The sequence below is a fragment of the Tateyamaria sp. genome (genome assembly GCF_059783535.1).
Map to the genome: position 1 here is coordinate 1,332 of NZ_JBYNDP010000001.1, position 56,617 is coordinate 57,948.

Annotated in this window: 57 protein-coding genes and 2 pseudogenes (1 of these 59 running past the window's edge); 15 read left to right on the forward strand and 44 right to left on the reverse strand. The window is 59.2% G+C overall.

Translation table 11 applies throughout. From position 1 onward, the window contains the following. On the forward strand, positions 1–227 hold a 227-nt coding region (locus tag AC6RA8_RS00015), incomplete at its 5' end, for a DMT family transporter (protein WP_500350078.1). A 1-nt stretch (position 228) separates the two neighbouring features. Here the strand turns inward: AC6RA8_RS00015 and AC6RA8_RS00020 are convergent. From AC6RA8_RS00020 to proS, 6 genes are all read right to left on the reverse strand, one after another. After that, on the reverse strand, positions 229–1,215 hold the full coding sequence (locus AC6RA8_RS00020; RefSeq protein WP_500350079.1) for an Ldh family oxidoreductase: 987 nt from the start codon (positions 1,213–1,215) through the stop codon (positions 229–231). Positions 1,216–1,357: 142 nt separating this feature from the next. After that, the gene (locus AC6RA8_RS00025) at positions 1,358–2,044 is read right to left on the reverse strand and encodes an ABC transporter ATP-binding protein (RefSeq protein WP_500350080.1); all 687 of its coding nucleotides are present in this window, start codon (positions 2,042–2,044) and stop codon (positions 1,358–1,360) included. Next, positions 2,037–3,323: an ABC transporter permease gene (locus AC6RA8_RS00030; protein ID WP_500350081.1), complete on the reverse strand. Its 1,287-nt coding sequence runs from the start codon at positions 3,321–3,323 to the stop codon at positions 2,037–2,039. Before AC6RA8_RS00030 ends, AC6RA8_RS00025 begins: the two co-directional genes overlap by 8 nt. Before the next feature lie 52 nt (positions 3,324–3,375). Beyond that, on the reverse strand, positions 3,376–3,879 hold the full coding sequence (locus tag AC6RA8_RS00035) for a DUF2937 family protein (RefSeq protein ID WP_500350082.1): 504 nt from the start codon (positions 3,877–3,879) through the stop codon (positions 3,376–3,378). Further along, a complete protein-coding gene (locus tag AC6RA8_RS00040; protein ID WP_500350083.1) occupies positions 3,876–4,880 on the reverse strand; it encodes a serine hydrolase domain-containing protein in 1,005 nt (334 codons plus the stop codon). The genes AC6RA8_RS00035 and AC6RA8_RS00040 overlap by 4 nt, the downstream gene beginning before the upstream one ends. A 13-nt stretch (positions 4,881–4,893) precedes the next feature. Further along, positions 4,894–6,231 (reverse strand): proline--tRNA ligase, encoded by a 1,338-nt coding sequence (gene proS, locus AC6RA8_RS00045; RefSeq protein ID WP_500350084.1) that lies wholly within the window; start codon positions 6,229–6,231, stop codon positions 4,894–4,896. A 194-nt stretch (positions 6,232–6,425) separates the two neighbouring features. On the opposite strand from proS, the gene AC6RA8_RS00050 reads away from it, so the two are divergent. The 4 genes from AC6RA8_RS00050 (at position 6,426) to AC6RA8_RS00065 (ending at position 12,085) form a co-directional block, all read left to right on the forward strand. Continuing rightward, a complete protein-coding gene (locus tag AC6RA8_RS00050; protein ID WP_500350085.1) occupies positions 6,426–7,505 on the forward strand; it encodes an AI-2E family transporter in 1,080 nt (359 codons plus the stop codon). Between the two features lie 4 nt (positions 7,506–7,509). Next, positions 7,510–8,181 carry a P-loop NTPase family protein gene (locus AC6RA8_RS00055; RefSeq protein ID WP_500350086.1) on the forward strand — a complete coding sequence of 224 codons (672 nt, stop codon included), beginning with the start codon at positions 7,510–7,512 and terminating at the stop codon, positions 8,179–8,181. A 51-nt stretch (positions 8,182–8,232) separates the two neighbouring features. Then, positions 8,233–10,401: an RNA degradosome polyphosphate kinase gene (locus AC6RA8_RS00060; protein WP_500350087.1), complete on the forward strand. Its 2,169-nt coding sequence runs from the start codon at positions 8,233–8,235 to the stop codon at positions 10,399–10,401. Between the two features lie 130 nt (positions 10,402–10,531). Further along, entirely contained in the window at positions 10,532–12,085 is a 1,554-nt protein-coding gene (locus AC6RA8_RS00065; protein WP_500350088.1) for a Ppx/GppA family phosphatase, read from the forward strand. Here AC6RA8_RS00065 and AC6RA8_RS00070 read toward each other — a convergent pair. From AC6RA8_RS00070 to AC6RA8_RS00100, 7 genes are all read right to left on the reverse strand, one after another. Next, positions 12,082–12,447, reverse strand: a complete 366-nt coding sequence (locus tag AC6RA8_RS00070) for a hypothetical protein (protein WP_500350089.1) — start codon at positions 12,445–12,447, stop codon at positions 12,082–12,084. The two genes, AC6RA8_RS00065 and AC6RA8_RS00070, sit on opposite strands and share 4 nt — an antisense overlap. A 16-nt stretch (positions 12,448–12,463) precedes the next feature. Then, on the reverse strand, positions 12,464–13,465 hold the full coding sequence (locus AC6RA8_RS00075; RefSeq protein ID WP_500350090.1) for an endonuclease/exonuclease/phosphatase family protein: 1,002 nt from the start codon (positions 13,463–13,465) through the stop codon (positions 12,464–12,466). Beyond that, complete coding sequence (locus AC6RA8_RS00080) at positions 13,465–14,145, reverse strand: TerB family tellurite resistance protein (protein WP_500350091.1); 681 nt, start codon at positions 14,143–14,145, stop codon at positions 13,465–13,467. Before AC6RA8_RS00080 ends, AC6RA8_RS00075 begins: the two co-directional genes overlap by 1 nt. A 9-nt stretch (positions 14,146–14,154) precedes the next feature. Further along, positions 14,155–14,658, reverse strand: coding sequence for a GNAT family N-acetyltransferase (locus AC6RA8_RS00085; RefSeq protein WP_500350092.1), 504 nt, complete (start codon positions 14,656–14,658; stop codon positions 14,155–14,157). Beyond that, complete coding sequence (locus tag AC6RA8_RS00090; RefSeq protein WP_500350093.1) at positions 14,655–15,263, reverse strand: VOC family protein; 609 nt, start codon at positions 15,261–15,263, stop codon at positions 14,655–14,657. The genes AC6RA8_RS00085 and AC6RA8_RS00090 overlap by 4 nt, the downstream gene beginning before the upstream one ends. A 160-nt stretch (positions 15,264–15,423) precedes the next feature. Next, entirely contained in the window at positions 15,424–17,559 is a 2,136-nt protein-coding gene (scpA, locus tag AC6RA8_RS00095; RefSeq protein ID WP_500350094.1) for a methylmalonyl-CoA mutase, read from the reverse strand. Further along, the gene (locus tag AC6RA8_RS00100; RefSeq protein ID WP_500350095.1) at positions 17,522–18,457 is read right to left on the reverse strand and encodes a hypothetical protein; all 936 of its coding nucleotides are present in this window, start codon (positions 18,455–18,457) and stop codon (positions 17,522–17,524) included. The genes scpA and AC6RA8_RS00100 overlap by 38 nt, the downstream gene beginning before the upstream one ends. A 166-nt stretch (positions 18,458–18,623) precedes the next feature. Here AC6RA8_RS00100 and AC6RA8_RS00105 point away from each other — a divergent pair, with 166 nt between their 5' ends. Continuing rightward, positions 18,624–19,073 (forward strand): DUF4174 domain-containing protein, encoded by a 450-nt coding sequence (locus AC6RA8_RS00105; RefSeq protein WP_500350096.1) that lies wholly within the window; start codon positions 18,624–18,626, stop codon positions 19,071–19,073. Positions 19,074–19,185: 112 nt separating this feature from the next. Here the strand turns inward: AC6RA8_RS00105 and AC6RA8_RS00110 are convergent, their stop codons facing one another. From AC6RA8_RS00110 to AC6RA8_RS00145, 8 genes are all read right to left on the reverse strand, one after another. Further along, complete coding sequence (locus tag AC6RA8_RS00110) at positions 19,186–21,207, reverse strand: acetyl-CoA carboxylase biotin carboxylase subunit (RefSeq protein ID WP_500350097.1); 2,022 nt, start codon at positions 21,205–21,207, stop codon at positions 19,186–19,188. Positions 21,208–21,312: 105 nt separating this feature from the next. After that, a complete protein-coding gene (locus AC6RA8_RS00115; protein WP_500350098.1) occupies positions 21,313–21,516 on the reverse strand; it encodes a hypothetical protein in 204 nt (67 codons plus the stop codon). A gap of 417 nt (positions 21,517–21,933) precedes the next feature. Then, positions 21,934–22,293 (reverse strand): hypothetical protein, encoded by a 360-nt coding sequence (locus tag AC6RA8_RS00120; RefSeq protein WP_500350099.1) that lies wholly within the window; start codon positions 22,291–22,293, stop codon positions 21,934–21,936. 60 nt (positions 22,294–22,353) lie between these two features. Next, positions 22,354–22,500: a hypothetical protein gene (locus tag AC6RA8_RS00125; RefSeq protein ID WP_189369029.1), complete on the reverse strand. Its 147-nt coding sequence runs from the start codon at positions 22,498–22,500 to the stop codon at positions 22,354–22,356. Between the two features lie 178 nt (positions 22,501–22,678). Further along, the gene (locus tag AC6RA8_RS00130; RefSeq protein WP_500350100.1) at positions 22,679–23,071 is read right to left on the reverse strand and encodes a DUF6497 family protein; all 393 of its coding nucleotides are present in this window, start codon (positions 23,069–23,071) and stop codon (positions 22,679–22,681) included. 92 nt (positions 23,072–23,163) lie between these two features. Further along, positions 23,164–23,559: a cupin domain-containing protein gene (locus tag AC6RA8_RS00135; RefSeq protein ID WP_500350101.1), complete on the reverse strand. Its 396-nt coding sequence runs from the start codon at positions 23,557–23,559 to the stop codon at positions 23,164–23,166. Beyond that, on the reverse strand, positions 23,556–23,897 hold the full coding sequence (locus AC6RA8_RS00140) for a hypothetical protein (RefSeq protein WP_500350102.1): 342 nt from the start codon (positions 23,895–23,897) through the stop codon (positions 23,556–23,558). Before AC6RA8_RS00140 ends, AC6RA8_RS00135 begins: the two co-directional genes overlap by 4 nt. Then, positions 23,897–25,429, reverse strand: a complete 1,533-nt coding sequence (locus AC6RA8_RS00145) for an acyl-CoA carboxylase subunit beta (protein WP_500350103.1) — start codon at positions 25,427–25,429, stop codon at positions 23,897–23,899. Before AC6RA8_RS00145 ends, AC6RA8_RS00140 begins: the two co-directional genes overlap by 1 nt. A 180-nt stretch (positions 25,430–25,609) precedes the next feature. Here AC6RA8_RS00145 and AC6RA8_RS00150 point away from each other — a divergent pair, with 180 nt between their 5' ends. Both AC6RA8_RS00150 and AC6RA8_RS00155 read left to right on the forward strand, forming a co-directional pair. Beyond that, positions 25,610–26,827, forward strand: a complete 1,218-nt coding sequence (locus tag AC6RA8_RS00150; protein WP_500350104.1) for a multidrug effflux MFS transporter — start codon at positions 25,610–25,612, stop codon at positions 26,825–26,827. Positions 26,828–26,892: 65 nt separating this feature from the next. Next, entirely contained in the window at positions 26,893–28,293 is a 1,401-nt protein-coding gene (locus AC6RA8_RS00155) for a helix-turn-helix domain-containing protein (protein WP_500350105.1), read from the forward strand. A gap of 19 nt (positions 28,294–28,312) precedes the next feature. Here AC6RA8_RS00155 and AC6RA8_RS00160 read toward each other — a convergent pair whose 3' ends face one another. From AC6RA8_RS00160 to AC6RA8_RS00195, 8 genes are all read right to left on the reverse strand, one after another. Next, entirely contained in the window at positions 28,313–28,963 is a 651-nt protein-coding gene (locus AC6RA8_RS00160) for a thermonuclease family protein (protein ID WP_500350106.1), read from the reverse strand. Between the two features lie 54 nt (positions 28,964–29,017). Then, positions 29,018–30,664: a choline dehydrogenase gene (betA, locus tag AC6RA8_RS00165; RefSeq protein WP_500350107.1), complete on the reverse strand. Its 1,647-nt coding sequence runs from the start codon at positions 30,662–30,664 to the stop codon at positions 29,018–29,020. A 253-nt stretch (positions 30,665–30,917) separates the two neighbouring features. Then, entirely contained in the window at positions 30,918–32,369 is a 1,452-nt protein-coding gene (gene betB / locus AC6RA8_RS00170; protein ID WP_500350108.1) for a betaine-aldehyde dehydrogenase, read from the reverse strand. Between the two features lie 57 nt (positions 32,370–32,426). Beyond that, the gene (locus AC6RA8_RS00175) at positions 32,427–33,608 is read right to left on the reverse strand and encodes a BCCT family transporter (protein WP_500350109.1); all 1,182 of its coding nucleotides are present in this window, start codon (positions 33,606–33,608) and stop codon (positions 32,427–32,429) included. Positions 33,609–33,696: 88 nt separating this feature from the next. Next, a complete protein-coding gene (gene betC / locus AC6RA8_RS00180) occupies positions 33,697–35,205 on the reverse strand; it encodes a choline-sulfatase (protein WP_500350110.1) in 1,509 nt (502 codons plus the stop codon). Then, entirely contained in the window at positions 35,202–35,777 is a 576-nt protein-coding gene (gene betI, locus AC6RA8_RS00185; protein WP_500350111.1) for a choline-binding transcriptional repressor BetI, read from the reverse strand. The genes betC and betI overlap by 4 nt, the downstream gene beginning before the upstream one ends. Positions 35,778–35,847: 70 nt before the next feature. Beyond that, positions 35,848–36,750, reverse strand: a complete 903-nt coding sequence (locus AC6RA8_RS00190; protein ID WP_500350112.1) for a DMT family transporter — start codon at positions 36,748–36,750, stop codon at positions 35,848–35,850. Between the two features lie 39 nt (positions 36,751–36,789). Further along, a complete protein-coding gene (locus tag AC6RA8_RS00195) occupies positions 36,790–37,386 on the reverse strand; it encodes a LysE/ArgO family amino acid transporter (RefSeq protein ID WP_500350113.1) in 597 nt (198 codons plus the stop codon). Positions 37,387–37,665: 279 nt separating this feature from the next. Between AC6RA8_RS00195 and AC6RA8_RS00200 the strand changes: the two genes are divergently transcribed. Further along, entirely contained in the window at positions 37,666–37,902 is a 237-nt protein-coding gene (locus AC6RA8_RS00200; protein ID WP_189369043.1) for a hypothetical protein, read from the forward strand. A 795-nt stretch (positions 37,903–38,697) separates the two neighbouring features. On the opposite strand, the gene AC6RA8_RS00205 is transcribed toward AC6RA8_RS00200, so the two are convergent. From AC6RA8_RS00205 to AC6RA8_RS00235, 7 genes and pseudogenes are all read right to left on the reverse strand, one after another. Beyond that, complete coding sequence (locus AC6RA8_RS00205) at positions 38,698–39,204, reverse strand: SDR family NAD(P)-dependent oxidoreductase (RefSeq protein WP_500350180.1); 507 nt, start codon at positions 39,202–39,204, stop codon at positions 38,698–38,700. Then, a complete protein-coding gene (locus AC6RA8_RS00210) occupies positions 39,171–39,398 on the reverse strand; it encodes an SDR family NAD(P)-dependent oxidoreductase (RefSeq protein WP_500350114.1) in 228 nt (75 codons plus the stop codon). Before AC6RA8_RS00210 ends, AC6RA8_RS00205 begins: the two co-directional genes overlap by 34 nt. Before the next feature lie 30 nt (positions 39,399–39,428). Continuing rightward, positions 39,429–39,752 carry a hypothetical protein gene (locus AC6RA8_RS00215; protein ID WP_500350115.1) on the reverse strand — a complete coding sequence of 108 codons (324 nt, stop codon included), beginning with the start codon at positions 39,750–39,752 and terminating at the stop codon, positions 39,429–39,431. Between the two features lie 6 nt (positions 39,753–39,758). Further along, a pseudogene (locus AC6RA8_RS00220) lies at positions 39,759–40,498 on the reverse strand (LLM class flavin-dependent oxidoreductase). 23 nt (positions 40,499–40,521) lie between these two features. Continuing rightward, positions 40,522–40,845: a CmcJ/NvfI family oxidoreductase gene (locus AC6RA8_RS00225; protein WP_500350181.1), complete on the reverse strand. Its 324-nt coding sequence runs from the start codon at positions 40,843–40,845 to the stop codon at positions 40,522–40,524. After that, complete coding sequence (locus AC6RA8_RS00230) at positions 40,752–41,009, reverse strand: hypothetical protein (protein WP_500350116.1); 258 nt, start codon at positions 41,007–41,009, stop codon at positions 40,752–40,754. The genes AC6RA8_RS00225 and AC6RA8_RS00230 overlap by 94 nt, the downstream gene beginning before the upstream one ends. After that, on the reverse strand, positions 40,996–41,196 hold the full coding sequence (locus AC6RA8_RS00235) for a hypothetical protein (protein WP_500350117.1): 201 nt from the start codon (positions 41,194–41,196) through the stop codon (positions 40,996–40,998). The genes AC6RA8_RS00230 and AC6RA8_RS00235 overlap by 14 nt, the downstream gene beginning before the upstream one ends. Positions 41,197–41,271: 75 nt before the next feature. On the opposite strand from AC6RA8_RS00235, the pseudogene AC6RA8_RS00240 reads away from it, so the two are divergent. Then, positions 41,272–42,150, forward strand: a pseudogene (locus tag AC6RA8_RS00240) (LysR family transcriptional regulator). 230 nt (positions 42,151–42,380) lie between these two features. On the opposite strand, the gene AC6RA8_RS00245 reads toward AC6RA8_RS00240, so the two are convergent. Then, positions 42,381–43,127, reverse strand: a complete 747-nt coding sequence (locus AC6RA8_RS00245) for a YebC/PmpR family DNA-binding transcriptional regulator (RefSeq protein ID WP_500350118.1) — start codon at positions 43,125–43,127, stop codon at positions 42,381–42,383. Between the two features lie 155 nt (positions 43,128–43,282). Here AC6RA8_RS00245 and AC6RA8_RS00250 point away from each other — a divergent pair, with 155 nt between their 5' ends. From AC6RA8_RS00250 to AC6RA8_RS00265, 4 genes are all read left to right on the forward strand, one after another. Continuing rightward, positions 43,283–44,245, forward strand: a complete 963-nt coding sequence (locus AC6RA8_RS00250) for a glutathione S-transferase family protein (protein WP_500350119.1) — start codon at positions 43,283–43,285, stop codon at positions 44,243–44,245. Between the two features lie 287 nt (positions 44,246–44,532). After that, on the forward strand, positions 44,533–46,305 hold the full coding sequence (locus AC6RA8_RS00255; protein ID WP_500350120.1) for an SLC13 family permease: 1,773 nt from the start codon (positions 44,533–44,535) through the stop codon (positions 46,303–46,305). Between the two features lie 119 nt (positions 46,306–46,424). Then, complete coding sequence (locus AC6RA8_RS00260) at positions 46,425–47,282, forward strand: bile acid:sodium symporter family protein (RefSeq protein WP_500350121.1); 858 nt, start codon at positions 46,425–46,427, stop codon at positions 47,280–47,282. An 11-nt stretch (positions 47,283–47,293) separates the two neighbouring features. Continuing rightward, entirely contained in the window at positions 47,294–48,952 is a 1,659-nt protein-coding gene (locus AC6RA8_RS00265) for an FAD-binding dehydrogenase (RefSeq protein ID WP_500350122.1), read from the forward strand. Here the strand turns inward: AC6RA8_RS00265 and AC6RA8_RS00270 are convergent. The 6 genes from AC6RA8_RS00270 to mgtE form a co-directional block, all read right to left on the reverse strand. Next, on the reverse strand, positions 48,935–49,432 hold the full coding sequence (locus AC6RA8_RS00270) for a hypothetical protein (RefSeq protein WP_500350123.1): 498 nt from the start codon (positions 49,430–49,432) through the stop codon (positions 48,935–48,937). The genes AC6RA8_RS00265 and AC6RA8_RS00270 overlap by 18 nt on opposite strands. 61 nt (positions 49,433–49,493) lie before the next feature. Then, a complete protein-coding gene (locus AC6RA8_RS00275) occupies positions 49,494–51,272 on the reverse strand; it encodes an SLC13 family permease (protein ID WP_500350124.1) in 1,779 nt (592 codons plus the stop codon). Between the two features lie 26 nt (positions 51,273–51,298). Further along, positions 51,299–52,225, reverse strand: a complete 927-nt coding sequence (locus AC6RA8_RS00280) for a DMT family transporter (RefSeq protein ID WP_500350125.1) — start codon at positions 52,223–52,225, stop codon at positions 51,299–51,301. Beyond that, entirely contained in the window at positions 52,222–53,031 is an 810-nt protein-coding gene (locus tag AC6RA8_RS00285; protein WP_500350126.1) for a TIGR00282 family metallophosphoesterase, read from the reverse strand. Before AC6RA8_RS00285 ends, AC6RA8_RS00280 begins: the two co-directional genes overlap by 4 nt. Before the next feature lie 110 nt (positions 53,032–53,141). Further along, entirely contained in the window at positions 53,142–53,696 is a 555-nt protein-coding gene (locus tag AC6RA8_RS00290) for a 5-formyltetrahydrofolate cyclo-ligase (RefSeq protein WP_500350127.1), read from the reverse strand. A gap of 64 nt (positions 53,697–53,760) precedes the next feature. Further along, positions 53,761–55,155, reverse strand: a complete 1,395-nt coding sequence (gene mgtE, locus AC6RA8_RS00295; RefSeq protein WP_500350128.1) for a magnesium transporter — start codon at positions 55,153–55,155, stop codon at positions 53,761–53,763. A gap of 114 nt (positions 55,156–55,269) precedes the next feature. Between mgtE and guaD the strand changes: the two genes are divergently transcribed. Next, positions 55,270–56,556: a guanine deaminase gene (guaD, locus tag AC6RA8_RS00300; protein ID WP_500350129.1), complete on the forward strand. Its 1,287-nt coding sequence runs from the start codon at positions 55,270–55,272 to the stop codon at positions 56,554–56,556. Here the strand turns inward: guaD and AC6RA8_RS00305 are convergent. Then, positions 56,553–56,617, reverse strand: partial view of a CAP domain-containing protein gene (locus tag AC6RA8_RS00305; protein WP_500350130.1) — the 3' end only. It continues 358 nt past the right edge of the window; only the last 65 of its 423 coding nucleotides appear in the window; the start codon falls outside the window, past its right edge; the stop codon is at positions 56,553–56,555. The genes guaD and AC6RA8_RS00305 overlap by 4 nt on opposite strands.

The following is a 56,617-nucleotide window of genomic DNA, read 5'->3' on the forward strand; positions in this document are numbered from 1 at the left end:
TGCTCGCCGGTGTTCTGATCGCGTTCTATGTGCTGAGCATCACCTATATCGCCCCTCATTTTGGCGTCGGAAACGCTGTTTTCTTTGTCCTGCTGGGCCAGTTGATTTCAGCCGCCGCGATTGACCATTTCGGGCTCTTCGGCGCGCAGGCAACTTCTTTGGGGCTGGCACGCATGGGCGGCATCGCCCTTATGGCTGTGGGCGTCTGGTTGACCCAATTGGCCTGAGTTAGCCCGAGATACCGGCCAACTCTTGCGCTTGGGTCCATGCTGTCGGGTCTACGTCGACCGGGTCGGCCAGAACACGGTTCTGCCCGGGCATCCGACCAGCACTGTCTTCGGCAAGGAACGCTTCGAACTGTGCAAGGCGGTCCATGAATGCACCAGATGTGCTGGGGTCGATCAGGATGTAATACTGGCCGAGATCATGCGGCGGCCCTTCTGGCGCTTTCAGTGGCTTAACATCGCGGCTGAGCACGCCACCTGTCAGACCGGCAGTCAGCAACTCGGCCATCAGCCCAAAGCCCCATCCTTTGTACCCGCCTGTCGATACAAGCGACCCGGCCAGTGCGGCCTCTGGATCTGTCGTGGGGTTGCCGTCCGCATCAAGCGCCCATCCTTCGGGGATGGCTTCACCTGCGGCCTTGGCCATGGTGATTTTGCCCAAGGCAACCGTTGTGGTCGATTGATCGAACTGCATGGCAAGGCCGCCCTGCCCGTCCGGCACGGAAAAGGCAATTGGGTTTGTCCCGATCATGCGTTTCTTTCCCCCGGGCGGCGCCACGATTGGAGAGGCATTTGTCATGCCCAAGCCAATCAGACCAGCGCGGGCGATCTGTTCCGTGAAATACCCCAGTGCAGTGCAGGTATGGGCATGCCCGATGGCAAGGCTCGCAATGCCAAACTGGCGTGCCGCATCCAATGCTGGTGCCAATCCGTAGGCAAAAGCGGGTTGGGCAAACCCCATCAAAGCGTCCACGTTGATGGCCGCGGGACGCGGCGCGGTGACAACCGGCACGGCGTCACCTTTGACGCGCCCAGTGCGCAGTTGCTGACAATAGCTTTCCAAATAGTAGAGCCCACAGATCCGGTTCCCAGCCGCTTCGGCCTGTGCAACAGCGCGCGCCACCTCTGCCGCCGGAAAGGCCGCTGCGCCATGCGCCATCAGTGCCGCTTGCACAGTGCGCTCAATCTCTGCCGTGGATATCTCCGGCATCGTTCTTCTATCCCCCCACGGTCATTGCCGCGAGGCCAAGACAGAGCAAACCGGAACGCAGCCGTCAAGCAGCGGATTTCGCATCAGGTTCTGAAAACCTTTTTAAGGGACGTGGCCGAGCGGTCAGGTCATGGAAACAAGATCATGATGGAGCAGCCAAATGCCCTGCATCCAGCCGGACAGTGCGATCCATGCGTGCAGCCAAATCTAGGTTGTGCGTTGCGATCAGGGCAGACAGACCCGTATCCCGCACAAGCGCCATCAGTGCCTCAAAAACCTGATCCGATGTTGCAGGATCAAGGTTGCCGGTAGGCTCATCAGCCAACAGCAGGGCTGGCTCATTGGCGAGCGCGCGGCAAAACGCAACGCGCTGTTGCTCACCCCCTGACAATTCCGCCGGGCGATGGGTTGCACGGTCAGCCACCCCAACCTTGTCCAGCAGCGACAGCGCCCGTGCCTCTGCATCCGCCTTGGAAATGCCTGCGGCCAACTGGGGCAAGGTGATGTTTTCAAGGGCCGAGAATTCGGGCAGCAAGTGATGGAACTGGTAGATAAAGCCGACGTCAGCCCGACGGGCAAGCGTTCTGCGTCGATCCGATTGCCCGGTCATGTTCTGGCCGTTCAGCGTCACGGTGCCTGCATCGGGTGTGTCCAGCATGCCCGCGATGTGCAACAGGGTCGATTTCCCGGCCCCCGATGGTGCAACAAGGGCAACCACCTCCCCCCGCTTCAGATCAAGGTCCACGCCGCGCAGGACATCCACCTGCCCGGGTAGACCCGCGTTGTAGGTCTTGATGATGCCGCTCAGTGAAAGGACGTGATCACTCATAGCGCAACGCCTCGACCGGGTTCATGCGGGCGGCACGTCGCGCCGGGAACAGGGTGATCAGCCAGCTGAGCGTCAGACTCAGTGCGGCCGCTGCCAGTACGTCGCCCGCGGACAGGACGGCAGACGGGAAAATGAACCCGCGGCCTTCGAGATCGGTGACTCCGTTGCCCGTCAGCGCGTTCACCAGGCGGTAGACATGTTCGATATTGGCGGAAAAGAGCGCCCCCAGCACAATGCCCAAAATGGTGCCAACGGTGCCGACCCACGCGCCGCACAGGAAGAAGATGCGCAGGATCGATCCCTGGCTCAGCCCCATTGTGCGCAGGATGCCGATATCGCGCCCCTTGTTTTTGACCAGCATGATCAACCCCGACACGATGTTGAGTGCGGCGATCAGCACAACGATTGCAAGCACGATGAAGATCGCGTTGTTTTGCAGCTCAAGCGCACGCAGCATCCCGCCGAAACGGTCCTGCCAGGTCCAGCTGTAAGACCGGTCGCCCGCCACTTCGCGCAAGGCGTCCACCACCGGTGTCAGGTTTTCCGGGTTTGTAAGGCGCAGGTCGATCTGGTCCACAACGGCTTCGCGGTTGAAAAAGCTCTGCGCCTCGGCCAGCGGCAGGTAGACGCGTGACTGATCCATGAAGGGCTGGCCGGTGGAAAAGATATAAACCACCTCGTAGGCCGATATGCGGGGCGTGATGCCAAGTGCAGTGCGCGCGCCATCGGGCGAGATCAGTTTTACCCGGTCACCGATGCCGACACGCAGTTGCGCGGCAAGCTGCGATCCGACCGCAATGCCTTCGTCAAAGCGGTCAAGCGAGCCCTGTTGCCCCTCGGCATTTGCCACCAGCGGGTATTCGAAAAGGTCGGCGCGGCTGATCCCGTAGACATCTGCTGGCGCATTGCTGCCCCGGAAACTGCCCATGACTTGGGCACGGACCAGCGGCGCAGCATCGGTGACACCTGGCAGTGCCTCGATACCCGGCAGTATATCGTTGTAGTTGGGGATGGTGGTATCCGGGGGGCGCCCTTCCTCTTGCACGGCGACATAGCGCAGTTCGATATGGGCGTTTCCGCCCAGCATTGCGTCGACGAAATCCGCACGCAGACCGGCGCGCACCGCAAGGGTTGCCACAAGCGCGAAAACAGCCAGCGTGATGCCGATCAGGCTGATCCATGTCATGGTGCTGACCCCGCCTTCGGCCCGACGGGCGCGCAGGTAGCGCCAAGCAATCATCCACTCGAAAGGGGCAAAGGGGGCTGTGGGTTTGGCCATTTACGGCTCCTGCTCGGGTTGGGACGAGATGTGGCGGGGTCCGCCCCCAAGGTCAAGTCCCTCGCGCAGGTTGCCGCCGTCCAAAGGGCCATAGCAGGAGCTTGAGTACCGCCCAAACCGTCAGAAGACCGCCAAGCAAACCGGTGGCAGCAAAAATCCCCCCGGCCGCCGTCAAGGGCACCGCGGGTTCGAAACTGGACAGCGCGGCGACAGCCACTTCGGTATCTCTTGACCGGGCAACATAATACGTCCGCAGGAGCGGCCCGGCCCCGTTCAACGCGATCAAGTCCATTTGCATTTGATCATAGCGCGCAAACGTGCGGGTCATGTCCGCCCTTCGACGATCCAGAAAGGCCGTGCCGTGCATCTGCGCCAAGGCTGCGGTGCGCGTCAGCCCTTCGGCCTGTGCCGACGCATCGAAATCGGCGACCACTTCGGCCAGTGCATCAACGGCGCCCCCCAGACGTTGCCGATATTGCTGCGAGAACTCGGGCAATTGCGATGCAAGCGCACCACCCAGCACACCACCCGCCAGCACAAGGACACGCAGAATCATGGACGTTCACCATAGACTGCGGCACTGAGCGCCGCATCCAGCGCGCCCATAGCCTGCCCGTCAACGCATGCGTCATAGAAGGCGATCACGCTGAACTTGCCTTCCCAGACAACAGCAAAGCTGCCGATGTTCAGGCGCGCGGGAAAGCACAGGGCTCCGAAGTGCCAGAAATTGTAGCTGTCCCGAAAGGGGCGGAACACCATACCCATCCCGTAATAGGCGCCCCCGCCCAGATCGACATGTGGCAAGGCAAATGGATCCTCGGCAACACGGCTGCCCGGTCCGAAATGGGTCTGGAGGAATGTCAGATACCCCATTGGGTCGGACGCCAACCCACCCCACGGCTGGAACACGCCCGTCCGATCACCTGGCTGAATACCAGAAGGCAAATCCAACAGATCGCCACATGCCTCGAAATAGGACTGACCTGTGACCTGTTCGATCACCAGACCCAGCAGGGCGTAGTTTTCGTTGTTGTATTCGTAAACGCCGCGGGTCCCCGTCTGCTTTGGGCGGGCGTTGACTAGGTCCAGCACCTGCGCACTGAAATGGTCATGCGCGCCCACCGTCTGACCAAGCCAGCCCAGCATCGACAACTGGGTCACGTCCGGAGCGAGGCCGGACGTATGCGTGACCAGTTCCGCCACCGTCACATCCGGCGCAGGGTTCGCAAATTCCCGGAGCGAGGCCGACCAGTCAAGGCGACCTTCATCCACCAAGTGCAGGGTGCATATTGCCGTCACGGACTTGGAGACGCTGGCCAGATCGGCAGAGCGCACGGCCCCGCCGGCAGAGCCATTATAGGCAGCCACGTCCCAGCCCTTGTCAGCCTCGAACACACCGGAGGCCAGCATTCCAGACGTGTCTTGTACGGACAGCCAGCCTGCAAAGGCAGATTCAATTTCGCGGTGAATGGATGGCTGCGTTGCATCGTCGCTGCTGGCGAGCACAGGCCATGCCCCCAGCGTGACGCAGAATACGAACCTGAAAAGAGCCTGCATTTGCATCAGGTAATTACAACCCCGCGTAAATCTCCGCCACTTTCTTCACGGCCTCTACCGGTGGCAACTCTTCGCTTTCACCCGTTCGGCGGGACGTGAGTTCAACCACACCATTCTTGAGGCCGCGTGGTCCAACCGTGATCCGCCATGGCAGACCGATCAGGTCCATAGTAGCGAATTTACCCCCTGCCCGTTCGTTGCGATCGTCATAGAGCGGCTCAAGGCCCAGCGCCGTCAGGCTGGCATAGAGCGCGTCACAGGCGGCGTCCGCCTCGGCATCACCCTGTTTCAGGTTGACGATCCCGCAGTGGTAGGGTGTCACACCTTCCGGCCAGATGATGCCATTGTCATCATGGCTGGCTTCGATGATCGCACCCAACAAACGGCTGACCCCGATCCCGTGCGACCCCATGTGGACCGGCACCTGTTTGCCGTCCGGGCCTTGCACGACCGCGTTCATCGCCTCGGAATACTTGGTGCCGAAATAGAAGATTTGCCCAACCTCGATCCCGCGCGCCACGCGGCGGCGTTCTTCGGGGATTTCGTTGAACAGCGCCTCTTCGTGCGTTTCATCTGTGCGGGCGTATTTGGAAGTGAACTCTTCCATGATCGCGGCACATTGTTCGACATTGTCGTAGTCAATGTCCCGGTCGCCAAAGGTCAGATCAGTGACCGCGCTGTCGTAAAACACCTCACTCTCGCCTGTGTCGGCCAACACCAGGAATTCATGCGTGTCATCGCCGCCAATCGGGCCACTGTCTGCGCGCATTGGGATGGCTTGCAGGCCCATCCGTTCATAGGTGCGCAGGTAGCTGACTAGGTGACGGTTGTAGGCATGTAGCGCATCTTCTTTGGTCAGGTCGAAATTGTAGCCGTCTTTCATGAAGAATTCACGGCCCCGCATCACACCAAAGCGCGGCCGGATTTCATCCCGAAACTTCCACTGAATTTGGTAGAGCGTCAGCGGCAGATCTTTGTAGCTGCCCACATGGGCGCGGAAAATGTCCGTAATCAACTCTTCGGCCGTGGGCGTAAACAGCATGTCGCGGTCGTGGCGATCCTTGATGCGCAGCATCTCGGCGCCGTAGGCGTCATAGCGTCCGCTTTCCCGCCACAAATCCGCCGACTGGATCGTGGGCATCAACATCGGCATGTGACCGGCGCGCACCTGTTCTTCGTGCACGATATCCTCGAGCTTGCGTAGCACCTTGAAGCCCAGAGGTAGCCACGAATAGATGCCGGCGCTGGATTGCTTGATCATGCCCGCGCGCAGCATCAGGCGGTGGCTGATGATCTGCGCCTCGCTGGGATTTTCCTTTAGCACGGGCAGAAAATAACGGCTCAAACGCATATGCGCGCTCCCTCACAAGATTTCGCCCTGATTAGGACAAAGGCGGCGCACCCGCAACGGCTCCTTGGGCGTTTCCGTCAAGTCTACAGACAGCTTGGCAGTTCGTGGCCGGATTGAACAGCAACCATCAAGCCCCTTGAAGAAACACGCAAAACGCCGCATCTGTAGGCGCAACGCAAAAGTACGGAAAACACATGGCCCTGCCCGTCCGCGAACAGTTCAAGTATTGGGGGATCGCGGCGGCGATCTTCTTTCTGCTGCTCTATGCGCTGGGGGATCAGTTGCTGCCTTTCTTCCTCGGGGCAGCGATCGCATATTTTCTTGATCCGATTGCCGACTGGCTTGAAGCACATGGGTTCAGCCGGGCGATGGCAACTGCCATCATCACGATCAGCGCCATCATCGTGTTTGTTGTTTTGGCGTTGCTGGTTATTCCGACCCTGATCGAACAGGCCGTTCAGCTGTTCAATGCGGTTCCGCAACTGGCCCGTGACCTTGGCACGTTCCTGACCGAGCGCTTCCCAAGCCTGCTCGACGAAACGTCGACCGTGAGGCAAAGCATCGACTCGCTTGGGCAAACGATCTCGGAACGAGGGGGGCAATTGCTTGAAACCGCCCTGACCTCGGCAGCCAGCCTGATCAATGTCATCGTTCTGTTCGTCATTGCCCCGGTTGTTGCCGTTTATCTGCTGCTGGACTGGGATCGCATGATCGCTCGGGTAGATGAGCTTTTGCCACGCGATCACGCCCCGGTCATCCGCGAACTTGCCAGACAAATGGACAAGACACTCGCTGGATTTATCAGGGGCATGGGCACTGTTTGTCTGATCCTGGGTGCGTATTACGCGATTGCGCTAATGTTGATCGGTCTGCAATTCGGTTTGGTCGTGGGTTTTGTCGCGGGTCTGCTGACTTTCATTCCTTACGTCGGCGCCATCGTTGGTGGCTGTCTCGCGGTTGGGTTGGCCCTGTTCCAGTTCTGGGGCGAATGGTGGTGGATCGTGGCGGTGGCTGTGGTGTTCCAAATTGGTCAGCTGGCCGAGGGCAACTTTTTGACCCCCAAACTTGTCGGGAACAGCGTCGGCCTGCATCCGGTCTGGTTGATCCTAGCCCTTTCCGTCTTCGGCGCCCTTTTTGGCTTTGTCGGCATGCTGGTCGCTGTTCCGATGGCGGCAGCCTTGGGCGTCCTAGTCCGCTTCCTGATCGAACAGTATCGGAACAGCAGGCTGTATACCGGAGTTGCCGGGACTTCCGAACCAAAGGCCGAGGAATAGTCCAATGGCCCAACAGCTTGGGTTTGACCTTCCGGTGCGTGTCGCACTGGGGCGCGATGACTTTCTGGTCGCCCCCTCGAACGCTGTTGCCTTGTCGATGATTGATGCCTGGCGCAATTGGCCACTGAACAAGCTTATCCTGACGGGTCCGGAGGGTTCTGGCAAAACGCATCTTACACATGTCTGGGCGGCAGAGAGCGGCGCTCAAATTGTGCAAGCCACCACGTTGGATGATGCGACGGTCGACACTCTGTTCGACGGACCAGTCGCGGTCGAGGACGTCGATCAGATTGCACAGGACCTTGATCGGCAAATCGCCCTATTTCACCTGCACAACGCGTTACAGGCTGCGGGACATCCGCTGATGATGACAGGTGTGGCCGCTCCCAACCTGTGGCGTTTGTCACTACCTGACCTGCAAAGCCGAGTAGACGCTGCGGGGCATGCGGCCCTGGATGCGCCGGATGACAGCCTTCTTGGTGCCGTTTTGGCAAAGCTATTTTCGGATCGACAACTAACGCCACGGCCGGGCGTGATCCCCTATCTGGTCACGCATATGGAGCGCAGTTTTGCCGCAGCCCGCCAGATCGTTGCGGACCTTGATGCGGCCAGCCTTGCACAGAAAAAACCTATTACGCGGAACCTTGCCGCTGCCCGTCTGGACAATCAGGTGTGATCCGGCGGATAGTGTCATTCATCCTTTACACCCCGTCGACATAACCCGCGCATGACCAACGCCGATTTTCTCGGTTCAGATTTTCCTGAGCCGATTTCCCTGCCAGACCTTGATACCACCGGCCCCGGCCGTTTCTTCAACCGTGAACTCAGTTGGTTGGGCTTCAATTGGCGGGTGCTGGAAGAGGCCGAAAATCCGCGCGTCCCGCTGCTGGAACGGCTGCGCTTTGTGTCGATCAGCGCGGGCAACCTTGATGAGTTCTACACCGTACGTGTGGCCGGTCTGCGCGAGCTGGCCATCGCCGGCAACACGACGCCCGCTGCCGATGGATTAACACCGGCAGAACAGCTGGTGCTGATCAACGAAAACGCGCGCCAGTTGATCCTACGGCAAACCAAGGTTCTGGCTGGCCTCGAGGCCGAAATGGAAGAGCGCGGGATTTCGATACTGACGCGCGATGACCTGACCGCGGATGACACAGAATACCTGTCGGAAGTGTTTCTGAACCGGGTCTTTGCGGTCCTGTCTCCACTGGCAATTGATCCTGCACACCCGTTCCCATTCATCCCGAACACCGGACACGCCCTGGCCCTGCAACTGGAGCGCGCCAAGGACAAGCGTGCCTTGCAGGCGCTGCTGCCCATTCCCGGGCAAATTGACCGTTTTGTCGCTCTGCCAGGTTCAGGTCATCGGTTCCTGCCCTTGGAAGAACTGCTTGTGTTGAACATCCCCAGTCTGTTTCCGGGCTACAAGTTGAAGTCACACTTTGGGTTCCGTGTCCTGCGCGACAGCGATCTTGAAGTTGAGGAAGAAGCCGAAGACCTAGTGCGCGAGTTCGAGGTCGCGCTCAAGCGTCGTCGTCGCGGCGAAGTTGTTCGTCTGACCCATTCCGCAGGTGCGCCAAAGGCGCTCAAGGCCGTTATCATGGAAGAGTTGGGCGTCAGCGATGCAGAGGTGATCGAAGTCGAAGGCATGCTGGGCATGTCTGATCTTGGCGAGCTGGTCCTTGACGACAGACCCGATCTACTCTGGCCGTCCTTCACCCCACGCGTGCCCGAACGTGTCACCGATTTCGAAGGCGATATGCTGACAGCGATCCGGCAAAAGGACATGCTGCTGCATCACCCATACGAGACCTTCGACATGGTGGTGCGATTCCTGCAGCAGGCCGCGCGCGATCCCAATGTCGTCGCCATCAAACAGACCCTCTATCGCACATCCAAGAAATCCCCCATTGTCGAAGCGCTGTGCGAGGCCGCGGAAGACGGTAAATCCGTCACCGCGCTGGTCGAGTTGAAAGCCCGTTTCGACGAAGCGGCCAACATCCGTCAGTCACGCCGACTGGAACGCGCCGGCGCCCACGTCGTCTATGGTTTTCTCGACCTGAAAACCCATGCCAAGATCAGCACGGTCGTGCGCCGCGAAGGCAAGGAACTGGTCACCTACACTCATTACGGCACGGGCAATTACCACCCGATCACGGCTCGTATCTATACCGACCTGTCGCTGTTCACATGCGATGCGAAGCTGGGGCGTGATGCCACCAAGGTGTTCAACTATCTCAGCGGCTACGCCCCGCCACAGGGGCTGGACAACCTCGCCATTTCGCCAACGACCCTGAAACCACGTCTTCTGGAAATGATCGCCGCCGAGGCCGAATATGCCCGCGCAGGCAAACCCGCTGAAATCTGGGCCAAGATGAACTCACTGATCGATAGCGAGGTCATAGACGCACTCTATGCCGCCAGCCAAGCAGGCGTGAAAATCAGCTTGGTGATCCGGGGCATCTGCGGCCTGCGCCCCGGCATCAAAGGGTTCTCTGACAACATCAGGGTGAAATCCATAGTTGGTCGCTTCCTCGAACACAGCCGCATTGTCTGTTTTGGCAATAGTCACGGCCTGCCGTCGAAAAAGGCGCGTGTGTTCATCTCGTCTGCGGACTGGATGGGCCGCAACCTGAACCGCCGCGTCGAAACGCTTGTTGAAATCGAAAACAACACCGTCAAGGCACAGATCGTGAGCCAGATCATGGCAGCCAACCTCGCAGACGTGGCGCAAAGCTGGGTCATGGCACCGGACGGAACATTCACCCGCCCCGAATTGCCTGCGGGCACGTTCGCATTCAACTGCCACCGGTTCTTCATGGAAAACCCGTCGCTCTCCGGTCGGGGATCAGCAGGTGCTGCGGATGTCCCGAAACTGACCCACACCGAAGACTGAGACACCCCGAGGGTCGGCGGGTGGGCGCCTTTCGGCGCAAGCCGAAACAGAGCCACCCAACCGACCAGATCATTGACCCACGCCGCAGGCTGGTCCATCAACGGGCGTAAACAGGTGCCACGGGGGGTCCATGAACGTTTCTGTTTCGCCGGAATCGGGCGATGGTAGCCTCTTTGATCGCCCACTGTTCGATGACCCGTCTGCACGCGCCCTGTCGCGTGTCGGTGTGGTTGATGTGGGATCGAACTCGGTCCGGCTTGTTGTCTTTGACGGTGCAGCCCGCTCCCCCGCCTATTTCTACAATGAAAAGATCATGTGTGCGCTCGGAGCAGGGTTGTCTGACACCGGACACCTGAACCCCAGCGGACGAGTCCGGGCCCTGGATGCGCTCAAACGATTTCAACATCTTGCCGACGGTATGGGTCTATCCGAACTTTCCATCGTTGCGACAGCTGCGGTGCGGGACGCCGCCGATGGACCCGATTTCTGTGCAGATGTACTTAGGGAAACCGGGCTACACGTGCGTGTCATTGACGGACAAGAGGAAGCCCGCCTATCCGCACAAGGTGTGCTTCTGGGATGGCCGGGCTCCTACGGTCTTGTCTGCGATATCGGCGGTTCTTCCATGGAATTGGCAGAAATCTCGGACGGTATTGTGGGTAAGCGTGTCACCTCTGACCTCGGCCCTCTAAAACTGCAAACAGTCAAAGGCGGCAAGAAAGGGCGGCGCAATCATATCAAGGCAGTCGTCGAACGCCTGCAAGCCGAGATGGGTCCGCAACGCGACCGTCTCTTTCTGGTTGGCGGTTCATGGCGTGCAATCGCCCGGATTGATATGCACCGGCGCGGCTACTTATTGAACGTACTGCATGAATATCGGATGTCACCGCAATCCGTGCAACGCACCGTAAAATACATCAAAGAACATGAGGATCACGACGCTCTGCGGGGCGCATGTGGCATCTCTTCTACCCGGATGGCCCTCGTCCCCCTTGCCGCCGAGGTGTTGGCCCGCTTGGTCAAGACATTCCGTCCAAAGGATATTGCTGTCTCAAGCTACGGCATCCGCGAGGGGATGCTCTATGAACAGATGCCCCAACGCCTGCGCGACCGCGACCCTTTGATCGAGGCGTGCCGCTTTGCCGAAGCAAAGGACGCGCGCATACCGGGCTTCGGCAAGCTGCTCTACCAGTTCATCGAACCGATTTTCAAATCAGCCCCCTTGCCCCGGAAACGGCTGATCAAGGCTGCATGCCTTCTGCACGATGTCAGTTGGCGGGCGCATCCCGACTACCGGGCCGAAGTCTGTTTCGACAATGCCACTCGCGCCAATCTTGGCGGGCTCAAACACTCGGAACGCATCTTTCTCGGCCTCGCCCTCCTGCACCGTTACACCAACAAGCGGGAAGGCACACATTTCGAGGGCCTCTACGATCTGATCGACGAAAAGATGCAGCGTGACGCCGAGATTCTGGGTAAGGCCATGCGCTTCGGTGCCATGCTGTGGATGGAGAAAGATGCCGAACGGGGTGAATTCAGGTGGTTTCCCAAGAAACGGGAATTGGAGCTACGCCTGTCCGCTGACGCCATGCCCCTGTTTGGCGAGGTGGCCGAGGCACGGCTAAATTCTCTGGCTTTGTCACTAGATGCCACTGTCACAGTGAAAAAGAGACGGCAGTCCTAGATGTCGATCTGGCCCTCGGGATCAGGTTCGACTTCGAGTTCTTGAGGCGTTTTGCGACGAATAATAATGTCCCCGTTCTCCAATATCTCGGGCGGGTGATAGACGCTCCAATCCTCAACTTCTTCCAGAAGATCGCGCAAGGCGGGGCCCATCTGGGCCGTAAAATCGCGCAGGGCAGGACCAAAGTCTTCTGCCATGTCCTGTAGCCCATCCATGGCCGGCCCCATCTCGCGCATCAGCCCTTCCATCAGCATCTGCGCACCGCGTTCCATCAGCGAAAGACCACGCTCTTCTTCGGTTTCTTGCGCAGAAACGGACGTGGCCATCGTGACCAGACAAAAGACGACGATGATCTGTTTCATAGGCCTCATATGGGCATTATAGCACGATATCCAAGCTTACTGGAAAGTGGTCGGATGCTGTCACAAGGGCATCGCGCAGCGCCGGTTGTTTCCAGCATGCAGGATCGTCAAGCGGATGCCAGATGCGCCAAACCGGTTCGCGCCCCGCAAGATCGGGCGAAATCATGATGTAGTCGAGCAGAGCTTGCAGATATCGCTGTTCAGGTCTGATCCAGAAGCGAGCCGTTGTCGGCGTCGCCCCCAGACGACGCTGCAGGGCTTGCCTTGCATGGGGATCGAACAGCGCTGTCTTGCCTTCACCCAAGATGATCTCGACCGATGAGCGACCAAACAGGTGTTCGTATTCATCGAGGCCCGGACCATCGTTCAAATCACCCAGCAAAATCACTGGATGCCCATCCTCCAGCAATCCGTCCACCCGCGTGCGCAACCAGATCGCCTGCGCCAATTGCTTGCGGCGGTTCGATATCGAGATGCGCATAACCTCATCGCGATTATTCGCACCATGCGGGGCCTTGGACTTCAGGTGCGCACCGATCATCCGAAGCGATAGCCCCTGTGCCGTTTCAACCTCGAGCTCCAATGGAGGTTTTGAAAATACCACCTCGTCCTGCGTCGCATCGATATCCAGATCAATGCGGAAGCGCTCATCAAACCGAGGCGCATCCTGATGAATCAGCGGATCGTGAAGGACGGTCATCACATCAGGATCATAGAGCAGCGCAATCTCCTGCTGCGTGTCATTGGAAAAGCCGATGACCGCCTCGCGCGCACGTAGATCTGCGAAACGGGAAAAGGTTGTGAGCGCTTTGACCGTATCCCTGTTCCGGCTGTTGTCGGGCGCTTCAATGACCATGATGGCATCCGCATCAAGGGCGCGGAATACGGTGCGCAGCGCATCTGTTTGTTCCGCGCGTGTCACATCCCGGCGTGATGACCACTCACTATCGTTGAAAATCTGCCCGTCTTCATCAAATAGACTGTTCATCCACTCGATATTGTAGGTCGCAAAACGCATCAATCGCGGCTGCCCAGTATCTCTTCCCAAGCACGATTGATATCGATCATGCGCTTTTCGGCCAAGCGCACCGCTTCTTCGGGTACGCCACGTGCCATCATTGCGTCGGGATGGTTTTCGCGGACCAGCTTGCGCCATGCCTGACGAATGTCATCCAGTGCCCAATCGGGATCAACTCCAAGGACCGAGTAGGGATCAGGTGTCGCATCCGGCACAAATCGCGCCCGCAACGCGCGAAAATCGGCGTCCGAAATGGCAAAGATATGCGCCACCTCTTCCAGAAACGCATCTTCGTTCGGGTGATAAAACCCGTCAGCCATGGCAATGTGAAACAGGCCTTCGATCAAATCCGTTAGCGTTTCCGGCTGGCTTGAGAACATTGCATGAATGCGTGTGGCGTAGTCTTCGAACCCGGCGACGTCCTGCCGAGCGAGGTTGAACACCTTGGCCGCCCCCGCCTTGTCCTTGTCGGCAATATGAAACACCTCGCGGAACGCAGTAACCTCGTCGCGCGTCACCTGCCCGTCCGCCTTGGCCATCTTGGCACCCAGTGCAATCACTGCAATGGCAAAGGCCACGCTGCGTTCGGGCGGCGCGCGCAGTTTGTCGAAAACCTCGGCCAGACCTTCGCCTGCGGTCAGCGCTGCCAGCGCGTCTGATATTCGGGCCCACAGGGACATTCGTGGAGCCTATACCTTATCCTGCGGCTTGGCGCTGGCACTCTCGGTCGCACCCAGTTGCTTCTGCATAAGGATTAGATCCAGCCAACACCCGCCTTTGCGCCCAACCTCCGGCATTTTGGCGACAACGTCATACCCCATGGCAGCGTGGAACTTGATGGCAGCCGGGTTAGCGCTGCTTATCGCCGCCACCATGACGTGATGGCGAGCACTTTTTGCGCGGTTTTCCAATGCAGACAAAAGTGCGCGACCTTGCCCTTTGCCACGCGCACCTTGAGTCAGAAAGACAGTGTGTTCGACCGTCGCGGCATAACCCGGCCCGCCGCGAAATGCACCGTAGGTGGCAAACCCGCCCTGCTTCGGCAGCACCAGCACAACGCGGTCACGGATCATGGATTTGATCTCGGGCACAGTTTTCAGCGTTGTTGTGAACGTAATATGCGTGTGTGCGATCACATCATTCCAGATGTCTGTAATCCAGCTTGCATCGTCTGGTATCGCGTCCCGGATCACAGCGAACGGGGCCCATTCGGTGTGTCAAATGCGGCGTGCAGCGCAACCTCGCCAACCTCGACCGCGACGCGGTCATCCGTCAAATGGCGCGAAAGCAAGGCAGCCAATGCCTCGCCATCAGGATGCACCAGTGTGAAACGTCGCAGTCGAACACCAGTTGGGTTCAAGTTCGCGGCGGGATGTACGCCCTCAGGCCATTCGATCAGTGCGGGCCACAGATTGTCAAATGGCGTTGTGCCGTCCGCCGAAACGGCCATGCGCCACGACAGGGTATCGCGGCTGACTGCAACCGGCGCCCCTGCACCGTCCGGCATGTCAGCCAGTGCGGCATCCATATCCTCGACCGCACATGCCCAATTGGACAGGTCAGGATCACCCGCATACCGGTCCAAATCATACCAGCGTGGGCGCGTGGGCGCGGGCACTGTCGGGTTCGGCGCAATGGCCTCAAGGTACAGGCCATCTTCCAATCCCATCAGGGCGTTATGCGTCTGAAACACGGCATGTGCCCCACCGGGCTGCATGGCAATGCCCAGCGCATCTTCGACATGTGCGCGCGCCGCGTCCAGATCGGTTGATCCGACAACAAGATGGTCGAACAGCATGGCGGCCTCCTGCTCAAAGCTCTTGCGCAGAGCACATCGGATCACCACACGCGAAGTATTCTGCAACCTTGCCTATAGAACTGAAGAGGCTCCGTTGGTCAACGCACGCTACTGCCGGCGGTAAAACACGGGCTGCCAAAACAAAGGCAGCCCGCAGACATCAGGCTGCGGCTTCGTCACCGCGTAGGATGTTCAGAATGTGTTGAGCAGCATCCGGAATGTTGGTGCCGGGACCAAAGATCGCCTTGACCCCAGCATCGTACAAATACTGGTAGTCCTGCTGAGGGATCACCCCACCACAGATCACGATGATGTCTTCGGCTCCCGCGTCCTTCAGCGCTTGCACCAATTGCGGCGCCAGTGTTTTGTGCCCAGCCGCCTGCGAGGAAATGCCAACGACGTGCACGTCGTTGTCGACCGCATCCTGTGCCGCTTCAGCCGGGGTTTGGAATAGCGGGCCAACATCGACGTCAAAGCCGATGTCAGCAAAGGCTGTGGCAATCACCTTTGCACCACGATCATGCCCATCCTGCCCCATTTTGACGACCAGCATGCGCGGGCGACGCCCTTCTGCTTCGGCAAAATCCTCGACGGATTTCTGGATGGCGGCAAAACCTTCGTCGCCTTCGTAGGCCGCACCGTACACACCAGCGAGCGTTTTAACCTCTGCCCGGTGGCGTCCGAATTCCTTCTCCATTGCCATGCTGATCTCTCCCACCGTTGCCCGCGCCCGCGCCGCTTCGACCGCGGCCTCCAACAAATTGCCGTCCGACGCGGCCACTGCGCTCAGCGCTTCAAGGGCTGCTTGACACGCCGCTTCGTCCCGCTCGGCCCGGATGCGGGTCAAGCGCGCGATTTGGCTGTCCCTCACGGCGGCGTTGTCGATATCAAGGATGTCGATCTCGTCCTCTTTTTCGAGGCGGAACTTGTTGACGCCAACGATCACCTCGTCACCACGATCGATCATGGCTTGGCGCTTGGCAGCGGCCTCTTCGATCCGTAACTTGGGCATACCGGAGCCAACGGCCTTCGTCATGCCGCCCATCTCCTCAACCTCTTCGATCAGCTTCCAAGCCTCCTCGGCCAGATCATGGGTCAGCTTTTCGACATAGTAGGAGCCAGCCAAGGGGTCGACCACGTTGGTCACACCCGTTTCATTCTGCAGGATCAGTTGGGTGTTCCGAGCGATCCGTGACGAGAATTGCGTAGGCAAGGCAATGGCTTCGTCAAAGCTATTGGTGTGCAGTGATTGCGTGCCACCTAACACGGCGCTCATCGCCTCGAACGCGGTACGCACCACGTTGTTGTAGGGGTCCTGTTCCTGCAGGCTGACGCCGCTGGTTTGGCAGTGGGTACGCAGCATGGATGACTTGGGGTTCTTCGGCTCAAACTCGGACATGATGCGGTGCCACAGCAGACGCGCAGCGCGCAGCTTGGCAGCTTCCATGAAAAAGTTCATGCCGATAGCAAAAAAGAATGACAGGCGGCCTGCAAACTTGTCCACGTCCATGCCGCGTGCGATGGCCGCCCGCACATATTCGCGTCCGTCGGCGAGGGTAAAGGCCAACTCCTGCACCAGGTTCGCGCCAGCCTCCTGCATGTGATAGCCCGAGATGCTGATTGAGTTGAACTTGGGCATCTCGTTCGAGGTGTACTCGATGATATCCGCGATGATCCGCATGCTGGGCTCAGGCGGATAGATGTAGGTGTTGCGCACCATGAACTCTTTGAGAATGTCGTTCTGAATAGTGCCAGACAGGGCCGATCGATCCACGCCCTGCTCTTCACCCGCAACGATAAAGTTGGCGAGGATCGGGATCACCGCGCCGTTCATGGTCATCGACACTGATACTTTGTCGAGCGGGATACCATCGAACAGGATTTTCATGTCCTCGACACTGTCGATGGCGACGCCAGCCTTGCCCACGTCACCAACAACACGCTCGTGATCGCTGTCATAGCCACGGTGCGTCGCCAGATCGAAGGCCACCGACACCCCCTGCTGCCCCGCATCCAGTGCGCGGCGATAGAAGGCATTGGACTCCTCGGCTGTGGAAAAGCCCGCGTATTGCCGAATGGTCCACGGGCGACCCGCATACATCGTGGCCTTCACCCCACGGGTGAAAGGAGCCTGCCCCGGAATGGTGCCCAAATGGTCGACACCTTCCAGGTCCTCTTGGGTATAGATCGGGGCGACATTGATGCCTTCCAACGTTTCCCACGTCAGATCATCGACCGGACGGCCGCGCAGCTCGCCCTCAGCCAGGTTCTGCCATTCGTCTTTCTTGGTCGTCATGTCCTTGTCCTCTTGTCAGCGGACCATGCGGCAGGGTTTGCCCTGCTCCTCTGTGGCCCAAATCCTCTGTCAGTGTTGCTAGCCCGTCAGCACCGGCGGTGAGCCAGTGGATGTCATCCATGTAAGCCTCGCGCAGTGCGGCAGCGGCGGCGGGATCAAACGGTGCCCATCGGGATGACAACCCGCCGATTAAATCCGGGCTGTCGCCACGGTCCGCAAGTATGCTGCGCAGCTCCGATGCAGTTGGGGAGCGGTTCAACCATGTCTCAGCCGCGTTGCGGGGACCATAGAGGCCAGTTGCCGCGCGGAACATAGCATCTGGCCGGCCCGCCGTACGTTCAAACGGTACGACAACAATTTTTGCGCCCGGTACTGCGCAGGCAACATCGGCAATCACATCACGCCATGTGCGCCGACCAAACGCCACGCGAACCAATTGATCTGGTGCAAGCACCGAGTGACCCCGAGCAATGCAGTAGGACGCCGCCGAACTCCAATAGTGGTTCAGTGCGCGTACGGACAAAACGACTGTGTCTATCCGTCCGTCAAATGCAGCAGCATAGCGGGACATGCGCTCACCGACATCGTCATACAACGACCGCGCGCGGATATTGCGGCGCATCATGCCAAGCATATTTTCATCTGAAACGATAAGGGTCTTGATCCCGTTTTGCTCGGCCTTGTTCATCTGCAGCGCGACGCGCCCGCGTGCCCTGCGCGCCAAACGAGGTCCGACACCGGGACCGGGCTGAATTCCCGAAAACAATCCCTTGCGGGTCCGCAATGGCCCCCAGAAACCGATGCGCCGGGTGCGCATGAAGTCAGAGTTTCGGCGTATGTAAGCCTGGAAAGACGTGGTTCCGGTGCGATGCGCACCGATATGCAAGATCACCTTCATGCCGCTTATATCCTTCACCATGACTACACGTCGCCCGGTGGAACCCCGGGGATCATGGTTAAGACGTCGCACGCAAAGGCTTGCCGAGCGATTAAAGCTAAAATTGGTGCGAGCAAGCGTCGTAATTGCTGAAAAAGCCGCTACATTGGGGAAGGCAGGAGGGCAGATGAAACACCTATTACCCGTTGTTCTGGTTGGTCTTTTCGGTGGCACGGTTGTCGCGGCAGAGAGTGGAGATGCATCCGCATCTTCCATCTTCATCACGACAGATGTGCAGGATTTGAACGAATTCGTCTGGGAAAACCGGCCTATCGTCGTGTTCGCTGACAGCCCGAATGATCCGAACTTCCGGCAGCAGATAGAGTTTCTGGAAGAGCGCGCCGACGAACTGGCCGAGCGTGATGTGGTTGTACTTACGGACACCGATCCATCGAAAGACAGCGCACTGCGCCAGAAATTACGCCCCCGAGGTTTCATGATGGTACTTGTCAGCAAGGATGGCAGCGTGTTGCTGCGCAAACCTTTCCCGTGGAGCGTACGCGAACTGATGCGGAGCATCGACAGATTGCCGAGCCGGCAACGCGAAATTCGCGAAAGGCGGGGCTCCGATGGGTGAGCAATTTGGTCCGCTGATGTGATCGGGTAAACGTCACAACCAACGGGCCTGCGGAAAGCATGTGCATCCCACCGCTTGGCCAAGGATCGGCCAGATATGTGGGACGCAAAACTCACTCGAATTCCATGATCACATCGTCGACGGCCAGGCTGTCGCCAGCGCCCGCGTTGATCTTGGACACGACACCCTTTTTCTCGGCGCGGAGAATATTCTCCATCTTCATCGCCTCAATGGTGCACAGAGCCTGGCCTTCCTGCACTTCGTCGCCTTCGGCAACGTCAACTTTCACGACAAGGCCGGGCATGGGGCAGAGCAACATTTTTGATGTGTCTGGCGGCGTTTTCTCCGGCATCAAGCGTGCCAACTCGGCCTGACGCGGTGATCGCACGTGAACCTTCAGGTCCGCACCGCGCGTCCGGATGCGGAAACCGCCCGACACCTTGCCGACCTTTAGGACCAGCGGTGCACCATCCACCGTCATCTCGGCAAGTTGATCACCCGGGGTCCAATCACCTGACACGCGCAGGGCTGACCCGCCATCAAAAGTCACCGTTGCACCCTCGTGATCCGCATCGATCACAACGTCATAGGATTGGCCTTGAAGCTTGACGTTCCAGTCCTTGCCAACCTTGCGCTCATGATTGTCCATGCGACCAGATACGCGCGCGCGCCGGATCTCGGCGACCCGGTGCATCGCAGCGCAAGCGGCCGCTACGCGACGCAGATCTGCCTCCGCAAGTTCCACTCCTTCGAAACCATCCGGGTATTCTTCGGCAATGAAAGCGGTTGTCATATCACCCGATACAAACTTCGGGTGGTCCATGACTGCGCTCAGGAATGGAAGATTATGACCGATACCCTCCACCTCGAAACTGTCCAACGCAACCCGCATCGCCTCGATTGCAGTCGCGCGATCAGGGCCCCAGGTGCAGAGCTTGGCAATCATCGGGTCATAATACATGCTGATCTCGCCGCCCTCGTAGACGCCGGTGTCATTGCGCACCACGATGCTGTCCGGCGTCACGCCGGGGCTATAGCTTTCGGTTTCGGCTGGCGGGCGGTAGCGGGTCAAACGGCCAATGGACGGTAGGAAACCGCGATAGGGATCTTCGGCATAGAGCCGGTTTTCAATGGCCCAACCTTTCAGTGTCACGTCATCTTGAATGATCGACAGTTTTTCGCCCGCAGCGACGCGGATCATCTGTTCCACAAGATCGACGCCAGTGATCAGTTCCGTCACCGGGTGTTCCACCTGAAGGCGGGTGTTCATCTCAAGAAAATAGAAGTTCTTGTCCCCATCGACGATGAATTCGACGGTGCCCGCGCTCGCGTAACCAACAGCCTTGGCAAGGGCCACCGCCTGTTCGCCCATGGCCTTACGAGTGGCCTCATCCAGAAACGGTGACGGTGCTTCCTCGACCACTTTCTGGTTCCGGCGCTGGATCGAACATTCACGCTCACCCAGATAGATGCCGTTGCCGTGGCTGTCGCACAGCACCTGGATTTCGATATGGCGGGGTTGGGTCACGAACTTCTCAATGAAGATGCGGTCGTCACCAAAGCTGTTGGCCGCCTCGTTCTTGGACGATTGGAAGCCTTCGCGGGCCTCCTCATCATTCCAGGCGATCCGCATACCCTTGCCGCCGCCCCCGGCGGAGGCCTTGAGCATGACGGGATAGCCAATCTCGGTCGAGATCTTGACCGCTTCGTCCGCGTCCTCGATCAGGCCCATATAACCGGGCACGGTGCTGACCCCGGCATCCTGCGCGATCTTCTTGGACGTGATCTTGTCCCCCATCGACTCGATCGCCCCTTTGGGCGGACCGACAAAGGCAACGCCGGCGGCATCCAGCGCTTCGGCGAACTTGGCGTTCTCGGACAGGAAACCGTAGCCGGGGTGGACCGCTTCGGCACCCGACTGCTTGATCGCATCCATGACTTTGTCGATGACGATGTAAGACTGGTTTGCAGGTGGCGGACCGATATGGATCGCCTCATCCGCCATCTCGACATGCAGCGCCTGCGCATCCGCGTCGGAATAGATTGCAACGGTGGGAATACCCATCTTGCGCGCCGTCTTGATCACGCGGCAGGCGATCTCGCCCCGGTTGGCTATCAGGAGTTTCTTGAACATGGGGCCTCACTTCTTTGGGTCCTGGAACGCAAAACACCGCCCTGCCCGAAGACAGGACGGCGTTCCGCGTGTGATCTGAAACCGCGCGCGCGGCGCGGGAAAAACTCAACAGCGGCTGGGGTACCGGTCGCAATAAAGGATGTTTGCACCAGCACCGACGGCTGCACCGGCAACTGCGTTGCCACCAAGTACTGCACTTCCGACGCCGCCCGCGGCGCCGCCGAACACAGCCTGTTCGCCGACCGTATCGCCACACGCCGCCAGCCCAAGGACAGTGGCAGTGACGAGTACAAGGGTTTTGATACGCATATAGATCTTCCTTTGTTTGACACGTTTTTGGTGTGCCAAACGTCAGGCCGGATCAACGCTCGCAGATGGGAACCGGAAGAATGCGCATCGCATCGCCGAAACACGAAGGGGGTGGTGCGCGGTTGCCGACGAACGGGCGCGCAAGGGTTGTATCCCGCGATGCCAGACCCAATGCCCGCGCGTCGAAGCAAAAAAAAGGTGGGCAGCATAACGTCTTGCGACATTCGCTGCCCACCAGGGGAAGGGGTACGGAAATGGTACACGTCGCCGCAGATAACCTGGGGAAGCGGCTCCGTACCAATACGGTCGCATGCTTTTTTACCGCGTAGAAAGGGCGAGGATTGCTCTGCGCGGAAATGAGCCAGGTTTCGCCAATAGCGGGAACTTGATGGCGGAAAAGCGCCGACAGTTGCATGATTAACCATCCCAGCCCTCACCGAACGCGTCAGGAAAGGACGCACGTGCGACACCTTCGTCGATCTGCAAAAGTGCTTCATAATCAGCGGGATCGAAGGAATCTGTGGCAGGAATCACCTCGCGACCAAACAGCCAAGACAGCCGCCCAGCATCCAAATTTCCGCGCTCGAAGGGTTCGGCCCCAAAATGCGCCCACAGGGCAGCCATAAACGCCGCATCTGCCCGCCGATCAGCGGGCTTGCGATCGGCAAAGCGCTCACGCCGCTGAAGCGGGGTCACCCCCTTGGGGTTCGGACGTCGAATGGTGAATTGGAAGTCAGTGCCGGTCAAACGACCGGGAAAGCCGCGATGTTTCAGCATGTGCTGCCCCCCGCGGAAAAGGGGGATGTCAGGGCGGGCTGAAACGCCCGCCCTGTGGAATTACTTGAACTTGCCTGTGTGGACAGGTTCCTGGCTGATGGGCTCAGGCTCGACAACAACGAAATCGTCGTCGTTGTTGTTGCGGCCGCAGGCTGCAACCAGAACCATGAGGCTAACCATGCCCAAAACTTTGATGCTCTTCGACATCTGTCTCTCCTGTAGTCAACTTCCAGGCACGCGAAAAAACGCACCCGATGCGAGGTAAGGCGGTCTTGGGGACCGCTCTTTTTGCCTATACGTGATTTTCCGGGGGAATGATATGGGGCCGCGCAGGCTTGCGCGGGTTGTGGCCTCAATGCCGCATATGCAAAAATCCGCCGGCGCATCAAAAAGCCTCCCAAACACATCCATCCGTCTCGGGACGGAACGCTTCGAAAAACTGGGTTGCTTCCGGATTAGATGTCCCAAACGGCACCGGACGGTCCATCAGCGAAATTACAACAACGTCAGCCGTCAATTCGAAATCAGTCATGTAGGTCAGCGCAAAACCATCGCACAAAGCCTGAAAGTCGTCCTCGGCTTCTGCATAGCTGACCGTGCCAACATCCTTGGCAATTTCCGGCGCGATGAAGCGGAACCGCACCCAGCTTTCCGCCCCAACCGCATCTAGCAGAACCTCGGATAACGACACAGGCTGGCCGGAAGGTACATCCTGGGCAATAGCAGATGTTGCAGACAGAAACAGGGCGTATACGCAGCCCCGGACCCATCCCCGCATGCGGGTCCGGGCTCCTCCCTCCGGGGCTGCTGTGCGTGCGGTGATAACCCGTCGCACTGTGCTATTCGGCGAAGTATGCAGCCGTTCGCGCATCATCGTGCATCTTCTTCTTGCGTTGTAAAGTCTGCAGGAGACGTGATTTCAATCAACTCAAGGTCGTCCGAGTGTCGAACTTCCCGGTGCACGATGCCCGGCGGCTGCAAAATACAAGAGCCAGCTCGCAGCATATGTTCGCCCTGTCCTTCATATTCAAAGACAACCCAGCCTTGGGTGACATAGACCATCTGGAAGTCCAGTTCATGACTGTGCCACGTGCCCGGACTTTCCATACCCGGCACAGCGCGAATGACATGCGCGCCATAGGCACCCTTGGTCGCCTCGGCGATACCAAGCTGGCGATACTCAAAGAACGGACGCAGCCCCGCGCCTTCGAACGCACTGTTGTCGGTATGGCTGATGGCGAACGCCTGGTTTTTCCAGAGGCTCATTGTGATGCCTTCGCGGAACGTAGCCAGCGGGCACGGTTGCCAGGGTCATTCAGAACCGATTGCGCACGCGCCGTGACTGTTGCTGTTACAGGAACCAAAACACGTCCACCTGCCATCACCTGCCAACCTTCGGCGACCCAATCCAAGCGCACCACGGGAGAAAACCCGCGCAGCGACTGAAGTGCGCGCCACAGATCTTGCCGGATCTGATGCGCAAGACGTATGGCCTGACCGCCCGGCAACACAGTGCGCACCACGAAATCAAAACGCGGTGGCAGGTGACGACACAGAGTCACCCCATCGTCGTCCTTCAGGATATGCCAACCAGACCGAGCCATCAGAGCGGGATGTTGTCGTGTTTCTTCCACGGCATCGGCGTCTTTTTGTTGCGAAGCGATGCAAAGGCGCGGCTCACACGTTTGCGGGTGCTGCGCGGCTGGATCACCTCGTCGATAAATCCGCGTTCTGCCGCCACAAACGGATTGGCAAAGCGATCTTCGTAATCCGCCGTGTGCTGCGCAGTCTTTTCTGCATCTCCCAGATCGGCCCGGTGAATGATTTCCGTCGCACCCTTCGCGCCCATCACCGCAATCTCAGCCGTTGGCCAGGCATAGTTGAAGTCAGCCCGCAAATGCTTGGAGGCCATCACCACATAGGCTCCGCCATAAGCCTTGCGGGTGATCACCGTAACCTTCGGCACCGTTGCCTCACCATAAGCAAAGAGCAGTTTCGCGCCGTGTTTGATCACGCCTCCATATTCCTGCGTGGTGCCAGGCAGGAAACCAGGCACGTCGATCAGCGTCAGGATCGGAATGTCAAAGCAATCGCAGAAGCGAACAAAGCGGGCCGCCTTGCGCGCACTGTCGATGTCCAGCACGCCCGCCAGAACCATCGGCTGGTTTGCAACCACCCCGACGGTGCGGCCCTCAAGACGAATGAAGCCCGTGATGATGTTCTTGGCGAACTCTTCCTGCAACTCGTAAAAATCGCCCTCGTCAGCCATCTTCACGATCAGCTCTTTCATGTCGTAGGGCACGTTCGGATTGTCCGGCACCAGAGTGTCCAGACTGCTTTCGATCCGGTCCGGCTCGTCAAAAAACGGACGAACGGGTGGCTTTTCGCGGTTATTAAGCGGCAGGAAGTCCACCAAACGGCGCACCTCGGCCAATGCCTCAACATCGTTGTCGAATGCAGCATCAGCCACCGACGATTTCTTGGTGTGGGTCGAGGCACCGCCCAACTCTTCCGCCGTGACCTGCTCGTTGGTCACAGTCTTGACCACATCAGGGCCCGTCACGAACATATAAGAACTGTCTTTGACCATGAAGATGAAGTCGGTCATAGCCGGGGAATACACCGCACCACCCGCACATGGCCCCATGATCACGCTGATCTGCGGCACCACGCCTGAGGCCATGATATTGCGTTGGAAGACCTCACCATACCCCGCAAGGCTGTCCACGCCCTCCTGAATGCGCGCGCCACCCGAGTCGTTGATGCCAATGACCGGCGCGCCATTCTCAACCGCCTTGTCCATAATCTTGCAGATCTTGGCCGCATGGGTTGCGGAGACCGAGCCGCCCAGAACAGTGAAGTCCTGCGAAAAGACATAGACCTGCCGCCCGTTGATGGTGCCCCACCCGGTCACAACACCGTCGCCCGCGGGTTTCTGTTTCTCCATCCCGAAATCGGTGCAGCGGTGGCTAACAAACATGTCGAACTCTTCGAAAGAGCCTTCGTCCAGCAACAGATCAATACGCTCGCGTGCGGTGAGCTTGCCACGCCCATGCTGAGCATCGATGCGCTTTTGTCCGCCACCCAGACGCGCATCCGCGCGCCGTGCTTCCAATTCGGTCAGGATATCTTTCATGCTGTCCCCGCTGGTGATTTCCGGCCTTATACAAGCGCAGTGGCAACGGATTGAAGCGGCATTCGGCATATTTGCAAACTTTTCGCAATTCAATGGTTGCAAATTGCAAATCAGCAAATCACATCACCCTGTGCACAGCTGCACTGGACAGTTCACTTTCCCAAGCATACCTCAGCACTCATGCAAGCGCCGCACAAGGTCCGCTTTCTGGACCGCACGACCCCGCCTCATATCGCAACGCTGATCCTGCTGGCAGGGGTCTCGGCCATGGTCATGAACATGTTTCTGCCCAGCTTGCCAAATATGACAGAGTATTTCGACACCGAATATCGCCTAATGCAACTGTCGGTGGCCCTGTATCTTGCAGTGTCTGCGGTCATGCAAACCATCATCGGACCAATCTCAGACAACCTCGGGCGACGTAAAGTGCTGATGTGGGGCATCGCACTGTTCATGCTGGCCACGCTTGGCTGCATCTTTGCCCCGAATGCCGAGGTTTTCCTGTTCTTCCGCATGTGCCAAGCCATTATCGCAGTCGCCATGGTGCTCAGCCGGGCCATCATCCGCGATCTCTACGATCAGGATCATTCAGCCTCGATGATTGGCTATGTGACGATGGGGATGGCGGTTGTTCCTATGATCTCCCCCGGCATCGGTGGCGTACTGGACGAGGCCTTGGGTTGGAAATCAGTCTTCTGGTTCTTCTTCCTGACCGGCGCCTTGCTGCTATGGCTCGTGCACCAAGATGTCGGCGAAACAGCCCAACCCTCCTCCAAGTCCCTCGTGGGCCAGTTCAAGGAGTACCCCGAACTGCTGCGCTCACCGCGCTTCTGGGGCTATTCGTTGGCTGCAGCCTTCTGCTCGGGATCCTTCTTTGCCTATCTTGGCGGAGCCCCATTCGTCGGGACCGAAGTGTTCGGCATGTCGCCTGCGACGCTTGGTTTCTTTTTTGGCGCACCTGCCATCGGATACTTTGTCGGCAACGGGCTCAGCGGCCGGTTTGCCACACGGTTCGGTGTGAATCGGCTGGTCCTTTGGGGGACGCTGGCAAACGCGTTAGGCACATTCCTCTCACTGGTCATCTTCCTCGCGGGCGCGGGCACGCCCATGTCCTTCTTTGGTATGATGACCTTTGTCGGCCTCGGCAACGGCCTCGTGATCCCTAACGCGACTGCTGGCATGCTCTCGGTCCGCCCTCACCTCGCGGGAACAGCTTCGGGACTGGGCGGGGCAATCATGATCGGCGGCGGGGCCGCGCTGTCTGCACTTGCGGGCTTCCTGCTGACGCCCGAAACCGGCGCATACCCGTTGCTCTACATCATGTGTATTACCGGCATTTGCGCTTTGATCGCCATCGGAGCGGTCTACCGTCGCGAGCGGCGTCTGGCCCACGCATAGTGGTTGCGCTGAGTGCTTTGCAAAACTAGCCTACGCTCACTGCAAAGCTGCAAAACGGACGCATCATGGCCGCCCCAAAACTCTATGCCGGAGCAAAGCTGCGCGAGGTGCGCACGCGCGTCGGTCTTACGCAAAAGGATTTCGCCAGCAAGCTGGGCGTGTCCCTGCCCTATCTGAACCAGATGGAGAACAACAACCGGCCGGTCAGCACGACCGTCTTGCTGAACCTCGCGCAGGAATTTGGACTAGATGTGACCGAGCTCAGCTCTGGTGATGGCGAGCGGTTGGTGTCTGACATGCGCGAGGCTTTGGCCGACCCCGTCTTTTCCGGGGACATCCCACCGTTGGCCGACCTACGCCTAGCAGCTTCCAACGCCCCGGCGCTGGCACATGCCTTCCTCGACCTGCATCGGGCCTACCGCCAAACCCACGAACGGCTCGCCTCACTCGACGAGGCGCTTGGCCGCGAAGATGCCCGCGCGCGCCCCTCTCCTTGGGAAGAAGTGCGCGATTTCTTCCACTACTGCGACAACTACATCGATGCGGTGGACCGGGCGGCAGAGCACTTTGCTGGCATCAAGGACACACATCCAAACATTCGGCAGACTGCCATCTCCGCCATTTCCGACACAGGGGCCAACGTAAGCTTTGAAGACACGGATACGCTGCGCCACTACGACGCCGAAAGCAAAACGCTGATCCTGTCGAACCGCGCCAACCAGGAAAGCCAGACCTTCCAGATGCTGCTGCAGATTGCCCTGCTGCAACAGGACAAACTGCTGGAAGCAACGCTGGATTTCGCTCGTTTCCAGACCGAGGAAGCCCGCTCCATCGCCAAGATCGGCCTCGCCAACTATTTCGCGGGTGCCGCTCTCATGCCCTACAGCCGCTTCCTGCAGGCGGCGCAGGACACCCGGCACGACCTTGAACAACTCGCAACACGATTCGGGGCCTCCATCGAACAGGTCTGCCACCGGCTTTCAACGCTGCAAAGACCGGGGGCCAAGGGTGTGCCCTTCTTCTTCGTACGGGTCGATCAGGCCGGGACGATCACCAAGCGACACTCGGCCACACGCCTCCAATTCGCGCGTTTCGGCGGGGCCTGCCCGCTGTGGAATGTGCACCGTGCCTTTGAACAGCCCGATCACTTCCTACGCCAACTGGCCGAAACACCGGACGGGGTGCGCTACATCAGCCTTGCCCATGATGTCTCCAAAACCGGCGGGCGCTTCGGCGCTCCCGTCCGCCGCTATGCCATCGCGCTCGGGTGTGAGATCAAGCACGCGGGGCAACTGGTCTACGCAGACGGGATGGACATCACCCGCAACGAAGCTTTTGAGCCTATCGGCATCTCGTGCCGGATTTGCGAACGCAAGACCTGCCATCAACGCTCCGTGCCACCGCTCGAACGGCAATTGTCGGTTGATCCGGATACGCGCGGTTTGCTGCCATATATCGTGAGCTAGGAACCGTCAGCCGGGGTTCTCACTTCGAAGCCGCGCGCCACCCGGCCCGCAGCGCCTCCACCTCGGAACAAAACCACCGCTCTCCGCTGGCTTCGTGTATCTTTGTCCGCCGATAGAACTTCTGACCCGGAACATGGAACACGCGCCCTCGACCAGAGATATTTCCCTTGATCGCACAGAACGGATGTAGCCGCACACGCCCTTTCGCCTGCGCTTGTCTAAACTGGGCGGGCGATTGCAACTGGAACGCATGCAAACCCCGGCCCGCGACGTAAGCCGCCTTTTCCTCCAGATCGTAGTCCAGACCATAGCGACGGTATGCAAAGGCCCACCCCTCGCGCACGATATGCCGGCCCATATCCACGCCCTGCACCGCGCACTTCGCCACCACCCGTCCATAACGGTCCATATCCACCCGGCGACACACGGCGCCTTGTCCACCAAACGCGTCGACAACCCGCTCAGTCGCCCACGTGCCGCAAGCAAAATCGGCCCCTTGATCGGTTTGGCAAAGCTGGTCCTGCTCGGGCGCATCAATTGCGTACAGCCGCACCCGCGTCTCACCCACATCCACGGTGTCTGCATCAATGACGCGGATCACACCGTGCAGATCAGCCCACGCCATCGCGGGCAACACCAAAAGAACAAGCACCGAACAAAGTCTTAACATTCTCTTTACTTGGAGACGTCGTGACCGAACTTCAAACGGTTTGTAAGGCGATGCTTAACGTTGCGCGGTCTCCCATTCGGGATGCACCCAAGGCACGTCATTGCTGCGCGGCAAATGACGCCCCAGAATGTGATCGCTCATCTTCTCACCCGTCACGATAGACGGCCCATTCAGATTGCCATTGGTGATGCGCGGAAAGACCGAGCTGTCGACAACCCTCAAGGCATCAACACCAATGACGCGCCCTTCAGGATCCACCACGCTCAACGGATCATCGGCGCGCCCCATCCTGCATGTCCCGCAAGGGTGATAGGCGCTCTCGGCATGTTCGCGGATCACATCATCCAGTTCGTCATCGCTCTGGTACGCTGCGCCCGGCTGAATCTCGTGTTTGACAAAGGGGGCAAAGGCCTCCTGCGCAAAGATCTCGCGCGTCAAGCGGATACAAGTGCGGAACTCCTCCCAATCCTGCTCTGTACTCATGTAATTGAAACGGATCACCGGATCATCGGCGGGGTTCGCAGACCGCAAGGTCACAGCACCACGCGACGGCGACCGCATCGGCCCGACATGGGCCTGAAACCCGTGCCCCTCAGCCGCCGCCTGCCCGTCATAGCGCACGGCAATGGGCAGAAAATGGTACTGGATATCCGGATACGGGATACCCGCCCTGCTGCGGATGAAAGCGGCACTCTCAAACTGGTTCGACGCCCCCAGACCCGTGCCGGTAAAGAGCCACTGCGCGCCAATGAATGCCTTGGAAAACAGGTTCCAGTGCCTGTAGAGCGTGATCGGCTGTTTAGAGGCGTACTGAATATACATCTCCAAATGGTCCTGCAGGTTCGCCCCAACTCCCAGCCGATCCGCCACAACATCAATCCCGTGCTCGGCAAGGTGCGTGCCGGGACCAATCCCGGACAGCATCAGGATCTTGGGCGAGTTAATGGACGACGCTGCCAGGATCACCTCGCGCCGCGCCCGCACTACCTTGCCGCCCGCAAGGGCAACGCCCACGGCTCGGCCCTCTTCCATCACAACACGCTCGACCAGTCCACGCACCAGATCGCAATTTGGCCGCTTGAGTGCAGGTTTCAAATAGGCGTTCGCCGCCGACCAGCGCCGCCCTTTGTGTACAGTCTGCTCCATCGGGCCAAAGCCTTCCTGCTTCTGCCCGTTGTAGTCGTCCGTGACCTCATAGCCAGCTTGCCGCCCCGCCTCGACAAAGGCCCGGAACAGGGGGTTCTTGCGCGGCCCGCGTGTGACATGCAACGGACCCTCACTGCCACGCCATCCCGCATCACCGCCATGACCATTGCCGTCCCAGTTTTCCATACGCTTGAAATACGGCAGCACATCGGCATAGGCCCAGCCATCGGCCCCGCTCTCGGCCCAGTGGTCGTAATCCATGGCATGGCCGCGGACATAGACCATGCCGTTGATGGACGACGATCCCCCGACCACCTTGCCGCGCGGACAGACCAGCTGCCGTCCACCCAAATGCGGCTCGGGCTCGGACTTGTAGCCCCAATCATAGCGCTTCATGTTCATCGGGTATGACAGGGCTGCGGGCATCTGGATAAACGGCCCTGCATCGGTGCCACCATGCTCAATGACCAGAACCGACTTCCCGGCCTCAGCCAACCGGTAGGCAACGGCACATCCGGCCGACCCGGCCCCAACAACTACATAATCCGCTTCCATCTTCCACCTTCCGTGATTCCGCGGTGGGTCAAGGATGCGCAGCACTGCGCGCCCGCGCGGCTTGTCCTTGAGGCATCGGGGAATCGCATCTCATCATCAAACAGGTGCCTTGAGGCGCAGATCGCGCCCTCAAGCACCTCTCAGCAAAAAATCCTTAAGCTAAACACGCGCGCCCACTGTGCCCTCCGTCCGCCCTTTTTCGGAGTGCGGGGTGGGCGGGTGGGCGCGCTCGGGAAAAGGGCGTCCTGCCCTCTCAAAACGGTGCCTCCAGATCGCCCATGCGCACATAGACGGACTTCACCTGGCTGTAATGCTCAATGGCCGCTTTCGAATTTTCACGCCCTACACCGGACGCTTTCACGCCGCCAAAGGGGGCTTCGACCGGCGCGTCATTGTAAGTGTTGATGTAACACGTACCCGCCTCGAACCCGGCCGCTACACGGTGGGCACGGGCCAGATCACGGGTAAACACGCCTGCAGCCAGACCAAACTCGGTGTCATTGGCGCGGGCCATAACGTCGGCCTCGTCCTCGAAATCCAGCACCGCCATGACAGGACCAAAGATCTCTTCACGCGCAATGGTCATGCCGTCGGTCACGTCGGCAAAGACGGTCGGTTCCAAAAAGAACCCGTCACGCTCAAGCCGCTTGCCACCCGTGACCAGCCGCGCGCCCTCGTCGCGCCCCTTGGCGATATAGCCCTGCACGATCTCCATCTGCCGCTCGCTGACCATCGGGCCAAAGCTTGTCTCGGGATCCTGCGGATCGCCAATCACCGCCTGCCCCAACCTGTCCGACAAACGCGCCAGAAACGCTTCTTTGATCCCCTTCTGGACAAACACCCGCGTCCCGTTCGAACAGACCTGCCCGGAGGAATAGAAGTTGCCAAGGATTGCCCCAGACACCGCATTCTCAATGTCCGCATCGTCAAAGATGATCAGGGGCGACTTGCCTCCCAGCTCCATCGTGACATGCTTCATCTCTGCCGCCGCCGCGGCATAGACCTTGCGACCGGTCGGCACCGACCCGGTCAATGACACCTTGTCGACACGGGCGTCAGACACCAATGCTGCACCCACATCGCCCAGGCCCTGCAAGACGTTGTATACTCCTGCAGGCGCACCGGCTTCATGCAGGATCTCGGCCACCTTCAGGGCACACAGCGGCGTCGTCTCGGATGGCTTGAACACCATCGTGTTGCCACAGGCCATTGCAGGCGCGCCTTTCCAGCTGGCAATCTGGGTGGGATAGTTCCACGCCCCTATGCCAACACACACCCCCAACGGCTCGCGACGGGTGTAGACCCAATCCTCACCCAACTGGATGTGCTCGCCCGTCAGGGTCGCAGCCATACCACCGAAATACTCCAGCGCATCCGCGCCCGAGGTCGCATCGGCAACGCTTGTCTCCTGATAAGGCTTGCCCGTGTCGTAGGTCTCCAGCACCGACAGCTCGTGGTTGCGTTCGCGCATGATGTCGGCGGCACGGCGCAGAATGCGGCCACGCTCGGTCCCGGTCATGGCCGCCCACGCGGCCTGCGCACGGCGTGCAGCATCTAGCGCGCGATCGACGATGGCCGGGGTCGCGGAATGCACCCGGCCAATCACCTCGCCAGTTGCCGGATAGATCACGTCGATCGGTGTACCGGCTGTGTCTTCAACATATTCGCCGCCAATGAAATGGCTCGCCTTCGGTTGGGTTTGCATTCAATTCCTCATGTATTGGAGGGGGGCGGCAGGCATGGCCCGCCGCCGCCAAGATGTCTATTCTGCCGGGGCGGCGTGCACGCTACGCAGATCGCCCAGCGTGTCACGGCGCATCAGCACCCAGGCAAGACAAGCAAGATAGATGCCGATCACAGCGGTGCCGACCCACTGGATCTGCAGCCACTGGCTCTGGAACAACAGGGTCAGCACGAACAGCAGGGCGGCGTTGCCCAGCACGTATTGCACCTTGCCAAACCGGTCGGCGGTAACGTTCAGGTTGTCGGTGTAAAGCCGGATCAGCGAGTCAAACGAGTTGATCACGAAGAGGATGCCCACAATGGTCATCGACCAGTTGACAAGCCCAGTCATGTCGATGGCGTTCAGGTGATACCAATAGGCCACCGTGAACCACACGCCCAAGGGGATCGACGGAAAGATCAGCAGCGCAGCCAGCAGCTGCCATGTGGTCAGACCACCGACAAAGCGCGAGGTGAACTGCCCGATCATGATCGACCACGCAAACCACCAGAACAGGTAGAACTCGTGATAATCGGTCAGCGGGATGATGAACTTGTGGATGTTGGCAAAGTACCCACCGATGTTGCTGCCCGTGGACAGGAACTCGCCAAAGCCCATGCTGCCGTTGATCCACATGCCCGCAATCAGTGCAAAGAACACGAAGGTTGACGCAACCGACAGGATCTTGACGTATTTGATGTCGGTGGACGAATAGGACGCCGCGAGGATCACCAGGAAACAGATCACATAGAAGGCGGGGATCACTGTTTCACCATCACCCACTTCAGGGATGTAGTAGGGCATGTAGATCAGGAACAACGCGCCTGTGAATGCGCAGGTCGTAATGATGACCATGTTGTTGATCAACTTGACCAACCCGTTCTCAAAGAACTTCACCCGTGGCTCCACGGCGCAGAAGTAGAACGCGGTCAGGAAGTAGAACGCCCAGATCAGGAAACCCCAAAAGCCGAATTCCAAGGCCAGCGGGTTGGTAAAGGCATAGGCAGGCTCGGTCGCCGTATCGGCATAAAGCGGGAAGTCAAAGGCAATCGGGAACATGATCAGGCCCACATCAAGGCCCGATGTGAACAGGATCGCGATAAATACAAATAGGCTGACGGGCTGCGGCCCGGTCAGCCTTACATTCCAGTATTTAATCGTCACGAATGCCACCAGCACGAAGGCAAGCATCACTCCAAACGAGATAATTGTTGTAAGCATAAAGAAGGTCCCTCCATGTCGACCCATTGGCTTCAGCGCTTTTTTTTGATCCATCGCTGCCCCGCACCAAGGGCCTTCATGCAATGGTTTATTCTCCGCGCGGAAAGCGCTGATTTTCCTCTAAAACATTCAAATCCATGTGATTGCGCATATACCGCTCAGACGCTTTCTGAAGCGGCTGGTAATCCCATGGATAATACCCGCCCACGCGCAACGCCTCGTAGACCACCCAGCGCCGGGCCTGGCTGGCGCGCACGTCCGCATCGAACCGGTCAAGGTCCCAGCGCGCATCGGCCTTGGCCTGGAGCTGAGTCAACGTGCCCTGATGGGCGGGCACGTCGGCAAGATTGGTCAACTCGTGCGGATCAGCCTCAAGATCAAACAGCTGGTCGGGATCCAGCGCACAGCGGTTGTACTTCCACTTGCCATAGCGCAGCGACACCATTGGGGCGTAAGACGCCTCCGCTGCATATTCCATCGCCACAGGTTCGGTCCGCTCCACACGCTGCCCCTGCGGGACAAGCGACTGCCCGGTGGTCCACGGCATCACCTCGGACATATCCACGCCTGCAAGGTCACAGAGCGTCGGACACACATCGATATTGCTGACTGGATCGGTCACCAGCCCCGGTTCCATTGACGGGGCCGAGATCATCAGCGGCACCCTCGATGACCCTTCATAGAAGGACATCTTGAACCACAGTCCCCGCGCACCCAGCATGTCGCCATGGTCGGATACAAACAGGATGATGGCCTCCTGCCGTGTGCTCTCCAACGCCTCCAGCACCTCACCGATCTTTTCGTCCAGATAGGAGATGTTGGCGAAGTAAGCGCGGCGCGAGCGGCGGATATCCTCATCCGAGATGCTGAAGTTGTCACGGTCATTCGCATCCAGAATACGCTGCGAATGCGGGTCCTGATCCTCATACGGGATCGGGCCAACCTCTGGCATCAGGTGCTCGCAATCCTCGTAGAGGTCCCAGTATTTCTTGCGCGCCACATACGGATCGTGTGGATGCGTAAAGCTGACGGTCAGGCACCAAGGGCGCGGATCATGGCCCCGGCCCAGATCGTAGATCTTGCGGGTCGCGTGATAGGCAACCTCGTCATCGAATTCGAGCTGGTTGGTGATCTCGGCCACGCCCGCGCCCGTGACGGACCCCATGTTGTGATACCACCAATCGATGCGCTCACCGGGCTTGCGATAATCCGGCGTCCAGCCGAAATCGGGCGGATAAACGTCGGTGGTCAGACGCTCTTCGAACCCATGCAACTGATCCGGTCCAACAAAGTGCATCTTGCCCGACAGGCAGGTCTGATACCCCGCACGGCGCAAATGGTGCGCATAGGTGGGGATCGACGATGGAAACTCCGCCGCATTGTCATAGACGCCCGTGGCGCTTGGCAACTGGCCGGACATAAACGCAGCCCGCCCCGGCGCGCAAAGCGGCGAGGCGGTATAGGCGTTGCGAAATCGGGTCGACCGGGCCGCCAGCCTCTTGAGGTTGGGCGCATGTAACCAATCCGCAGGCCCATCCGGGAACAGCGTACCGTTCAGCTGATCCACCATGAAAATCAAAATGTTGGGCTTGCTCATTGATGTCGTCCTGTCAGCGTATCAAGGGCCCGCAGCGCGGTCATCTTGGCAGAGTCGCCCGTTTCATCCTTGGCCAGTGCTGCACGCAGATACAGACCGTCGATCAATGCACCCAGCATCTCCGCATCGTTGCGGGGGTCTGTGCTGATCCCACGCAAGGCATGGGTCAGGTTCGACCGCAGACGCTTCTGATACAGCATCAAAAGACGATGTGTCTCCGGGTGCGTGGTGGCATGGGCATACAGGGTCATCCACGCCACAACGGTCGCCGGCACAAAACTGGATGGCGCAAAGCTCGCTTCAATCAGCGCTTCCGCCCGCGCACGCGGCGTGCGGGCCTTGGACAGGGCTTCCAGCACCTCGGCTCTGTAGTCGACCAGGATCTGTCCCATAGCGGCAAGGAAAATCTGATGCTTGCCGCCGAAATAGTGGTGCGCCAGCGCCGTCGACATGCCCGCCCGCTTGGCGATCTGCCCCACGGTCACATCCAGCGATCCGGCCTCGCCAATCTCGGCAATTGTCGCCTCGACCAGTGCCGCCCGACGGATCGGTTCCATCCCCAGTTTCGGCACGCGCACCCCCTTTTCCAAAGATGCGGCGCACGTTGCCGGTTTTTTATTGATCAGTCAATCAATAAAAACTTCAGAGCTTGGTTGCAGGGCTGGGCGGGGTGATCGGGCGACGCTTCAACACGGCCTCACGCCATGTGATGAACGAAACAGCCGCCAGGATCAGCGCCCCGCCAAAGATCACCCAAATGTCCACGGGCTCGGCAAACACCACGACCCCCAGCAACACGGCCCACACAAGCTGCAGGAAGGTCACGGGCTGCGTCACCGTCACTGGCGCCGCAGCAAAAGCCATGGTCATCGTGTAGTGCCCTGCGGTCGCAAAACAGGCGACCAGAAACAGCAGACCCAGCTCGGTCGCCGTGGGCATCACCCAATTGGCCAAGGCAAAGGGCGCGAGACAGATCGTCACCACGATCGAAAGCATGGCCACCACGACAGCCGGTTTCGCCTCGTCCGCCATGATCTTGGCCAACAGATACGAACCCGCAAAGCTCACCGCGCAAAACAGCATGGCGATGTGACCTGGGGCGACCTCTCGAAATCCGGGGCGCAGGATGACCGCCGTCCCGATCAGGGCCACGATAATGGCCGCGATCCGGCGCAGGGCGAGGCGCTCACCCAGAAACAGCGCCGCACCGATGCTGACATAGACGGGGGCCAGGTAGTTCATGGCCGTCACCTCGGCGATGGGAATGCGGGTCATGGCAAAGAACCACAGGATCACACCGCCGGTGTGAAAAACACCTCGCAACGAAAACAGCCGCCACTGCCGGGCCGTCAATCGCGCCTCTCGCAAGGCAGGCAACATGGGCAACAAAAACACAAGACCCAGCAGATAGCGCAAGAACGCCGCCTCGGCCGGTGGAATGCCATCGCCCATATACTTGACCAACGCGGTCACCGCGACAAAGCAGAACCCGGTCACCAGCATCCAGAAGATGCCGACCAGCGGACGAGAGGGGGCAGAGGTCATTTGCGCATGAACCCCGAAACCTGTGCCAAGGGCAAGCCGCTAAAGCAGCAACAGCTTGAGCGCGATGGCCCACATGGTCAGAGCGATGATTCCGTCCAACACCTGCCACGCGCGCGGGTTCGCAAAAAGCGGCGCCAGCAGCCGCGCTCCGTAGCCCAGGGAGAAGAAGAACACAAAGCTGGCCAGCACGGCTCCAATCCCAAAGACCAAACGGTCCGGGTACTGGGACGAGATCGACCCAATCAGCACAACAGTGTCCAGATACACATGCGGGTTCAACCAGGTCAGGGCCAGCACGGTCAGAATGGCGGCACGCAGGCTCTGGGTGTTATCCCCCCCAACGTCCAGCACGGCGCCCCCTTTCCAAGCAGACCGCGCATTCTGCCAACCATACCAGATCAGGAAGGTGGCTCCCCCATATCGCATCAGCGGCTCAAACCACGGCACCGCGTTGGCCAAGGCACCAAAACCAGCAACCCCGGCGGTAATCAGAATCGCATCACAGGTCGCACAGGTCAGACACACCCAAAACACGTGCTGGCGCCTCAAACCCTGCCGCAGCACAAACGCGTTTTGTGCGCCAATCGCCAAGATCAGCGACAAAGACAGAAAAAAACCGGGAAGGAAGGACGCCATGTGACTGCTCAAATTGAAAGGCGTTCAGACGTAGCCAAATCAACTGCAGTGCGCAAGCCTGCCAGAGTTATACATTTTTTGCACATCAGCCTTGCAAAAATGTGCAGAGCAAAATGGCGAAACACTCCCTATATCGCGTCGACCGGCATGCAACGACATGCCTTACTACTGCCAGCGGTTGTCAACTGACGCGGGTATCACGTTGATCTGATCTTTGATGATTGGCGTATGACCTTACAGACCCCATATGCTGGTCAACGATAACAAGGATGAAATCCGATGCTTGACGATACACATACCGTCGATCTGACCAAGCAGGACCTCGAATTGATCGAGGCCGCGCTGCAAACACAGGAAAAGATCCTCTCGGTGCAAAGCCGCGCCGGCGGTGCTGCTGCGCGTACGCGCTTGAACGATCTCAAAGGGCTGATGCGCCGCCTGCGCCGTCAGACCCCGGCGCCACACGCCGACAGCTCCCAGAGCTGGAGCCAGGTCGCCCGCCAGCTGTTTTTCTGACCCGCAGAAAAACAGCCAAAAGGCACACGAACAACGCCGCCCCAGCGACAGGGCGGCGTTTTGCTTTTCAGGTTCAGGAGATTGGTGTTCCGGATGTCTTCGATGCCGAGAACGTCTGCTCTGAGCCCCATTTAACCCATGATGCACCTAGGGCGAATGTCGCTTTTGGTACAATCAACCTTGCCTTGGCGCCCCGATGCGCTGGCCTGTGGCTGGCTAAAGGGGCGGCCCATGATAGGGGGGCGGCGGGCGTTCAACCTCCGCAGGAAGGCCGACGTCCTTCTTTAGATAATCAGGCAACTCCACACGTCCGCGCGGAACAGAGCTCGCTTTGTGGGGGCGCCGGGCCAAAACAGCCGCAAGCCGCAGCAACAGGCCGCGCGACCGGCTGAGTGGGATGTATAGGGATAAGCTTGGCATTACTCTCTCCATTGATGATGGAAAGCCGCCACATGAGGAAAAACACAAAAAAGGCCGCTCATGAGGCGGCCTTCAGATCGGAAACCTGTCAGACCGCGTTAACGGGCAACTGCGCCTGATGCGCGAAGCATTGGGGTCTGACAATTGAACATATCTGATCCTCCTGAATCAGGGTTTCCAGTTTTGTAACCTACCAGCCGGACGGGTCTCGCTCAACAACTTAGAGGCATATCGGTCGATTTCTGCTGGATCGTGAACTCAAGCCAGGACTGGCGCTGATGCCGCGCGCGTTATTGAGTCGGCTTCGAGCCCAAACTAACCAATGCTGCAGCCTGCCCGAATGGCTGGACTGCGCAGCTGGTCGTCGTTGGTCAATCAAAAGACCAATTTGAGTCGCTTCGCGAGAAAATCGTCTATCGCTTTTACCACGGCCTTGGATTTCCGACGATCTTGCGCGTCCGGGTGCGGTGATGCGATTTCACCTGAATCATTGTCAAAGTACTGGCCATTGGCATCTACGAAATCCTCGGACAAACCGGTTCGCACAAGCGCGTCGGCTCCCTGAGAAATATCGCCGCCCTCAACGCCGAAGGCCTGTTTCACCATCTTGCTGCCGAGCATGGATCCCGGATTGACCGCAATGACGGCCAGGCCTTCACAGTCCGAATCTAAAGCCATCTCGGATGACCACATGGTCAGAGCCAACTTGCTTTGGGCATAGGCTGCGCCCGCCGATAGCGTGGATCTGCCCAGCAGGGCGTCGATCTGAACAAGGGACTGGGCCGCCGAAGATAGGTTTACAACTCGAGACCCCTTGACCGTGCTCAGGAGACTCCAAAGGCGTCTCGTCAGAAGGTAGGCGCGAAGGTATTGACGGCAAATCGGGTATCCAGGCCATCTACTGTGCGCGTTTCAGGGGTTTTGTAGACACCTGCGTTGTTGATCAGCACATCTAGGCTTTGATGATCGGCGGTCACGGCTTGCGCCAAGTTTTCTACGTCTTCCAGGCGCGAGAGATCAGCAACATAGCTTTGAACAGGCCCAACTCGTCCTGAACTTGCCAAATCTATCTGCACAGCATTCAGTTTTTCAGAGTTTCTCCCAAGCTATAGGACAGTATGCCCAAGCTCTGCAATAGCGTGGGCCGTTGCCAAACCGATACCGTCGGTGGCGCCGGTAACGAGGATTGTCTTTGTCATATGGTACGCTCCATCAGTGGGTGAAGTTCGGCAGCACGTCTTCGGCCGCCGGTTCAGCGTGGTTGTTACTTCGGCCTGGTTGAAGCGCAGGTTGAGGGCCACGTGGTTGACCCCTATGGCATCAAGCGATTTTAGATAGGCCATAAGATCATGCGCATGTATTCTCAGACCAAGATGAATGGGTTGCGGTGCATGAGCTCCTTCCACCAAATCGATGTAAAGCGGCTGCATCACCGGCTACTCATCTCTACCGGCGGTCACGGTGCGCACCCGCCAGTCGAAGATAATCTTCGCATGCGTGGGTGTATCGCGCGGATACAACATCCAGCCGTCGCCGTTTCGTGCGATCCACTCCCGGGATTTCTGACTGCCGCCAGTAACTAACATAGGGAGCCTTGCGCCATAGGGTTTGGGCAGCATATCGATTGCCCCTTCCAGCGCGCCATGAGCGCCCTGATGAACCGGGCAATCCTTGGACATTTCACAAATATAGGAAAAGGCTTCGCGGAACCGCTCACCACGATCATCAAAGGACATATTAAGCGCAGGATACTTGTCTGGCCGGTCGCCAGATGCGATCCCCAACAGCAGAAGACCACCAGATAGCACATCCACACTGGCTGCCGCCTTGCCACATGCGCAAGGTGGCGTAGGGGCAGCACCGCGCTGGCCAATCCCAAGGCGATCGATTGCGTTTGACCGGCCAACATCCCGAGATACACCCACGGATCAAAGATTTGACCGGCGTCACCGAGACTCGGCACGTTGAAGGGGACATCACGCAGCCATACGGCAGCAAAGCCCAGTGTTTCAGCCAGCTTCATGCGCTCCAGGTGGTCATGCATGGTTGGAACGGCACTGTTGGTATAGATTTCGAGGGGCCCGACGAGGCCGACAGTCAGCCTGCCTTTTTGAAACACTGAATTGTAGGCCCGGTTAATCACCGGGAAGGTCTCTTGTTGCGTCGTATCGAGCATAAGGTTTCTCCTGCGCGAACCTGTCAATACCGAACCAGTGTGCGGCTCTCGATGCTTTTGCGGATCGCATGAACGCTGTCATCCTCGACCAAATCAATCGCACTATGCGCAATGGAGAGAAGACCCCTGTTGTCGAAAATGTTGAAGAATGCCACTTCATCAGGCGTCATCTTGGATTGATAGACCCATTCATGCGCATCGTTTGCCGCAAGCCCCATGATGTGGCCAAGACGATCCGGGCAAACTAGGTCGATCAGAATCCAGTCAGCCGCTGCCACACTGGAGGGGTGCACAAAGCCAAGAGGCGCGCTATTGATATAGTTCTCAACAGGCCTCCAGACGTTGATAAATCCTTAGTGCCCTGTGTTCCATTCCTTGGCTCTATCCGGCCCAAAATGTCGATGAGGCGCTGTTGAGCACCTTGCGCGCTGTAGTCGCTATGCACATTGCGAGCAGGTTTGCGATCTGAATCCGGATCATGCACCCGCACGGTGTGATCAAACACGATCACCTCTTTCGCCCCGACCTCTCGTTTTTAGAAGATCGGCCAGTTCGCGGTCATAGTCGGTTTTCCAGTGTTGATCTTCGGTAAATTCAGCCGCTTGAGTTGGCTCTTGAGCAAAGCTGATACAGTCCGCTTCAAATTTCACCGAGGCGTCGTCGCTGCGCACATCCCGAATATTTACAGTGGTTGCCACAAGCTCAGGCGAGATCAATTTGCCAACCACACCTCTGGCATCAATGTGAAACGCCTGCCGCGTATCGCTGTGAACATGGCAATTGAGAAGCTGAACATCAGCGAAGCAGGTCGCAGTCTTGGGTTGGTCCCTGCGGTCGCCAGTACAAGGCTTGCCAAACTTGAGAAAAACCTGGGGGCTGATCTTTTACACCGCTCCACGCGCGAGGTCAGCCTTTCAACCGAAGGGGCTGAATTTCCGCCCTTTGCCAGGGAACTGCTTGCGCAGGAAGGCGCCGCTCGCGCAGCACTTGGATTGGAAACCTGTGAGGTAAGCGGGACGTTGCGTTTTACAGCTCCCAGCAGTTTCGCACAGATGTACATCGCGCCAATAGTTCCAGAGTTTCTGAACGCCCATCCGAGGACAAGACTCGATTTACATCTCTCCGACAGCATGGTCGGGTTGATCGAAGGCAGTTTCGATCTGGCGCTGCGTCAGTCTGCCTTGGCGGACTCCAGCCTCAAAGCTCGTAAGCTGGCGGATAATCGCCGCATTCTTTGTGCGTCACCAGACTACCTCAACCGTCACGGGACACCACAAGAGCCAATTGACCTTGAAAATCATGCGTTGATCGGGTTTCAGGATTAGTCTGAGCGCAACCTAAGAACCGCCGACGGAAAGACAGGCGTCTTTGACCCGCAATCGGCGGGCTGTCGACTGATACTCTATGATGGACTGAGCCAAAAAGCAGCGACAATGGCAGGGGCTGGTATCTCCATGAACTCGACGTGTAGCGTTCACGATGAAATCCGCAAAGGTTCACTTGTCAGAGTGTTGCTGGAGTTTGATGTCGACGATCAGTCTGTATTGTGGCTGGTGTATCCCAAATCCAACGTGCTGACCGCCAAAGTCCGAGTGTTCATTGATTATCTGCGCGAGAAGATCGGTAGAGTACCGGTGTGGGAATTGCGCTGAGTTCTTGCAGATATTGGATATGACAATCCGCGCATACACGCCCATTGCTGTGCTCAGAATAAGTGCAGCGAAATGCTGCTTTGTTCCGCCGAGCAACCTTTCAACATCCCGAGCGGGCTCACTGACCATGACAGTACTTGCGCCACGTCAGCCCATACAAACCGGCGCAAGGTGCGCAAGCCAAACGATATCTACCAAGGTGTTGCGGGGTTACCCTGGGGTAACTGCACTCACCCTTCCAGCTGCGCCATCACCTCGTCACTGGCCTCGAAGTTGGTTGTGACGTTCTGCACGTCATCATCATCTTCCAGCGCATCAATCAGCTTCATCAGCTTTTGCATGCCCTCCAGATCCATCTCGGTCGTGGTTGTGGGGCGCCAGATCAGCTTGGTGGACTCGGACTCGCCCAGATCGCCTTCCAGCGCGTTCGACACCTCATTCAGGTCCGTATCCGCACACCAGATCACGTGACCGTCCTCGGTGCTTTCCACATCCTCGGCCCCGGCCTCGATGGCGGCCATCATGACTGTATCCGCATCCCCCGCCTCAACCGGATAGCTCACAGCACCCTTACGCTCGAACATGAAGCCAACGCTGCCCGTCTCGCCCAGGTTCCCGCCATTCTTGGTAAAGGTCGAGCGCACGGTCGAAGCCGTCCGATTGCGGTTGTCGGTCATTGCCTCGACGATGACAGCTACGCCATTGGGCCCATAGCCCTCATAGCGGATTTCTTCGTAATCCTCGCCATCACCGGCAATCGATTTCTTGATCGCACGATCAATGTTGTCCTTGGGCATCGACTGCGACTTGGCTTCTTTCACGGCCAGACGCAGGCGCGGGTTCTTGTCGGGATCCGGGTCGCCCATCTTGGCGGCGATGGTGATCTCTTTCGACAGTTTCGAAAACAGCTTGGCGCGCAGCTTGTCCTGACGCCCCTTGCGGTGCTGGATGTTTGCCCATTTTGAGTGGCCGGCCATGCGCGCCTCCTGTCTCGCAAATTCGGTGGTCCGGGCGTCTATAGGACATTGCCCGAGGGCGGGGCAAGGCCACCCTGTGCACCGGCGCAGCCCACCCGTGCGTGGCGCGCGCACCGCGCTCTGCTAGCTTACCCTCAAACAGAACGGAGGCGACGATGGGCGTGATGATCGAAGGCGTGTACGAGGCCGAAGACCCCGGCCCCGGCACTACAAAAAACGGGGCCTATGAACGGTCCAAAAGCACGCTGCGCAACTGGATCACACCAGACGGCCCCTATACCCCGGACGCAAGCCGTTACCACCTCTTTGTTGCATGGAACTGCCCATGGGCGCACCGCACGCTTCTGGTGCGGGCCGTGTTGGGTCTGCAGGACGCAATCAGCATCAGCATTGCAAAACCGCGCCGCACCGATCAGGGGTGGGTGTTTGATGCGGAGGGAGAATACGCGGACCCCGAACTGAACGCTCAGGCAGTGCATCAGGTCTACGCCCGCCAACATCCGGCTTATACGGGCCGCATCACGGTGCCTGTGCTCTGGGACAAAGACACAAATCAGATCGTCTCGAACGAAAGCGCCGACATCGTTCGGATGCTCAGCCTCGCCTTTGACCCTGACCGCCGGCTCTGCCCGTCACAACACGAGGCCGACATCGACCGCTGGAACACCCTGATCCACGCAAAGATCAACAATGGCGTCTACCGCGCCGGGTTCGCCCGCACGCAAGAGGCCTATGATTTAGCCGTCACCGACCTCTTCCACACACTGGACGATCTGGAACAGCACCTGTCTGCCCACCCAACGCTCGTAGGAGACCAACTGACCGAGGCCGACCTGCGCCTCTTCCCCACCCTCGCCCGCTTCGACGTCGCCTACCACTACGCATTCAAATGCAACCTCGCCAAACTCAGCGACTATCCCGCACTCTGGGACTACGCCCGCGCGCTCTATGCCCTGCCCGGCGTGGCAGAGACGGTCAAACCAGACATCTACAAGGCTGGCTACTATTCCCCATCCGAACTAAGGAACCCTCTCGGCATCGTCCCCGCAGGACCAAGGATCGACTGGTCTCAGCCCGCAAAACGCGTGATCAACGTCCACAAGCCAGTGTCGTTATGACATATAACGAACACCCTTCTTCTGGCCAAAAATACCTTGGGGTTTGGGGCAAAGCCCCGACAAAAATGGATAGCGTCGCCGTAAGGCGGCCTTTGGATCACCGTACGTTGCGTTAACCTCCGCCTCTCCGCCCGTTGGTGGTGTACAGGGGGTGCACGGGTGCTGCACGGGCGGTGACACCCGGTGTTCGGCGTCAATCTCCATGAAAACAAGGTAAACACGCGCATCGAATCGCACCCCTCAGAAACAACTGGCACCCCTGCCCGCGCATCCCTAACGTGCCCGTTATGACGACAGACCAGATTATCCTCTTCTCCCTGTTCGGTGCCGTATTCGGACTGCTGCTCTGGGGCCGCTTCCGCTATGACATCGTTGCCTTCTCCGCACTCATGCTGGGCGTCGTGTTGGGGGTCGTCCCAAGCGATGACGCCTTCTCGGGCTTCGGCCACCCGGCAACGCTGGTGGTGGCCCTGGTCCTCGTTGTCTCCGCGGGTTTGGTCCGCTCCGGCGCGGTCTTCCTGATCACCCGAACCCTCGTCGACGCCAGCCGTTCACTTGGCGCACATATCACGCTCATGGGTGCCATCGGCGGCGTGCTCTCGGCCTTCATGAACAACGTGGCAGCGCTCGCCCTCCTCATGCCCGTGGACATCCAGACCGCACGAAAAGCCGGGCGTTCCCCGGGCCTTAGCCTCATGCCTCTCAGCTTCGCCACAATCCTTGGCGGCATGGTCACATTGATCGGCACACCGCCCAACATCATCATCGCCTCCATCCGGGAAGACAGCCTTGGCGAACCCTTCCGCATGTTCGATTTCGCCCCTGTGGGCGGGGTGGCCGCCATTGCAGGGCTTGCTTTTGTGGCCCTGATCGGATGGCGCCTGATCCCGGCCCGTGCTGACGCCACAGCCGAGCTTGAGGACCTTGCAAGCTACATCGCCGAACTGGTGGTCCCGGAGGGCAGCAAGCACATCGGCAAGCGCCTGGCCGAGTTGGAAGAGGACGCGGAAAAGGCGGACGTCGCCATCGTTGGCCTCGTGCGCGATGGCAAACGCCGCTACGGCCGCGCCCGCAATTCCGAACTGCGCGCGGGCGATGCGCTGATCATCGAAGCCACGCCGGACGCACTGGATGAATTCCGCACGGCCACAGGTCTCGCCGTGGCGGACGCCGTCCGGGAAGAAAAGTTGAACGCCGCCGGAGAGGGTGTTGAAATCATTGAGGTTGTCGTCACTGACAGTAGCCGCCTCGTGGGCCGCACAGCGCAATCCGTGGGCCTCGCCTGGCGGCAGAACACGGTCCTTCTTGGCGTGTCACGCGCTGGGGTGCGCATCACCCGCCAAATCCGCCATACCGAGATTCGAGCCGGCGATATCCTCCTGTTGCTGGTGCCGCGCGACACCGGCAGTGATGTCACCAATTGGCTAGGCTGCCTGCCACTCGCCGAACGCGGATTGTCGGTTACGGCAGATGACAAGGTTTGGCTGGCCATCGGGCTATTTGTCGGCGCAGTCGCTGCGGCCAGCATTGGCCTGCTTTACCTGCCGATCGCCCTTGGACTTGTCGTCGTCGCCTACGTGCTATCCCGCATCATCCCCCTGTCAGAACTCTACACCCATATCGAATGGCCCGTTGTTGTGCTGCTGGGCTCCATGATCCCGCTTGGGGCCGCGCTTGAGACCTCAGGAGGAACAGAACTGATTGCGGGATGGCTAGTCGCGTTGACCGACGGCCTGCCCGCCTGGGCCGTGCTCACGGTGCTGATGGTGGTGACGATGAGTCTTTCGGACGTGCTCAACAACACGGCGACAACCATCGTTGCTGCACCCGTAGGCATTCAGATGGCACATACCCTCGGCGTGTCGCCTGACCCTTTCTTAATGGCGGTTGCCGTGGCCGCCTCGTCGGCGTTCCTCACCCCGATCGGCCACAAGAACAACACGCTGATCCTTGGCCCGGGCGGCTATCAATTTGGGGACTACTGGCGCATTGGCTTGCCGCTCGAAGTCATCGTCGTGGCCGTATCGATCCCAGCCATCCTCCTATTCTGGCCGCTTTGAACAGCCTCCGATGCTGCAAAGACCCCGAGCAGCTTTCCGTCCCGAGCAACGGCTGACCAAGGGTCAATATTGCGCGCCGACAATTCCGGCGTCTAACGTGACCCTTAGGGAGAGAGATTATGGATATACTCATTAACGTGGTGCTGCCACTGTCGTTGGCAATCATCATGCTAAGCCTCGGCATCGGCCTGACATTCGGGGATTTCGGGCGAGTACTGCGTACCCCCAAGGCCTTTGCCATTGGTGCAGTTGCGCAAGTCGTTCTGCTACCTGTCGTAACCTATATCACAGTGCGCGCCTTTGGCCTTGGGCCCGAGATCGCGGTGGGTTTCATGCTGCTCAGTTTCTGCCCCGGCGGAGTGACCTCGAACATGATCTCGCGGCTTGCAAAGGGCGATGTTGCCCTGTCGGTGTCGTTGACCGCCGTGATTAGCCTGCTGAGCATCCTCACGGTGCCTGTTTTGGCCGCTTGGTCCGTTGTACACTTCATGGGTGATGCCGCGCCCGATGTGTCCGTGACCTCACTCGCTATTGCGATGTTCCTGATCACGACCCTTCCGGTGCTCATTGGTGTTCTGACCCGCCACTTTGCCACCGGGTTTGCGACCCGCATCGAACCGCTGCTGACCAAGATCGCGACCGTTCTGTTCATCGTTATCGTCCTTGCCGCCCTCGCAGGAAACTGGGATCTGTTCATCGAAAACCTCGGCACGTTGGGTCCAGCCCTGATCATCCTGAACGCCCTTCTGCTGGTCTTAGGCCTTCTCCTTGCGCGCGCGAGCGCCTTGCCCTGGGACCAGTCCAAAACCATCTCGATTGAAACAGGCATCCAGAATGCCACCCTCGGCATCACCCTGGCGGCCCTGATCTCGGGCCAGTCCGAGGGCTTCAGCGCCATGGCTTTGCCCTCTGCCGTTTATGGCATCACAATGTACATTGTCGCCGCGCCCTTCGTGGCGTGGTTCCGCAGCCGCTAAGGGAGAGTGTGATGGACCAGGCAGACGCCATTGTTGTTGGATCGGGCCTTGCCGGTCTGGCCGCCGCCGCCGAGCTTGGAGACCGCGGCAAGCGGGTGATCATCGTTGATCAGGAACCGCGCAGTTTCTTAGGCGGTCAAGCCTTCTGGTCCTTGGGCGGCCTCTTTATGGTCGACACGCCCGAGCAGCGACGCATGGGTATCCGCGACAGTCGCGAACTGGCCCTGAACGACTGGATGGGCAGTGCGCAGTTCGATCGGGACGAAGACGCGATGCCGCGCAAATGGGCCGAGGCCTACATCGACTTTGCCGCGGGTGAAATGCGCCCGTGGCTGCATGCGATGGGGCTACGCTGGTTCCCCATTGTGGGCTGGGCCGAACGGGGGGGCAGCTATGCCGACGGGCACGGCAATTCCGTGCCCCGCTTTCACATCACATGGGGCACCGGGCCCGGCATCATCGAACACTTTGTCCGCCGCTGCGAAGAGCATGAGAAGGCGGGCCTGATCCAGTTCAACTTCCGCCACCAGGTCGACCGGATCGAGATGGAGAACGGCACGGCCAAGGGCGTGAGCGGCACGCTGCTGGCCGAGGATGGGGCTGAACGCGGGCAGGCAACCAACCGGGATGCGGTCAGTGAATTTGCCCTGCACGCATCATCCGTGATTGTCACCTCGGGCGGCATCGGTGGAAATTTCGAGATGGTCCGCAAGGTGTGGCCCACAAACCGCCTTGGTCCAGCGCCCAAAGATATGGTGGCGGGTGTGCCTGCCCATGTGGATGGCCGCATGATCGGCATATCAGAGGCGGCAGGTGGGCATGTCATCAACGGCGACCGCATGTGGCACTACACCGAAGGGGTCAAGAACTGGGACCCGATTTGGCCCAGCCACGGCATCCGCATCCTACCTGGCCCTTCGTCGATGTGGTTCGACGCCGAGGGCAACCGCTTTGCGCCCCCCGCCCTGCCCGGTTTCGACAGCATGTCGACCCTGCGGGACATTTTGGCAACCGGGTATGATTATAGCTGGTTCGTGCTAACGCAGAAGGTCATCAAGAAGGAGTTTGCACTGTCAGGCTCAGAACAGAACCCAGACCTGACGTCCAAGAAATGGTCTGAGGTGATCAAACAGCGCATCCTTTCCGGCAAGAAAGCGACGGCACCGGTCGAAGCGTTCAAGGAAAAAGGCGAAGACTTTGTCGTCGCAAACGACCTTGGAACGCTCGTGCGGGGAATGAACCAGATCGCAGGTGGCAACTTGATAGACGAGGCAAAGCTGCGCGCCCAGATCGAAGCCCGAGACGCCCAGATCGACAACCCGTTTTCCAAGGATGCACAGATGATGGCGATCCATGCCGCACGCAACTATCGCGGTGATCGATTGCTGCGCACCGCCAAGCCACACAAGTTCCTCGACCCGGCCAACGGTCCCCTGATCGCCGTCAAACTGCACGTTCTGACGCGCAAAACGCTGGGCGGCCTGCACACCACGCTCGACAGCCAAATGATCGGCGCAGACGGGCAACCTGTCCCCGGCCTGTTCGCAGCGGGCGAAGTCGCGGGCTTTGGCGGCGGCGGCTATCACGGCTACAACGCGCTTGAGGGAACGTTCCTGGGTGGCTGCATCTTCTCGGGACGCAACGCCGGACGGTCAAAATCGATCGCCTGATGGCCCACCGACACGCGCCTGACGCGCTGGCTCCAGATGCACTGGCGCTTCACCAAAAAGATGCGCGACACCCACGTCATCGAACATGGCCCAGCGGGCAGCGATCAACTGAAAATGCCGCGTCTCGCACCCCCATGCGTCGCGTGAAAAGCGTGATCGCCAGACCCCTTCGACACGCATGGGCAATTGGATCGTATCGATCCCCTCATCACGCCACCCCGCCGTTTTGGACCGCGCCTGAAACAGCATTGCCCGCAACCGCGCCTCAAGGCTCTTGGCTTGTTTGGCGCGCCGTCCGGCAAACAACACCTGAATGGCGGCCCCATCGCGCAGAAAACCACGCACAACCAGATCCTGCCGGTTGTTGCGATGAACCTGAGGCACAAGCCCAACGGTGATCCGCCGCACCGGTGAGCGAAACAATCCGTTATCCTCGTAAGCGGGGGTGATAAGATGCGCGGGGCGGCGAAGGTCGGGCATGGCATGTGCTGAGGTTGACTATCCCTCCGCATAGCAGCCCCGCGTTAACGGAACGTTGCCGTCAAAGAGGCCAGATAAATGGAATAATGGCCGAGGCCAGAAGCCCCACACTCAGGTTCAGCGGAATGCCTACACGCATGAAATCCGTGAACTTGTAGCCGCCCGGGCCGTAGACCAGCATGTTGGTTTGATAGCCTATGGGCGTCGCGAATGAGGCCGAGGCGGCCACCATCACCGCGACGACCAAGGGACGCGGGTCAATTCCCAGGGCCGTTGCCAGACCGATGGCAATCGGCGTGACGACCACCGCAACGGCATTGTTACTGACAAGCTCGGTCAGAACCGATGTTAGCAAGTACACCGCCCATACAATCAGAAAGGGCGGCAAAACCATCAGACCCGGCGCAATCGCATCAACGATCAGCGACACGGCCCCGGTCGCCTCCAATGCCGCGCCAATGGCAAGCATGGAGAAAATCAACGCCAACAGGCGACCGTCGACAAATGAAAACGCCTCATCCGCGTCGATGCAGCGGGTAAGCAAAACGACCGCCACCGCCAAAACAGACAGCATGAGGATCGGTGCAACACCAAAAGCAGCCAATATGACAATGCCCAGCAACGCAGCCAGCGCAATCGGGGCGTGACTGCGGCGGTACTCACGCTGCGACGGCTTGGAAACATCGACCATATCCATGTCTGCAGCCAAACGCTGGATGTCTTCGGGCGCCCCTTCCAGGAGCAACGTGTCGCCCACTTTGACCACCAATTCGTCAAGCTGCAGCCCGATGTTCTGGTTCCGGCGATGCACAGCAAGGGGATAGACGCCGTAGCGACGGCGCAAGCGCAATGTCCCCAGCGACCGGCCCACCATTCTGCAGCCCGGCGTAATGAGCACCTCGACCGTTGTCGTTTCAACCGCACCAACTTGGTCAATGCGTTTGAGCTCCTTGTTGCGTTGTAGGCTCAGAAGCTCGGTCATCTGCGTGCGCAGAACCACGCGGTCCCCAACCTGCAACTCCACCCCCTGCATATTGCGGCGCAAGGATTCGTCCCCGCGGATCACATCGACCAGACGCACGCCGTCACGCTTGAACAGCTGAACGCCCGTGACCTCACGCCCCACAAGGTTCGAATCCGGCGGGATCACCGCTTCGGTAAAGAACTTCATGCGGCTGCGGTCACTTAACAACCCCGCCATGCTGTCCCGGTCCGGCAGCAGCATTGGTCCGAAAAAGCGGAGATAGATCATGCCCCAGATCACTAGGATGATGCCCAGCGGGGTCACTTCGAAGATGGTAAATGGCTCCATCCCCTGGGTTCGGGCCACACCATCCACCAGCAGGTTTGTCGAAGTTCCGATCAGGGTGAGCGTACCGCCCAAGATCGCGGCATAACTGAGCGGAATAAGCATCTTCGACGGGCGCAGCCCCATGGTCTTGGCCAGTTGAATGATCACCGGGATCATCACAACCACAACAGGCGTGTTCGACACGATCGCCGAGCTTAAGATCACAAAAGCCATCAACAGGACGACGGCAATCGCTGGGTTGGTGCGGGCCTTTCGATCAGCCAGCCCCGTAAAAGCGTCCAGCGCGCCCGTTCGCACAAGCGCACCCATAATGATGAACATGGACGCAATGGTCCAAGGTGCGGGGTTCGACAACACTGCTAGGGCGTCATCGTAGGGCAGCGCGCCCGTGGCCAGCATCAGGGCGGCCCCGCCAATGGCGACCACCTCGGTCGGAAAGACTTCGCGCAGAAACAGCACGAACATCACGCCGACGACCACCAGTGTCAGAATGGCATTACCTGTTTGCGAAAGCTCAATAAGCCCCATGGGCGTGGCCCTTGTTCATGCGCACATCAGCGCGCACTGTCCCCCAAGGGACCGACCTCTGCAACCCGTGCGCGACGCGGTTGGACCAGAAACATGCCCACAATCATAAGGGCGAGCGCACTCCACACCGTCGGCGCATAGGTTTCACCAAGGATCAGACGCGCCCAAAACACACCGAAGAGTGTGACGAGAAAGCTGACCTGAACGGCAAAGACCGGCCCGGCACGCCCCACCAACCAGACATATCCCGCGTAAATCAGCACATGCGTTGTTGCACTGATGGCGAGTGCGATGTCCGGGGCACCAAACGGCGGGCGCGGATCGATCCACTGATCACTGAAGACGGCAAGCGGCAAGGCAATGATGGCACCGACAATGGAGGCACCCCACAGGACCTGAATAGCGTCCAACCCGGCAGTGCCCCAGCGCGCGACATAGTTGCCCTCGAAGGCATAGAACAGGCCCGAGATCAGCCCCACACCAACCCAGATGACGGGGATCGCCCCGGCCAGCGCAGCGTTGGGCAGCACAATCATCAGCACGGCTGTCAATCCGACGAGCAACCCTATGAAACGCCGCCATTCGAACCGGTCCAGACCAAGCGTCAGCGCGATGGGAAAGGCCCAGATCGGAATCATCGACAGCAGGATCGACATGATGCCTGACGGCAGATGCACCGCAGCCTGATAGCTGGCCGAGTTCGGCAACACGGATCCAATCAAGGCAATGACAAGATAGACGCGAAGATGCGTCCGGCCCCAATGCAACCGCACATTTTTCAGAAGACCCAGTGCCGTCATCACGACAGCGCCGATCACCAATTGCCAGAACAAGAGGCCGAAGTGCTGATAACCCGTGCTGACCGCGATCTTGGTCAACGGCATGGTCAGGCCCCACCCCGCCCCTAGCAGGATCAGCACGGCGGTAAAGCCCAGCGCTGCTTCGCGTGTCATGGACCGCAGGTTTGCAACAGACCACCTTCGCGCACCATTTCGATGCGCGTGGCACGACCGTCATTCCCGGTCTCAACATACACACCGGACAGGGTTGCGGGGCCCAGGGCCGGTTGGAACCGTTCTTTGGGCATGCCAGTGATGAAACGGCGCAATGGCTCGTCGCGCTGCATGCCAATGACCGAATTGTAATCGCCACACATGCCCGCATCTGTCAGATAGGCGCAGCCTTTGGACAGGATCATGGCATCAGCAGTCGGCACATGCGTATGTGTCCCAACCATCAGGCTCGCCCGCCCGTCACACCAATGGCCCATGGCCATCTTCTCGGACGTTGCCTCGCAATGAAAATCCACAATGATCGCATCAGCCTGCCCGCCCAGCGGAGGGGTACGGAACACGGTCTCACGCGCCGAAACCGGGTCATCAAAGGCGCGTTTCATGAACACCTGCCCGAGGGCCTGTGCCACCAGCACTTTTGTCCCGTTGCGCGCCGTGAAGAGGCGCGCACCCTTGCCGGGTGCCGCCTTGGAATAATTGAGAGGGCGGATGATGCGCGGTTCCTCCTCGATGAACCGCAACATATCCTTCTGGTCAAAGGCGTGATCGCCCAGGGTCACGCAATCTGCACCGGCCTCAAGCAACAGCTTTGCATGCGCGCCGGACAGGCCCATGCCAGAGGTCGCGTTCTCTCCGTTCACCACGACAAAGTCGAGGTTCCAGTCGGTGCGCAAGCGCGGCAGATGATCGGTGATCGCCTGCCGACCGGCCCGGCCCATGACGTCACCCAGGAAAAGAAGTTTCATACTTGCCCATATGCCGCGATCCACAGGTGCGGCAAGCGAAATGCACGTACGGACTCACCTTGCCCCTTTCAAAACCCAAATGGACGGCCACAGTCAGGCTGCTCGCCCGGTCAAACTTCAATGATTTCGGTGTCCGTGACGATCAGGTCCAGCGGCTGATCTGTTGGCTCCAAAGGCAGCTCCGCCATCTCTTGCGCGCCGTAAGCAAACCCAATGGCCAAGGTTGCGCGTCGGCCGCGCAATCCCTCCAGCGTGCGATCATAAAACCCGCCGCCATACCCCAAACGCCCGCCCGCGCGGGTAAAGGTCACCAACGGCACAATGACAATCTCCGGCTCAAGCAGCTCTTCGATGGCCGGCACTTGCGCACCAAATGGGCCATCCGTCATCGCACAGCCCGGAATCCACTGCGAAAATACCAAAGGTAACCCTGCGCCGCGGATAACCGGAACAGCAACAGGACCATGCGCGGATGCCTCAGCCATAACGGGCAGCGGGTCGATCTCGGACCGGATCGGCATATAACCGGCCAGAGGCACGCCGCGATAGCCTGCCAACACAGATGACAACAGACCGCTCGCGCCTCCCATATCCAGATCAAACGCCGCCTTGCGGGCAGCAAACGCCTGTTTCCGGATCGCGGCCTTGTCCTCGGTCAACGACATGAATGCCCTCCTTCGGGACGGCGGGCGGGGCGTCTTTGCCGCAGGCAAACAGCGGCCGCCCCCGTCACAGCAACACCAACGCAGCCAGCCCAAGAAAGGCAAAGAACCCAACGACGTCCGTCACGGTGGTCACAAACGCTCCCGACGCCAGCGCCGGGTCGATCCCAACACGGTCCAGAATGATCGGAATGCCCGTCCCGGCCAGACCCGCCACCACCATGTTCACCACCATGGCTGCCGCAATCACGTAACCCAGTGCAGGCGATCCGAACCAGATCACGCCAACGACCCCCATCACAACGGCAAAGACAGCCCCATTGATCAACCCGACAAGAACCTCGCGCCGGATCACGCGCCATACGTTCGCGCCCGTCAAATCCTTGGTGGCAATGGCCCGCACGGCCACCGTCAATGACTGGGTTCCAGCATTTCCACCCATTGAGGCCACGATCGGCATCAGAACGGCCAGTGCCACGATCTGCGCAATTGCCATTTCGAACTGAGCGATGACAAGCGATGCAAGTATCGAAGTCACGAGGTTCACCGCCAGCCATGGAATGCGCCGCTTCGTGGTCTCGCGCACGCGGTCGGACAGGGCCGACTCTTCGCCCACTCCCGCAAGACGCAGGATATCTTCCTCGTGCTCCTCATCCAGTACGGCCATGGCATCATCAATGGTGATCAAGCCAATCAATCGCCCCTCGTCATCAACCACGGGGGCCGAGATCAGGTGATACTGGTTAAACGCATAGGCCACGTCGCTTTCATCCTGACTGGCCGGGATCACTTGAAAGGTTTCTTCCACCAGATCGGCCAGCGGAACCTCGCGGCGCGAACGCATCAGCTTGCCAAGGGTTACGTTCCCCACCGGATGCAGTCGCGGGTCTATCAGAACGATATGATAGAACTGCTTGGGCAGTTCGTCTTCGTCCGCACTCCGCAGCCGGTCAATGGCCTCACCCACCGTCCAATGCTCGGGCGCCATGACCACCTCGCGCTGCATGAGGCGGCCGGCAGAGTATTCAGGAAAGGTCAGCGACTGCTCAACCAGTGCCCGGTCCGTGTCTTCCAGCACGTCCAAGATCTGTTCTTGCTGCGCGTCGTCCAGATCTTCAATCAGGTCGACCACATCATCGCTGTCCAGATCACGCACCGCATCGGCGAGAACGGTGGGCTTAAGTACGCCAATCACCTCTTCCCGGATCGACTCATCCAGTTCCGACAGGATGTCACCGTCAAACTCACGGTCATACAGGCGTATCAGGCGTGACCGGTCAAAGGCGTTGATCTGTTCCAGAAGGTCGGCGATGTCCGCCGCGTGCAGCGGCTCCATCAACTTGGTCAGCTGGTCACGATCCTCGATGTCAACGGCATAGAGGATCGCGGAAACATCCTTGCGTTCAAGGACATAGGCATTGTCATCTGTTGCGGGATCGGTCACGTCGGTCTGATCTGACATGGCGTGCGTCTCCCTTTCCGTCGCGTCGTGGGCGACCATAGGGCGCGGCCCCTGTGCTGACAATGGGCCCGATTTCGCTTTGCGCCGCCAGCTGCCCCCCGGCATAAGACGGGCATGACAAATGCGCATCTTTTGACCGGCCACGTGCTGACCTTTAACGGCGATCCTTTCGTTGAACCTTGGAACACAGCGGTACAAGTCCTGGAAAACAGCGCCGTTCTGGTCGAGGACGGGACAATTGCCGCTGTTGGAACCGATGCATTGTCGCAAGGCGCTCAGGCAACGCGCCACGACTATACCGGCCATCTGATCTGCCCCGGCTTCATGGACGCCCATGCGCACTACCCACAGACCGCTATCATCGCATCCTGGGGCAAACGCCTGATCGACTGGCTGAACACCTATACTTTTCCCGAAGAAATGCGGTTCGAAGACCCTACCTATGCGAAGGCAACGGCGGAGCGGTATCTGGACCTTTTGCTCGATCACGGCACAACATCCGTCGCGAGCTTTTGCACGATCCACCCAGAAAGCGTTGACGCCCTGTTCAATGCGGCAGCCGAGCGCAACATGGCTGTGGTCGCGGGCAAGACCTGTATGGACCGCAACGCTCCTGACGGTCTGCGCGACACCGCGAAGTCAGCCTATGACGACAGCAAGACGCTGCTGGAGAAATGGCATGGTCAGGGTCGCGCGCGCTATGCCATCACGCCCCGCTTTTCACCCACTTCGACCGAGGATCAGCTGTCCGCGCTTGGCGCACTATGGGCCGAGCACCCCGATGCCCTGATGCAAACACATCTGAGCGAACAGGTGGACGAAATCGAATGGGTGCGTGGTCTTTATCCGCACGCCCGCGACTACCTCGACACCTATGAGCAGCACGGGCTTCTGGGCGAACGTGGCCTCTACGGTCACGCCATCCATCTTGAGGCGCGCGAGATCGACCAATTGCGCGCGGTGGGCGCGGGCCTTGTCCACTGCCCTACCTCCAATACATTCATCGGATCAGGTCTGTTTGACCTTATGGGCTTGGCCGCAAACGGCATACATACAGGCCTCGCAACGGACACCGGCGGTGGCTCATCCTTCTCAATGCTGCGATCCATGGCTGCCGCTTATGAGATTGCGCAGCTCCGCGGCACCGCAGTACACGCCGCACAGCTTTTGTGGCTCGCTACGGCAGGGTCGGCCCGGGTACTGCACCGCGCGGATGAGATTGGCAGCATCGCTCCCGGGCTGGTCGGGGACTTGTGTATCCTCGATCTCGCTTCGACCCCGGCGATCGCACAGCGCCATGCGCGCGCCGAAAACATCTGGGATGCAATCTTCCCAACGCTCATGATGGGTGATGACCGGGCCATTGCGGATGTTTGGGTGGGCGGGCAGCGCCGCACCTAGCAGGGCGCCGCCAACACCATGACCCAAATGTTGCCCGGCGCTTGGGCCAGGCCGACGGCTT

Bases quoted from the DNA above. Each gene is read 5' to 3' on its own strand.
- guaD (WP_500350129.1), top strand. From the start codon at position 55,270: ATGACAAATGCGCATCTTTTGACCGGCCACGTGCTGACCTTTAACGGC.
- scpA (WP_500350094.1), bottom strand. From the start codon at position 17,559: ATGACGACCAAGAAAGACGAATGGCAGAACCTGGCTGAGGGCGAGCTG.
- AC6RA8_RS00060 (WP_500350087.1), top strand. From the start codon at position 8,233: ATGACCAACGCCGATTTTCTCGGTTCAGATTTTCCTGAGCCGATTTCC.
- AC6RA8_RS00285 (WP_500350126.1), bottom strand. From the start codon at position 53,031: ATGAAACTTCTTTTCCTGGGTGACGTCATGGGCCGGGCCGGTCGGCAG.
- AC6RA8_RS00025 (WP_500350080.1), bottom strand. From the start codon at position 2,044: ATGAGTGATCACGTCCTTTCACTGAGCGGCATCATCAAGACCTACAAC.
- AC6RA8_RS00195 (WP_500350113.1), bottom strand. From the start codon at position 37,386: ATGGCGTCCTTCCTTCCCGGTTTTTTTCTGTCTTTGTCGCTGATCTTG.
- AC6RA8_RS00250 (WP_500350119.1), top strand. From the start codon at position 43,283: ATGGGCGTGATGATCGAAGGCGTGTACGAGGCCGAAGACCCCGGCCCC.
- AC6RA8_RS00155 (WP_500350105.1), top strand. From the start codon at position 26,893: ATGGCCGCCCCAAAACTCTATGCCGGAGCAAAGCTGCGCGAGGTGCGC.
- AC6RA8_RS00115 (WP_500350098.1), bottom strand. From the start codon at position 21,516: ATGCGTATCAAAACCCTTGTACTCGTCACTGCCACTGTCCTTGGGCTG.
- AC6RA8_RS00050 (WP_500350085.1), top strand. From the start codon at position 6,426: ATGGCCCTGCCCGTCCGCGAACAGTTCAAGTATTGGGGGATCGCGGCG.
- AC6RA8_RS00125 (WP_189369029.1), bottom strand. From the start codon at position 22,500: ATGTCGAAGAGCATCAAAGTTTTGGGCATGGTTAGCCTCATGGTTCTG.
- AC6RA8_RS00055 (WP_500350086.1), top strand. From the start codon at position 7,510: ATGGCCCAACAGCTTGGGTTTGACCTTCCGGTGCGTGTCGCACTGGGG.
- AC6RA8_RS00080 (WP_500350091.1), bottom strand. From the start codon at position 14,145: ATGTCCCTGTGGGCCCGAATATCAGACGCGCTGGCAGCGCTGACCGCA.
- AC6RA8_RS00200 (WP_189369043.1), top strand. From the start codon at position 37,666: ATGCTTGACGATACACATACCGTCGATCTGACCAAGCAGGACCTCGAA.
- AC6RA8_RS00070 (WP_500350089.1), bottom strand. From the start codon at position 12,447: ATGAAACAGATCATCGTCGTCTTTTGTCTGGTCACGATGGCCACGTCC.
- AC6RA8_RS00280 (WP_500350125.1), bottom strand. From the start codon at position 52,225: ATGACACGCGAAGCAGCGCTGGGCTTTACCGCCGTGCTGATCCTGCTA.
- betB (WP_500350108.1), bottom strand. From the start codon at position 32,369: ATGCAAACCCAACCGAAGGCGAGCCATTTCATTGGCGGCGAATATGTT.
- AC6RA8_RS00255 (WP_500350120.1), top strand. From the start codon at position 44,533: ATGACGACAGACCAGATTATCCTCTTCTCCCTGTTCGGTGCCGTATTC.
- AC6RA8_RS00150 (WP_500350104.1), top strand. From the start codon at position 25,610: ATGCAAGCGCCGCACAAGGTCCGCTTTCTGGACCGCACGACCCCGCCT.
- AC6RA8_RS00030 (WP_500350081.1), bottom strand. From the start codon at position 3,323: ATGGCCAAACCCACAGCCCCCTTTGCCCCTTTCGAGTGGATGATTGCT.
- AC6RA8_RS00290 (WP_500350127.1), bottom strand. From the start codon at position 53,696: ATGTCGTTGACCGAGGACAAGGCCGCGATCCGGAAACAGGCGTTTGCT.
- AC6RA8_RS00265 (WP_500350122.1), top strand. From the start codon at position 47,294: ATGGACCAGGCAGACGCCATTGTTGTTGGATCGGGCCTTGCCGGTCTG.
- mgtE (WP_500350128.1), bottom strand. From the start codon at position 55,155: ATGTCAGATCAGACCGACGTGACCGATCCCGCAACAGATGACAATGCC.
- AC6RA8_RS00020 (WP_500350079.1), bottom strand. From the start codon at position 1,215: ATGCCGGAGATATCCACGGCAGAGATTGAGCGCACTGTGCAAGCGGCA.
- AC6RA8_RS00090 (WP_500350093.1), bottom strand. From the start codon at position 15,263: ATGCTGTTCGACCATCTTGTTGTCGGATCAACCGATCTGGACGCGGCG.
- AC6RA8_RS00215 (WP_500350115.1), bottom strand. From the start codon at position 39,752: ATGCAGCCGCTTTACATCGATTTGGTGGAAGGAGCTCATGCACCGCAA.
- AC6RA8_RS00110 (WP_500350097.1), bottom strand. From the start codon at position 21,207: ATGTTCAAGAAACTCCTGATAGCCAACCGGGGCGAGATCGCCTGCCGC.
- betC (WP_500350110.1), bottom strand. From the start codon at position 35,205: ATGAGCAAGCCCAACATTTTGATTTTCATGGTGGATCAGCTGAACGGT.
- proS (WP_500350084.1), bottom strand. From the start codon at position 6,231: ATGCGTTTGAGCCGTTATTTTCTGCCCGTGCTAAAGGAAAATCCCAGC.
- AC6RA8_RS00035 (WP_500350082.1), bottom strand. From the start codon at position 3,879: ATGATTCTGCGTGTCCTTGTGCTGGCGGGTGGTGTGCTGGGTGGTGCG.
- AC6RA8_RS00270 (WP_500350123.1), bottom strand. From the start codon at position 49,432: ATGCCCGACCTTCGCCGCCCCGCGCATCTTATCACCCCCGCTTACGAG.
- AC6RA8_RS00140 (WP_500350102.1), bottom strand. From the start codon at position 23,897: ATGGCTCGGTCTGGTTGGCATATCCTGAAGGACGACGATGGGGTGACT.
- AC6RA8_RS00275 (WP_500350124.1), bottom strand. From the start codon at position 51,272: ATGGGGCTTATTGAGCTTTCGCAAACAGGTAATGCCATTCTGACACTG.
- AC6RA8_RS00100 (WP_500350095.1), bottom strand. From the start codon at position 18,457: ATGAAGGTGATCTTGCATATCGGTGCGCATCGCACCGGAACCACGTCT.
- AC6RA8_RS00190 (WP_500350112.1), bottom strand. From the start codon at position 36,750: ATGACCTCTGCCCCCTCTCGTCCGCTGGTCGGCATCTTCTGGATGCTG.
- AC6RA8_RS00130 (WP_500350100.1), bottom strand. From the start codon at position 23,071: ATGCGGGGATGGGTCCGGGGCTGCGTATACGCCCTGTTTCTGTCTGCA.
- AC6RA8_RS00175 (WP_500350109.1), bottom strand. From the start codon at position 33,608: ATGCTTACAACAATTATCTCGTTTGGAGTGATGCTTGCCTTCGTGCTG.
- AC6RA8_RS00260 (WP_500350121.1), top strand. From the start codon at position 46,425: ATGGATATACTCATTAACGTGGTGCTGCCACTGTCGTTGGCAATCATC.
- AC6RA8_RS00145 (WP_500350103.1), bottom strand. From the start codon at position 25,429: ATGAAAGATATCCTGACCGAATTGGAAGCACGGCGCGCGGATGCGCGT.
- AC6RA8_RS00075 (WP_500350090.1), bottom strand. From the start codon at position 13,465: ATGCGTTTTGCGACCTACAATATCGAGTGGATGAACAGTCTATTTGAT.
- AC6RA8_RS00120 (WP_500350099.1), bottom strand. From the start codon at position 22,293: ATGCTGAAACATCGCGGCTTTCCCGGTCGTTTGACCGGCACTGACTTC.
- AC6RA8_RS00105 (WP_500350096.1), top strand. From the start codon at position 18,624: ATGAAACACCTATTACCCGTTGTTCTGGTTGGTCTTTTCGGTGGCACG.
- AC6RA8_RS00065 (WP_500350088.1), top strand. From the start codon at position 10,532: ATGAACGTTTCTGTTTCGCCGGAATCGGGCGATGGTAGCCTCTTTGAT.
- AC6RA8_RS00135 (WP_500350101.1), bottom strand. From the start codon at position 23,559: ATGAGCCTCTGGAAAAACCAGGCGTTCGCCATCAGCCATACCGACAAC.
- betA (WP_500350107.1), bottom strand. From the start codon at position 30,664: ATGGAAGCGGATTATGTAGTTGTTGGGGCCGGGTCGGCCGGATGTGCC.
- AC6RA8_RS00245 (WP_500350118.1), bottom strand. From the start codon at position 43,127: ATGGCCGGCCACTCAAAATGGGCAAACATCCAGCACCGCAAGGGGCGT.
- AC6RA8_RS00160 (WP_500350106.1), bottom strand. From the start codon at position 28,963: ATGTTAAGACTTTGTTCGGTGCTTGTTCTTTTGGTGTTGCCCGCGATG.
- AC6RA8_RS00040 (WP_500350083.1), bottom strand. From the start codon at position 4,880: ATGCAGGCTCTTTTCAGGTTCGTATTCTGCGTCACGCTGGGGGCATGG.